The sequence below is a fragment of the Streptomyces sp. NPDC017943 genome (genome assembly GCF_044328425.1).
In the GTDB taxonomy this organism is placed as follows: Bacteria; Actinomycetota; Actinomycetes; order Streptomycetales; family Streptomycetaceae; genus Streptomyces; species Streptomyces djakartensis_A.
Window position 1 is genome coordinate 237,355 of sequence record NZ_JBIRHH010000003.1, and the last position, 56,015, is coordinate 293,369.

Annotated in this window: 49 protein-coding genes; 20 read left to right on the forward strand and 29 right to left on the reverse strand. The window is 75.5% G+C overall.

The window, feature by feature from the left end:
• The first annotated feature begins 270 nt into the window (after positions 1–270).
• The 4 genes from ACH4C6_RS10410 to ACH4C6_RS10425 all read left to right on the forward strand — a co-directional run bounded on the left by ACH4C6_RS10410 (position 271) and on the right by ACH4C6_RS10425 (position 3,656).
• Positions 271–777 carry an SRPBCC family protein gene (locus ACH4C6_RS10410; protein WP_398108144.1) on the forward strand — a complete coding sequence of 169 codons (507 nt, stop codon included), beginning with the start codon at positions 271–273 and terminating at the stop codon, positions 775–777.
• Positions 777–1,835 (forward strand): LLM class flavin-dependent oxidoreductase, encoded by a 1,059-nt coding sequence (locus tag ACH4C6_RS10415; RefSeq protein ID WP_398108145.1) that lies wholly within the window; start codon positions 777–779, stop codon positions 1,833–1,835. Before ACH4C6_RS10410 ends, ACH4C6_RS10415 begins: the two co-directional genes overlap by 1 nt.
• A 233-nt stretch (positions 1,836–2,068) precedes the next feature.
• A complete protein-coding gene (locus ACH4C6_RS10420) occupies positions 2,069–2,455 on the forward strand; it encodes a hypothetical protein (RefSeq protein ID WP_398108146.1) in 387 nt (128 codons plus the stop codon).
• A 115-nt stretch (positions 2,456–2,570) separates the two neighbouring features.
• Entirely contained in the window at positions 2,571–3,656 is a 1,086-nt protein-coding gene (locus ACH4C6_RS10425) for a GNAT family N-acetyltransferase (RefSeq protein WP_398108147.1), read from the forward strand.
• 42 nt (positions 3,657–3,698) lie between these two features.
• Here the strand turns inward: ACH4C6_RS10425 and ACH4C6_RS10430 are convergent, their stop codons facing one another.
• Complete coding sequence (locus ACH4C6_RS10430) at positions 3,699–4,283, reverse strand: hypothetical protein (RefSeq protein ID WP_398108148.1); 585 nt, start codon at positions 4,281–4,283, stop codon at positions 3,699–3,701.
• A gap of 147 nt (positions 4,284–4,430) precedes the next feature.
• Here ACH4C6_RS10430 and ACH4C6_RS10435 point away from each other — a divergent pair, with 147 nt between their 5' ends.
• On the forward strand, positions 4,431–6,977 hold the full coding sequence (locus ACH4C6_RS10435) for a SpoIIE family protein phosphatase (protein WP_398108149.1): 2,547 nt from the start codon (positions 4,431–4,433) through the stop codon (positions 6,975–6,977).
• Between the two features lie 67 nt (positions 6,978–7,044).
• Here the strand turns inward: ACH4C6_RS10435 and ACH4C6_RS10440 are convergent, their stop codons facing one another.
• Both ACH4C6_RS10440 and ACH4C6_RS10445 read right to left on the reverse strand, forming a co-directional pair.
• Complete coding sequence (locus ACH4C6_RS10440; protein WP_398108150.1) at positions 7,045–9,177, reverse strand: SpoIIE family protein phosphatase; 2,133 nt, start codon at positions 9,175–9,177, stop codon at positions 7,045–7,047.
• 176 nt (positions 9,178–9,353) lie between these two features.
• Positions 9,354–9,536 carry a hypothetical protein gene (locus ACH4C6_RS10445; RefSeq protein ID WP_398108151.1) on the reverse strand — a complete coding sequence of 61 codons (183 nt, stop codon included), beginning with the start codon at positions 9,534–9,536 and terminating at the stop codon, positions 9,354–9,356.
• Between the two features lie 258 nt (positions 9,537–9,794).
• On the opposite strand from ACH4C6_RS10445, the gene ACH4C6_RS10450 reads away from it, so the two are divergent.
• From ACH4C6_RS10450 to ACH4C6_RS10460, 3 genes are all read left to right on the forward strand, one after another.
• Positions 9,795–10,616 (forward strand): chitosanase, encoded by an 822-nt coding sequence (locus tag ACH4C6_RS10450; RefSeq protein ID WP_398108152.1) that lies wholly within the window; start codon positions 9,795–9,797, stop codon positions 10,614–10,616.
• Positions 10,617–10,722: 106 nt separating this feature from the next.
• A complete protein-coding gene (locus ACH4C6_RS10455) occupies positions 10,723–11,766 on the forward strand; it encodes a DMT family transporter (protein ID WP_398108153.1) in 1,044 nt (347 codons plus the stop codon).
• Positions 11,744–13,996, forward strand: a complete 2,253-nt coding sequence (locus tag ACH4C6_RS10460; protein ID WP_398108154.1) for an MMPL family transporter — start codon at positions 11,744–11,746, stop codon at positions 13,994–13,996. The genes ACH4C6_RS10455 and ACH4C6_RS10460 overlap by 23 nt, the downstream gene beginning before the upstream one ends.
• Before the next feature lie 3 nt (positions 13,997–13,999).
• Here the strand turns inward: ACH4C6_RS10460 and ACH4C6_RS10465 are convergent, their stop codons facing one another.
• From ACH4C6_RS10465 to ACH4C6_RS10475, 3 genes are all read right to left on the reverse strand, one after another.
• Entirely contained in the window at positions 14,000–14,764 is a 765-nt protein-coding gene (locus tag ACH4C6_RS10465) for a sulfite exporter TauE/SafE family protein (protein WP_398108155.1), read from the reverse strand.
• Positions 14,765–14,940: 176 nt separating this feature from the next.
• A complete protein-coding gene (locus ACH4C6_RS10470) occupies positions 14,941–16,986 on the reverse strand; it encodes a DUF1996 domain-containing protein (protein ID WP_398108157.1) in 2,046 nt (681 codons plus the stop codon).
• A 287-nt stretch (positions 16,987–17,273) separates the two neighbouring features.
• Positions 17,274–17,906, reverse strand: a complete 633-nt coding sequence (locus ACH4C6_RS10475) for a GNAT family N-acetyltransferase (RefSeq protein WP_398108158.1) — start codon at positions 17,904–17,906, stop codon at positions 17,274–17,276.
• A 134-nt stretch (positions 17,907–18,040) separates the two neighbouring features.
• On the opposite strand from ACH4C6_RS10475, the gene ACH4C6_RS10480 reads away from it, so the two are divergent.
• A complete protein-coding gene (locus ACH4C6_RS10480) occupies positions 18,041–19,342 on the forward strand; it encodes a YhjD/YihY/BrkB family envelope integrity protein (protein ID WP_398108159.1) in 1,302 nt (433 codons plus the stop codon).
• A gap of 6 nt (positions 19,343–19,348) precedes the next feature.
• Here ACH4C6_RS10480 and ACH4C6_RS10485 read toward each other — a convergent pair whose 3' ends face one another.
• From ACH4C6_RS10485 to ACH4C6_RS10495, 3 genes are all read right to left on the reverse strand, one after another.
• The gene (locus ACH4C6_RS10485; protein ID WP_398108160.1) at positions 19,349–19,801 is read right to left on the reverse strand and encodes a flavodoxin family protein; all 453 of its coding nucleotides are present in this window, start codon (positions 19,799–19,801) and stop codon (positions 19,349–19,351) included.
• Between the two features lie 96 nt (positions 19,802–19,897).
• On the reverse strand, positions 19,898–20,329 hold the full coding sequence (locus ACH4C6_RS10490) for a DUF3618 domain-containing protein (RefSeq protein WP_398108161.1): 432 nt from the start codon (positions 20,327–20,329) through the stop codon (positions 19,898–19,900).
• Entirely contained in the window at positions 20,326–20,769 is a 444-nt protein-coding gene (locus ACH4C6_RS10495; protein WP_398108162.1) for a phage holin family protein, read from the reverse strand. Before ACH4C6_RS10495 ends, ACH4C6_RS10490 begins: the two co-directional genes overlap by 4 nt.
• A 154-nt stretch (positions 20,770–20,923) precedes the next feature.
• Between ACH4C6_RS10495 and ACH4C6_RS10500 the strand changes: the two genes are divergently transcribed.
• Positions 20,924–21,373, forward strand: coding sequence for an SRPBCC family protein (locus ACH4C6_RS10500; RefSeq protein WP_398108163.1), 450 nt, complete (start codon positions 20,924–20,926; stop codon positions 21,371–21,373).
• A gap of 68 nt (positions 21,374–21,441) precedes the next feature.
• Here ACH4C6_RS10500 and ACH4C6_RS10505 read toward each other — a convergent pair whose 3' ends face one another.
• The 3 genes from ACH4C6_RS10505 to ACH4C6_RS10515 form a co-directional block, all read right to left on the reverse strand.
• Entirely contained in the window at positions 21,442–25,779 is a 4,338-nt protein-coding gene (locus tag ACH4C6_RS10505) for an HAD-IC family P-type ATPase (RefSeq protein WP_398108164.1), read from the reverse strand.
• Positions 25,780–25,797: 18 nt separating this feature from the next.
• On the reverse strand, positions 25,798–26,340 hold the full coding sequence (locus ACH4C6_RS10510) for a hypothetical protein (RefSeq protein ID WP_398108165.1): 543 nt from the start codon (positions 26,338–26,340) through the stop codon (positions 25,798–25,800).
• Positions 26,341–26,446: 106 nt separating this feature from the next.
• Positions 26,447–26,656, reverse strand: coding sequence for a hypothetical protein (locus ACH4C6_RS10515; RefSeq protein WP_398108166.1), 210 nt, complete (start codon positions 26,654–26,656; stop codon positions 26,447–26,449).
• A gap of 660 nt (positions 26,657–27,316) precedes the next feature.
• On the opposite strand from ACH4C6_RS10515, the gene ACH4C6_RS10520 reads away from it, so the two are divergent.
• From ACH4C6_RS10520 to ACH4C6_RS10540, 5 genes are all read left to right on the forward strand, one after another.
• Positions 27,317–27,997, forward strand: coding sequence for a nucleotidyltransferase family protein (locus tag ACH4C6_RS10520; RefSeq protein ID WP_398108167.1), 681 nt, complete (start codon positions 27,317–27,319; stop codon positions 27,995–27,997).
• 11 nt (positions 27,998–28,008) lie between these two features.
• Positions 28,009–28,296, forward strand: coding sequence for a BON domain-containing protein (locus ACH4C6_RS10525; RefSeq protein ID WP_398108168.1), 288 nt, complete (start codon positions 28,009–28,011; stop codon positions 28,294–28,296).
• A complete protein-coding gene (locus ACH4C6_RS10530) occupies positions 28,293–29,057 on the forward strand; it encodes a metallophosphoesterase (protein ID WP_398108169.1) in 765 nt (254 codons plus the stop codon). The genes ACH4C6_RS10525 and ACH4C6_RS10530 overlap by 4 nt, the downstream gene beginning before the upstream one ends.
• 220 nt (positions 29,058–29,277) lie before the next feature.
• On the forward strand, positions 29,278–30,942 hold the full coding sequence (locus ACH4C6_RS10535; protein ID WP_398108170.1) for an alkaline phosphatase D family protein: 1,665 nt from the start codon (positions 29,278–29,280) through the stop codon (positions 30,940–30,942).
• 186 nt (positions 30,943–31,128) lie between these two features.
• On the forward strand, positions 31,129–32,499 hold the full coding sequence (locus tag ACH4C6_RS10540) for an alpha-lytic protease prodomain-containing protein (protein ID WP_398108171.1): 1,371 nt from the start codon (positions 31,129–31,131) through the stop codon (positions 32,497–32,499).
• Positions 32,500–32,557: 58 nt separating this feature from the next.
• On the opposite strand, the gene ACH4C6_RS10545 is transcribed toward ACH4C6_RS10540, so the two are convergent.
• The 6 genes from ACH4C6_RS10545 to ACH4C6_RS10570 all read right to left on the reverse strand — a co-directional run bounded on the left by ACH4C6_RS10545 (position 32,558) and on the right by ACH4C6_RS10570 (position 38,080).
• Complete coding sequence (locus tag ACH4C6_RS10545) at positions 32,558–33,709, reverse strand: serine hydrolase domain-containing protein (RefSeq protein ID WP_398108172.1); 1,152 nt, start codon at positions 33,707–33,709, stop codon at positions 32,558–32,560.
• The gene (locus ACH4C6_RS10550) at positions 33,706–34,623 is read right to left on the reverse strand and encodes a DUF6895 family protein (RefSeq protein WP_398108173.1); all 918 of its coding nucleotides are present in this window, start codon (positions 34,621–34,623) and stop codon (positions 33,706–33,708) included. The genes ACH4C6_RS10545 and ACH4C6_RS10550 overlap by 4 nt, the downstream gene beginning before the upstream one ends.
• Positions 34,620–35,582, reverse strand: a complete 963-nt coding sequence (locus ACH4C6_RS10555) for a DUF6895 family protein (RefSeq protein ID WP_398108174.1) — start codon at positions 35,580–35,582, stop codon at positions 34,620–34,622. The genes ACH4C6_RS10550 and ACH4C6_RS10555 overlap by 4 nt, the downstream gene beginning before the upstream one ends.
• Entirely contained in the window at positions 35,579–36,286 is a 708-nt protein-coding gene (locus ACH4C6_RS10560; protein WP_398108175.1) for a hypothetical protein, read from the reverse strand. The genes ACH4C6_RS10555 and ACH4C6_RS10560 overlap by 4 nt, the downstream gene beginning before the upstream one ends.
• 18 nt (positions 36,287–36,304) lie before the next feature.
• Positions 36,305–36,493 carry a hypothetical protein gene (locus tag ACH4C6_RS10565; RefSeq protein ID WP_333930290.1) on the reverse strand — a complete coding sequence of 63 codons (189 nt, stop codon included), beginning with the start codon at positions 36,491–36,493 and terminating at the stop codon, positions 36,305–36,307.
• 108 nt (positions 36,494–36,601) lie between these two features.
• Entirely contained in the window at positions 36,602–38,080 is a 1,479-nt protein-coding gene (locus tag ACH4C6_RS10570) for an aminotransferase class I/II-fold pyridoxal phosphate-dependent enzyme (RefSeq protein ID WP_398108176.1), read from the reverse strand.
• Between the two features lie 168 nt (positions 38,081–38,248).
• Between ACH4C6_RS10570 and ACH4C6_RS10575 the strand changes: the two genes are divergently transcribed.
• The 4 genes from ACH4C6_RS10575 (at position 38,249) to ACH4C6_RS10590 (ending at position 42,311) form a co-directional block, all read left to right on the forward strand.
• The gene (locus ACH4C6_RS10575; RefSeq protein WP_398108177.1) at positions 38,249–39,424 is read left to right on the forward strand and encodes an amidohydrolase; all 1,176 of its coding nucleotides are present in this window, start codon (positions 38,249–38,251) and stop codon (positions 39,422–39,424) included.
• Positions 39,425–39,486: 62 nt separating this feature from the next.
• Positions 39,487–40,020, forward strand: a complete 534-nt coding sequence (locus tag ACH4C6_RS10580; protein WP_398108178.1) for a DoxX family protein — start codon at positions 39,487–39,489, stop codon at positions 40,018–40,020.
• A gap of 78 nt (positions 40,021–40,098) precedes the next feature.
• Entirely contained in the window at positions 40,099–40,662 is a 564-nt protein-coding gene (locus ACH4C6_RS10585; RefSeq protein ID WP_398108179.1) for a hemerythrin domain-containing protein, read from the forward strand.
• Between the two features lie 329 nt (positions 40,663–40,991).
• A complete protein-coding gene (locus tag ACH4C6_RS10590; protein ID WP_398108180.1) occupies positions 40,992–42,311 on the forward strand; it encodes an MFS transporter in 1,320 nt (439 codons plus the stop codon).
• A 1,087-nt stretch (positions 42,312–43,398) separates the two neighbouring features.
• On the opposite strand, the gene ACH4C6_RS10595 is transcribed toward ACH4C6_RS10590, so the two are convergent.
• The 10 genes from ACH4C6_RS10595 to ACH4C6_RS10640 all read right to left on the reverse strand — a co-directional run bounded on the left by ACH4C6_RS10595 (position 43,399) and on the right by ACH4C6_RS10640 (position 54,108).
• Entirely contained in the window at positions 43,399–44,808 is a 1,410-nt protein-coding gene (locus ACH4C6_RS10595) for a PfkB family carbohydrate kinase (RefSeq protein WP_398108181.1), read from the reverse strand.
• Complete coding sequence (locus ACH4C6_RS10600; protein WP_398108182.1) at positions 44,805–45,440, reverse strand: SIS domain-containing protein; 636 nt, start codon at positions 45,438–45,440, stop codon at positions 44,805–44,807. The genes ACH4C6_RS10595 and ACH4C6_RS10600 overlap by 4 nt, the downstream gene beginning before the upstream one ends.
• A 76-nt stretch (positions 45,441–45,516) precedes the next feature.
• On the reverse strand, positions 45,517–46,794 hold the full coding sequence (locus ACH4C6_RS10605) for a glycosyltransferase (protein WP_398108183.1): 1,278 nt from the start codon (positions 46,792–46,794) through the stop codon (positions 45,517–45,519).
• The gene (locus tag ACH4C6_RS10610; protein ID WP_398108184.1) at positions 46,791–47,756 is read right to left on the reverse strand and encodes a glycosyltransferase; all 966 of its coding nucleotides are present in this window, start codon (positions 47,754–47,756) and stop codon (positions 46,791–46,793) included. Before ACH4C6_RS10610 ends, ACH4C6_RS10605 begins: the two co-directional genes overlap by 4 nt.
• Complete coding sequence (locus ACH4C6_RS10615; RefSeq protein WP_398108185.1) at positions 47,753–48,826, reverse strand: glycosyltransferase family 9 protein; 1,074 nt, start codon at positions 48,824–48,826, stop codon at positions 47,753–47,755. The genes ACH4C6_RS10610 and ACH4C6_RS10615 overlap by 4 nt, the downstream gene beginning before the upstream one ends.
• Positions 48,823–49,479 (reverse strand): D-glycero-alpha-D-manno-heptose-1,7-bisphosphate 7-phosphatase, encoded by a 657-nt coding sequence (locus ACH4C6_RS10620; protein WP_398108186.1) that lies wholly within the window; start codon positions 49,477–49,479, stop codon positions 48,823–48,825. Before ACH4C6_RS10620 ends, ACH4C6_RS10615 begins: the two co-directional genes overlap by 4 nt.
• Positions 49,476–50,549: a glycosyltransferase family 2 protein gene (locus ACH4C6_RS10625; RefSeq protein ID WP_398108187.1), complete on the reverse strand. Its 1,074-nt coding sequence runs from the start codon at positions 50,547–50,549 to the stop codon at positions 49,476–49,478. Before ACH4C6_RS10625 ends, ACH4C6_RS10620 begins: the two co-directional genes overlap by 4 nt.
• The gene (locus tag ACH4C6_RS10630; RefSeq protein ID WP_398108189.1) at positions 50,546–52,222 is read right to left on the reverse strand and encodes a carbamoyltransferase; all 1,677 of its coding nucleotides are present in this window, start codon (positions 52,220–52,222) and stop codon (positions 50,546–50,548) included. Before ACH4C6_RS10630 ends, ACH4C6_RS10625 begins: the two co-directional genes overlap by 4 nt.
• Positions 52,223–52,296: 74 nt before the next feature.
• Positions 52,297–53,262 carry an NAD-dependent epimerase/dehydratase family protein gene (locus ACH4C6_RS10635; protein ID WP_398108190.1) on the reverse strand — a complete coding sequence of 322 codons (966 nt, stop codon included), beginning with the start codon at positions 53,260–53,262 and terminating at the stop codon, positions 52,297–52,299.
• Between the two features lie 318 nt (positions 53,263–53,580).
• Positions 53,581–54,108 (reverse strand): hypothetical protein, encoded by a 528-nt coding sequence (locus ACH4C6_RS10640; RefSeq protein ID WP_398108191.1) that lies wholly within the window; start codon positions 54,106–54,108, stop codon positions 53,581–53,583.
• A gap of 197 nt (positions 54,109–54,305) precedes the next feature.
• On the opposite strand from ACH4C6_RS10640, the gene ACH4C6_RS10645 reads away from it, so the two are divergent.
• A complete protein-coding gene (locus tag ACH4C6_RS10645; protein WP_398108192.1) occupies positions 54,306–54,974 on the forward strand; it encodes a hypothetical protein in 669 nt (222 codons plus the stop codon).
• Positions 54,975–55,023: 49 nt separating this feature from the next.
• Here the strand turns inward: ACH4C6_RS10645 and ACH4C6_RS10650 are convergent, their stop codons facing one another.
• Positions 55,024–55,347, reverse strand: a complete 324-nt coding sequence (locus ACH4C6_RS10650; protein WP_398108193.1) for a hypothetical protein — start codon at positions 55,345–55,347, stop codon at positions 55,024–55,026.
• Positions 55,348–56,015 lie beyond the last annotated feature (668 nt).

The following is a 56,015-nucleotide window of genomic DNA, read 5'->3' on the forward strand; positions in this document are numbered from 1 at the left end:
CGCGCCCGGCCGCGACCTCGGTGCCCGCCGACGCGCCGGCTCGGCCGCCGTCGTCGCTCACGGCTCCCCCGCCGCTGGGCCGGTCGGCCGTGAAGATCCTCCGGGGCGGAGCCACCCGTAGCGTACGCGGCGCGCACGACCTCGTTCCCGCGCGGCGGTGCACGTCGGCCGGCCGCACGGCCCGCGATGCGGACCCACCCCCTTGACCAGTCAGTCTCATTACGCAACTCTGCTGGTCGTTGCTGTCGACGGCGAGGAGGCCGGCTCGCGATGGAGTGGACGGGTGCGCGGTACGCGGATCAGCCGACGGTGGAGGTGGCGACCTGGGTCGACGCCCCGCCGGGCCGGGTGTGGGAGGTCGTGTCGGACGTGACGCTGATGCCGGAGATGAGCGCGGAGCTGCTGTCGGCGCGCTGGGCCGACGGGGCCACCGGCCCTGCCGTCGGGGCCCGGTTCGTCGGTCGCAGCCGGCACGAGCGGTTCGGCGAGTGGGAGACCACCTCCACCGTCGTCGCGTGCGAACCCGGGCGGGAGTTCGCCTGGGCGGTCGGGGAGCCCGCCGCGCCCAGCGCGCTGTGGCGGTTCGGACTCCGGCCCGGCGACGGTGGCACGGCTCTGTCCCAGTGGATGCGGATGGGCCCCGGCCGCTCCGGGCTGTCCTTCGCCATCGACGCGATGCCCGACAAGGAGCAGAAGATCGTCTTCGTGCGGCTGCGGGAGTTCGAGCGGGCCATGACCGCCACGCTGGAGCACGTCAAGCGACGGGCGGAGGCGTGATGCGCACGGCGACGACCGTGGAGGCGTCCGGGTTCGGCTCCTGGTCCCGGCAGGCCGATTTCGTCGTCGAGGCCGAGAAACTCGGCCTCGACATCTGCTGGGTGGCCGAGGCGTGGGGCTCGGACGCCCCCTCCGCCCTGGGCTACTACGCCGCGCACACCCGGCGGATGCTGCTCGGCTCGGGCGTGATGCAGGTCGGCACGCGCACACCGGTCGCCCTGGCGCAGACCGCCGTCACCCTCTCCAACCTCTCCGGCGGGCGCTTCCTGCTCGGGCTCGGGCCGTCCGGGCCGCAGGTCATGGAGGGGCTGCACGGGGTGCCGTTCGCCCGGCCCGTGGCCCGGGTGCGCGAGACGGTGGAGATCGTCCGGCAGGTGGTCGCGGGCGGCAAGATCGCGCACAGCGGCTCGGAGTTCACGATCCCGCTGCCCGGTGGGGAAGCGGTGCCGATGCGGCTGTCCCTGCGGGCCGAGCACCCCGTGCCCATCTACCTGGCCGCACTCTCGCCCGCCATGCTGCGGCTGACCGGGCAGGTCGCGGACGGCTGGCTCGGCACCAGCTTCGTGCCCGAGGGCGCCGCGGAGGCCTACTTCGCCCCGCTGGAGGAGGGGCTGTCCGCCGCGGGGCGCGACCGGGCCGGGTTCGACGTGTGCCAGGGCGCCGAGGTCGCGTTCGCCCCGGACGAGGAGGCCCTGGCCGCCATGGTCGCCGGCCGGAAGAAGGAACTCGCCTTCAGCCTGGGCGGCATGGGCTCGGCGTCCACCAACTTCTACAACCGTGCCTACAGCCGCCAGGGCTGGGCCGAGGTCGCCGCGGAGGTCCGTGAGCGCTGGCAGGCGGGCGACCGGGACGGGGCCGCGGCGCTCGTGACGGACGAGATGGTGCTGGCCACCACGCTGATCGGCACCGAGGAGATGGTCCGGCGCCGGCTGCGCGTGTGGCGCGACGCCGGTGTCGACACGGTCCGCCTCTATCCGGCGGGCGAGACGCTCGACGCCCGGCTCGCCACGCTCGGCAGAGCCATCGAACTGGTCCGGGAGGTCGACGGCGCGGGCTGAGCCGGGTCCCCTGCCGGGCGGCCGGGGCCGGAGCAACCCGTCGTCCGCCGCGCGGTGGTCCGCTCGCGAGGGCACCGGGCAGAGGGCGAACACCGGGCCGGGGCTTGACGGGGCGGGCCGGGCTCGGACCTACTGGAAGCCGCGGCCGGCCGTGTCGGGGGGCCGGTTCCGCGCAGGTCCTCCAGGACGGGCCCGCTGGTCTTCGTCCCCCGGCGCGCAGGTCAGGGGGCGACGTGCGGGGACGACGGGCAGCGGTGCTGTGCCTGGTGGCCGTTGCCTGCCTGCTCCTGCTGCCCCTGCTCGCACCCGGGCCGGCGGACGACGGGCCCGCGGCCGTGACGGTCGCCGCGGCCGCGGAGACGGCGGTGACCGGTCCGGTCCCGGACTCCGGGGCCGAGGCGGCCGGGGAGTCGTGTCCGTGCGACGGGGACGCCTCGCTGCGGCGCCTCCTCGCGCGCACGCCACGGACCGGGGGCGCGGCCGCCGCGCAGGCTCCGGCCGCCGCGGCCGCCGGAGCGGTCCGGGACGGCGCGGAGGTCCGCGCCACGGGGCCGGCACGGGCTCCTGGGACGGCCGCGACGCCTCCTCGCGCCGTCGAACTGCAGGCGTTCCGCTGCTGAGAAGGGCCGTACCGACAGGCGCCTGCGCCGTGCGGCCCGAGTACCGCCCCGGTACCCGATCGCGGTGATGTGCAGGCCTTCGTGTGTCCCCATGCCGATGACACAGGAGGCAGTGATGCCCGAAAAGCGCGTCGTCGTTCTGCGGCCGGACGAACTCGGCCCGGACGACGTGAAGATGTGGCGGGAGATCCGCACCGAGTCGGGTGCCCCGGCCAACCCCTTCCTCGACCCGGTGTTCACGCAGGCGGTGGGCCGGGTCAGGCCCGGGGCCAGAGTGGCGGCCCTGCTGGAGGACGACTCTCCCGTGGGCTACTTCCCGTACGAGAGGGGGATGCTGGGCCGGGGGCGGGCCATCGGGCTGGGGGTGTCCGACAGCCAGGGCGCCGTGCTGCGGCCCGGCGTCCGGCCGGACGCCCACCGGCTGCTGCGGGTCTGCGGGCTGTCCTCGTGGGAGTTCGACAACCTCGAAGCCGGTCAGGGCTGGTGCACGCCGTACGCGGCCGAGGAACTCGCCTCGCCCGTCGTCGACCTCACCGCGGGCTACGAGCGGTACGCCGAGGGCCTGCGGGCCAGGTCGCCGGGGTTCCTGAAGCAGACCCTGGCCAAGGAGCGCAGGCTGGGCCGACGGGTCGGCGAGGTGCGGTTCGTCCACGACTCGCGGGATCCCCGGGCGCTGCGGGCGCTGATGGCGTGGAAGTCGGCGCAGTACCGGCGCACGGGCCGGCGGGACCGCTTCGCGCAGGAGTGGATCACCCGGCTGGTGGGCCTGCTGGGCGAGAGCGAGGACCGGGAGTGCCGGGGCGTGCTGTCCGTGCTGTACGCCGGGGACCGGCCCGTGGCCGCGCATTTCGGTCTGCGCTCGCGCACGGTGCTGTCGTGGTGGTTCCCGGCCTACGACCGCGACTGTGCGCGGTACTCCCCCGGCCTGGTGCTGCACCTGCGGATGTTGCGGGCCGCGGCGGCCGACGGCGTGGAGACGGTCGACCTGGGCAGCGGCCCGGCCCGCTACAAGGAGTCCCTCAAGACCGGTGACCTGCGGGTGTACGAGGGAGCGGTGGTGCGTCCGGTGCCGGGCGGGGCCGTGCACCGGCTGGGCCGGGAACCGGCCCGGGCGGCCCGCCGCTTCGTGCGCGACCGGCCGCGGCTGGCCGGCGCGGCCGCCCGGACGCTGGAGGGACTGGGCCGGCTGCGCGACCGCTGAGAGCGGGCGCCCGGACGCGGCCGGTCCGGGCGCCCCCTGGTCTCAGCGCGTGGCGGTCCAGCTGTGGGCGACGTCCACGACGATGCGGCCGTCCAGCTGCAGCACCCGGAACGGCAGCCGGGCGCGGACGCCGAGGCCGATCTGGGTGTCCCCCTCGAAGCTGCCGGCGTACCGCGTGTCACGGAAGGTGCGGTAGCCGGTGAGGTCCACGCCCGGCAGCGGACGCGCCACCCGCCCGGGGTAGGTGGCCGCGCCCGTCTCGGGGTCGTAGGCCGGGGCGCCCACGCGCACCTCCAGGACGGCGCCGCCGGCCACGGGGATGTGGCGGCCGGACCCGTCCTGGTAGAGGGCGTCGACGTACTGGACCGTGTAGCCGACGCCGCTGCCCGCGCCGGGCACGTCGACGACCATGCGGTCGTAGCAGTCGTGCCGGCCGGTGCGGATGTCCCTGACCGGTGCCACCTCGGTGGTGGCCGCGGACTTGGCGAGGCTGCCCCAGCCGGTCGGGCAGGACGCGGTCGCGGCGGTCCGGGCCGCCACCGGTGCGGCGGCGGCGGGAACCGCCGCCACGCCCACCGTGGCCCCCACGATCGCGAGAGTCGCACATGCTGTTCTGATACGTACCATTGCCGCCCCCCGGGCTTGCGTGCTGGTGATACCGATGAGACGGCCCACCCGGCCGAAAGGTTGTACTTGCCGCGCCGGAGCGCCGAGGATGGCACATCCTGGGGGGAGCGATGGATGTCCCGGGCGTCCGTACCGGGAGGACGCGACATGGATGAGGCAGCCGCTCCGGACGGGCCGTGGTCACCCCGTGGCCGACGCCCCGGCGAGGCCGGCGGCCGGGCCGGGCCCGCGGGCGCGGGCCCGCTCGAGGACGCGTTGGCGGGCCCGCTGACCGAGGCGGTACGGGACCTCGAGGGCTACGGCGGGCTGGTCTACCTGCGCTCGTGCGACCGGCGTTCGCTGGTGCTGGCGATGGTCGCCGGTGTGCCGCGCTCGCTGCTCAGGAGCTGGTGGCGGGTGCCGGTGGGCGGCGCGCTGCCGATGTCGGAGGCCTACCGGCGCGACGAGGTGCTGTGGCTGCCCGACGAGCGGGCCACCATGGTGCGCTTCCCGCACTTCACGGCGGGGCTGCCCTACTCCTTCGGGTCCGCCTACCAGCCCGTCCACGCCGGGGGCGAGACGGTGGGCGTGCTGGTCGTGCTGCGGTCGGCGGCGCGCGCACCCCTGGACCCGGCGTCGGTGGCCGCGGCGCTGGAACCGGCCCGCCGGGCCGTGGAGGGCAACCTCGGCCGCCCGGCGAGCAGCCATGGCGCACCGGCGGCGCCGCGCGTCGAGTACGACGGCGAGCCGTTCGGGGTGCGGCTGCCCACCTCCGCCCTCCACCCCGTCCGTGTCGGGCTGCTGGACTGGTACCTGGACAGCGGCCGGTGCACGGCGGACGAGGAGGCGCTGGCGCTGCTCGGCATCCCCCGGTCCGGCTTCGGCGAGACCATCGCGGAGGTCGAGGCCCGGATCAGCCCGGACGACCTGCACGAGCTGCGGGCCTGCCGGACGGACGCGCTGACGTCGGGACGGGTCAGGAACCGGCGCTTCCGGGTGCGGGAGGCCTCGCCGGGCGGTGGGGCGGCCGGCTACCGGCCCGTCGAGCTGTGGGGCCATGTCGTCGAGGGGGGTTCGGCCGGGATGCTGGTGGGGGCCCTGGTGGACGCCGTGGGCGGGCTGACGGCCGCCGAGGCCGCCGAGCGGCTGCCGGACGGGCTGTTCTCCCTGGACCAGGAGGGGCGGCTCACCTACGCCAACCGCCGCTGCGAGGAACTGCTCGGCTGCGGCCGGGAGGAACTGCTGGGCCGCCACCCCTGGGGCGTCATCACCTGGCTGCGGGACCCCGCCTACGAGGACCGCTACCGCGCGGCGATGTTCTCCCAGGAGCAGGTGTCGTTCCTGGTGCGGCCCCCCGACGGCACCTGGCTGAGCTTCGTGCTGTACCCGGACGTGCACGGCCTGACCGGCCGGATCCACCCCACCGACGCGCCGGTCGGGGTGGGCCCGTCCGGGGCGCAGGCCGCGGCGGACCGCGCGGCCGGCTCGGCACCGCCCCCGGAGCCCGCCGTCGGGGCCCGCGCCGGGGCGCTCTACCACGTAGTGCAGATGGCCAGCGTCCTCACGGAGGCGGTCACCGTGCGGGACGTGTGCCGGGCGGTGGCCGAGCAGCTGCTGCCCGCCTTCGGGGCGCGCGAACTGGCCCTGTACACGATGCACGAGGGCCGTATGTACCTGCTGTGGGAGTCCGGTTACCCGGAGGGCTTCCTCACCCCTTTCGAGGGCGTCAGCCTCGACACGCAGCTCCCCGGCGTCCACGCCCTGACCACCCGGCTCCCGCTGTTCTTCGAGTCGCCGCAGGACCTGTCGCTGGCCTACCCGGGCATCGCCCTGGACCGGATGCACGCCTGGTCGTTCCTGCCGCTGATCGCCTCGGGGCACCCTGTCGGCTCCTGCATCCTCGGCTGGGACGCCCCGCACCGCTTCACCCCCGACGAACGGTCCGCTCTCACCGCCCTCAGCGGACTCACCGCCCAGGCGATGGAGCGGGCGCGGCTGTACGACGCCGAGTCCGCCGTCGCCCGCGGCCTCCAGGAGGGGCTGCTGCCGCACCGGCTGCCCACGGTGGAGGGGCTGCGCACCGCCGGCCGCTACCTGCCCGGCACCCAGGGCATGGCCATCGGCGGCGACTGGTACGACGTGATCACCACGGACCGGGGGGTGGCCCTGGTCATCGGGGACGTCGAGGGTCACAGTGTCGGCGCCGCGGCGGTGATGGGCCAGCTGCGCAGCGCCGTGCACGCCTTCGCGGCGAGCGGGCGGCCCCCGCAGGAGGTCATCACCCACACCAACCGGCTGCTGGCCGAGCTGGAGGCGGATGCCTTCGCCACCTGCTGCTACATCGAACTGGACCCGCGCACCGGACGCGCCAAGGCCGTACGGGCCGGGCACCCGCCGCCGTTGCTGCGCCACGGGGACGGCCGCAGCGAGGCGCTGCTCCTCGCGGGGGGCGTCATGCTCGGCGTGGAGCCCGACGCGGAGTACCCGGTCACCGAACTGACCCTCGCCCCGGGCAGTGTGCTGGCCCTGTACACCGACGGGCTCGTGGAGCGGCCCGGCAGCGACATCGAGACGGGCATCGACACCGTCCGCCGCTGCCTGTCCGACACCCCGGCGGACTCGGTCGAGCACCTGGCCGACCGGCTGATGAGCACGGCCCGGCGCGCCCGGGAACGGCCCGACGACGTGGCGCTGCTGCTGACGGCCTACCGCTGAACGCCCGCCGGCGGGCGCGGCGCGAGCCGCACCGGGCGGCGGCCATGGGTGCGCAGGGCCGGACGGATCAGCGCCGGCCGTCGTCGGTGCGGGTGGTACGCAGCACGAGCACGGTGACGTCGTCGGTGTACGGCCCGGTGCCCGCCGTGCGGTGGACGAGCCGGTCCGCGGTGCCCTCCAGATCCCGGCCGTCGCCGGCGTCCAGGCGGCCGGCCAGGTCGGCGGTGGCCCGGGTGGTGTCGGTTCCGGGCAGTTCGACGAGGCCGTCGGTGTACAGCACGAGGGTGGTGCCGGGATGCAGCGGCGCCCTGGTGACCGGGTAGCGGACGCCGGTGTCGACGCCCAGCAGCGGGCCCGGCTCGACGTCGAGGACGGCGGCGGGGCCGTGGGCGGGGCGCAGCAGCGGGGGCACGTGCCCCGCGCTGGCGAAGGACACCTCGTGGCGGGCCAGGTCGAGGTGGGCGTAGAGGCAGGAGACGAGCAGTTCCGAGTCCAGGTCGGCCAGCAGGCGGTTGGTGCGGGCGAGGACCTCGCCGGGGGCGGCGCCGGCCGTGGCGTGGGCGTGGATGGCGGTGCGGACCTGGCCCATCAGGGCGGCGGCGGCCATGCTGTGGCCCTCCACGTCGCCGATGACGGCGGCGGCGGTCGTCTCGTTGAGGCGCAGCACGTCGAAGAAGTCGCCGCCGACCTGGATGCCGTGCCCGGCGGGCAGGTACCGGGCGGCCACGTCCAGGTGGGCGAGCCGGGGCAGGGCGCGGGGCAGCAGGGCGCGCTGGAGTTCGCCGACGAGGCGGTGTTTGGCGTCGTAGAGGCGGGCCCGGTCCAGGGCCTGGGCGACGAGGCCGGACAGGGAGGTGAGGACGGCGCGTTCCTCGGCGCTGAACTGGTGGGGCTGCTCGTAGGACAGGATGCAGCAGCCCACCGGGCGGCCGGAGATGACCAGCGGGAGGAACGCCCAGGCCTGCTTGCCGCTGATCTGCGGTGCTCCGGGATAGCTGGCGGCCATCTCGGACGGGTGCGCGAAGAAGGCGGGTGTGCCGCTGGCGAGGACCTGCCCGGCGGGGGTGAGGTCGGTGTCCAGGGCCAGGGCGTCGAGCCGCTCCATGACCTCGGACGGGTAGCCGTGGTAGCCGGTGATCTTCAGCCGGCCCGCGTCCGCGGCGGACAGGACCAGGCCCTGGGCTCCGAAGGCGGGCAGGATCTGGTGGGTGATCAGCGCGACCAGGTCGCGCACGGTGACGGCCTCGGTGAGGGCGGCGGCCAGGTGGACCAGTTGGTGCAGGCGCCCCGCGGAGGCCTGCGTCGAGGGCCGGGCGGCGGGTGGCGGCGCGGTGCCGGACGGTTCGCCGCCCGGGACGACGCGCACGCTGATGCCGCTGTTGTCGGGGTAGAGCTGGAAGGTCAGCGGCTGGTCGGGCGGGCGCAGCGCCGTGAACGTCACGGGCATGCGGCTGACCATCGCCGTGCGGTAGTGGTCCTCGTGGACGGGTTCGTCCAGCCAGGGGAGCGAGTGCCAGGGCCGGGTGCCCAGGAGCCGGTCGACGGGGCGGCCGAGCAGGCGGGCGGCGGAGCCGGTGGCGAAGGTGATGCGGCCCTCCAGGTCGAGGGAGAGGGCGCCCTCGGGGAGGCGTTCGAGGTAGTCGGCCGCGGCCAGGCCGGTCTGCACGGGATGGTGGGCGGCGTCGACCGGCACCACGCGGGGCCGGTCGGGCAGGCCGGGCGGCTCGGTGGCGTCGTCCAGCAGGCGGGCCGTGCGGCGGGCGCTGGAGACGATGTGGCCGTGCTCGCGGGGGGTGACCCGGCGCGGCCGTCCGGCGGGCCACATGAGCACGATGCCGCCCCAGCGCCGCCGCACGCCGGACAGCGGTACCGCGGCCAGGGCGAACGGGTAGGGCAGTGCGGCGGCGGCCCGGGGGTAGCGGCGGGCCATCTCGGCCTGGCTCTCGATCCACACGAGGCGGTCGTCGTGGATCGCGTCGGCGACCGGGACGGGCGCGGACAGGGGCAGCCGCTGCCAGGGGGCGCTGAACTCCAGCGGGAGGCCGCACAGCGCCACCAGGCGGAGGACCGGTTCGCCGTCCTCGACGAGGTAGAGACCGCCGATCGACGCACCCGTGCCGCGCACGGTGTCGGCCAGGGCCGCCCCGAGGGCGTCGTCCAGCGACCCGGCACCTGTGGGCGGCTCGTTGCTCCCGGGCATGGTGTCCTCCCGCTCCTACCGGGACGCTACGCCTCACGGGCCTCATGAGCACGTCCTCGGCAGAAGGGGCACGCGGGCCACGGGCGGAGGCGGGCGGTGTCGCGCCGCGTGCGGGTGCGGGGAAGGGCGGGGCGGATGGGCGGCCCGCCGGGCCGCGGGCCGCCCGCCGGGTCACCTCACAGGCAGTAGCGCACGAGCCATTCGTCCTGGTTGTACGCGGTGCGGTCCGGGTCCGGGGCGGTCGCCGCCCGCTCCTCGGTCATGTCCTCCACGCGCACCGGGTCCGGCAGAGCCCCGAACCGGGCCTTACGGGCGGCGGCCTCCGCCTCGCTCCCCTGCTGCGACGTCGCCTCGTCCACGGCGATTCCCCTCTCCCGCGGTTCTCCCGCGATCGGCCCCGACCGGGCACAGAGTTGACGTGCGGGCGGGGCGGATGGTTCCGGGCCCGGGCGAGCACGCGCGCGGTACGCGGAGGCGACTCCCGGGCCGGGCGCAGTTGTTCGACCGTACGAACTTTCGCCCCGGGCGTTCCGCCGGCGACCCCAAGGTGATAGGAAACCTTCCTATCAGTTCGCACGGCCCGCTCCTCCCCACCCCCCACTCCGCTTGGAGGCCCCGTGACACACGCCTCGACCCCGGCGACGCGCCGGACCGTGCTGGCCCTGTTCGGGGCGGCCCTCGCGACCGCCCCCTTCCTGAGGACGGAACACGCCTCGGCGTCCGTCAGCGCCCTCGGACTCGACGACCCGGCGAAGAAGGAGATCGCCATGCAGCTCGTGTCGAGCGCGGAGAACTCCTCGCTCGACTGGCGGGCGCAGTACCGCTACATCGAGGACATCGGGGACGGCCGGGGCTACACCGCCGGCATCATCGGCTTCTGCTCCGGCACCGGCGACATGCTCGACCTCGTCGAGCTCTACACCGCCCGCAAGCCCGGCAACGTCCTCGCCCGCTACCTCCCCGCGCTGCGCGAGGTCGACGGCTCCGACTCGCACGACGGACTCGACCCGGGCTTCCCCGGCGACTGGCGCCGGGCGGCCGGGGACACCGCCTTCCAGCGGGCGCAGGACGACGAGCGCGACCGGGTGTACTTCGGCCCCGCCGTCCGCCAGGGCAAGGCCGACGGACTGCGCGTCCTGGGCCAGTTCGCCTACTACGACGCCCTCGTGATGCACGGCGACGGGGGCGACCCCCTCGGCTTCCGCAGCATCCGCAACCGCGCGCTGCGCACCGCCAGGCCCCCGGCGCAGGGCGGTGACGAGGTGAAGTACCTCGACGCGTTCCTCGACGCCCGCGTGTGGGCGATGAAGCAGGAGGAGGCCCACAGCGACACCAGCCGCGTCGACACCGCCCAGCGCGTGTTCCTGCGCCGCGGCAACCTCGACCTGAACACCCCGCTGGACTGGAAGGTGTACGGCGACAGCTACCACATCGGCTGAAGCGCCCCCGGCGCGCCGGCCCCCGCGGCCCGGGGCGGATTGGTCCACGCAACGCGCACCGAAGTGGACCTCCTCCCGGGCCGCCCGGCTGCCTAGCGTCGCCGGCATGAACGCCACCACCACGCGAGGCGCGCTCCTCGCCGCGCTCGCCTGCGTCCTCGTCGGAGGGTCCTTCACCGCCAACAGCCTCCTGGGCGACTACCCGTACGCGGGCGGCCAGTTCCTGCGCTACGCGCTGGCCTGCGTCCTGCTCCTGCCCCTGGCCGGGCGGGGCCGGGCCGGCCGGTGCGCGATGCTGACGCCCCGTCAGTGGGTGCGCCTGGCCCTGCTCGCCGCCGTCGGCATGGTCGGCTTCAACCTGGCGGTCCTGGCCGCCGAACGCACCGCGGAGCCGGCCGTGCCCGGCGTCTTCGTCGGCTGCGCGCCCGTGATCGTCGCCGTGCTGGTGCCGCTGCTGGACGGACGCGGGCCGCAACGGGGCGTGCTGGTCGGGGCGTCGCTGGTCGCCGCCGGCGCCTTCGCCGTCCAGGGCTGGGGACGGTCGGACGGAGCCGGCATCGCCTTCTCCGTGTGTGCCCTGGCCGGGGAGGTCGGGTTCGCCGTGCTCGCCGTGCCCCTGCTGCGGCCCCTCGGCCCGCGGTTGCTGTCCGCCGTGGTGTGCGGTGTGGCGGCGGTGCAGTCGGCGGTGCTCGGGCTGCTGCTCGACGGTGGCGCCTGGCTGCGGCGCCCGGACGGCACGGAGACCGCCGCCCTGCTGTGGCAGGCCGTCGTGGTGACCGTGGTGGGCTTCGTGTGCTGGTACATGGGCATGCAGCGGATCGGCGCCGAACGGGCCACCCTGTTCTCCGGGCTCATCCCCGTCGCCGCGGCCTGCACGGCCCCGCTCGCCGGCACCGGCACCTACGGCCCGGCCCAGGCGGCGGGCAGCGCCCTGGTGGGGTTCGGTGTCGCACTCGGCTCGGGGGCGCTGCGGCGGACGGCACGCCGCGCACGCCCGGCCGGCCGGCCGGGCCTTTCGGGGGAACCGCGGCGCCCGGTCCTGCGTGACCAGCGCGTCCGAAGCGGCGGATTGATCCCGCGCCTCTCTAATGGACGGCATTCACGTCCGGCCGACCGGGGAGACGACCATGCCGCACACGCGCACGGCTGACGACGACAAGGCCGCGCGCGGAGGCGTGCTGCGGCGCCTCGGCGAGTGGTGCGCACGCCACTTCGGGATCGTCATCGGGCTCTGGCTGGTGGCGCTGGTCGGCCTCCAGGTCGCCAACCACCTCGCCGGCGGTACGTACTCGGACAACTTCTCGCTGCCACAGGCGCAGTCCCAGAAGGGCCTGGACGTGCTGAAGCAGCACGACCCGCAGGCCGGCGGCTACAGCAGCCAGATCGTGCTGCACGACGACCAGGAGCCGCTGACCTCGCTGGGCTCCCAGATGTCCGGCACGATCACCGCCCTGGAGAAGCTCCCCCACGTCCTGTCGGCGCAGAATCCGCTCACCGCGCAGGGTTCGCCGTCCGGGCAGTCCCAGCAGAACGTGGGGCCGCTGTCCGACGACCGCAAGACCGCGTACATCACCGTCCGCTTCGACCAGCAGCCCTCGACCCTGGGCGACGGCTACCTCCACGGGGTCGACGACGCCGTCCAGCCCCTGCGGTCGGCCGGGGCCGAGGTCGAGTACGGCGGGCCGCTCGGCGAACTCGCCCGGCCCGACGCCGACGACCGGGTGAGCGAACTCATCGGCTTCGGCGTGGCGATCGTGGTGCTGCTGATCGGCTTCGGCAGCGTCATCGCCGCCGGCATCCCGCTGCTCACCGCCCTGATCAGCGTCGTGGGCGGGCTCGCCGTCCTCGGGCTGCTCGCCCTCGCCTTCACCTTCGCGACGGTCTCACCGACCCTCGCCACCATGATCGGGCTCGGCGTCGGCATCGACTACGCCCTGTTCCTGATCACGCGTCACCGGCAGAACCTCGTCGACGGCATGGACCCGGTGCGGGCCGCCGGGCAGGCCGCGAGCACCAGCGGGCACGCCGTGCTCGTCTCGGGCTGCACGGTGATCATCGCCCTCGCGGGCCTGTCGGCCTCCGGGGTCTCCTTCATCTCGCTGCTGGGCCTCGCGGCCGCCGTCACCGTCGTCTCCGCCGTGATCGGCGCGCTCACCCTCGTCCCGGCGCTGCTCGGTCTCCTCGGGCGGCACATCGACCGCTGGACGGTGCGCCGGCCGGTCGCCGAGTCCGACGCCGAGGGCGGCGGGACACCGCGAGGGACCTGGCACCGGTACGCGCAGCGGGTGGAGCGCAGGCCGCTGTGGTTCCTGACGGCCGGGGTCGCCGTCATCGTGGTGCTGGCCATCCCCGTGCTGTCCATCCAGCTCGGGCACATCGGTGACGGGGCCGACCCGAAGTCGTTCACCGACCGGCGGGCCTACGACCTGATGACCGACGCCTTCGGACCCGGTTCGAACGGCCCGCTCACCGTCGTCGTCGACCAGACGGACGTGCCGCAGTCCCAGCGCTCCGCCCTGGAGTCCAAGGCGCAGCAGACGCTCTCGTCGGTGCAGGGCGCGGCCGTCGTCACGCCGCTGACGGCGACCCAGGACGGGGACGTTTTGATCGGCACGGTCTACTCGCAGCGGTCCCCGCAGAGCAGCGCGACCACCGACCTCGCCAACCGGCTGGTCGACGACACGCTGCCCGCCGCGGTCCAGGGCACCGCGGCCGAGGGGTACGTCACCGGCACGACGGCCGCCCAGGTCGACTTCCGCGACATCGTCGCCTCCCGGCTGCCCGTGATCATCGCGGTCGTCGTCGCCCTGGCGTTCCTGATCATCCTGGCCGTGTTCCGGGGCCTGCTCGTCGCCGTCAAGGCGGCCGTGCTGAACGTCCTGTCCATCACGGCCTCCTACGGCGTGGTCGTCGCCGTCTTCCAGTGGGGCTGGGGCGGACCGGCCCTCGGGGTCAACGGCACGGTGCCGATCGAGAGCTACGTGCCGATGATGATGTTCGCGATCATCTTCGGCCTCAGCATGGACTACGAGATCTTCCTGCTGTCCCGGGTGCACGAGGCGTGGCTGCGCACCGGCGACGCCAAGGCGTCGGTGGCGCACGCCCTGGAGATCACGGCCCGTGTCATCACGTGTGCCGCACTGATCATGGTGAGCGTCTTCGCGGCGTTCATCGTCAGCGACAACATCGTGGTCAAGATGCTCGGACTCGGTCTGGCCGTCAGCGTCCTCATCGACGCGACGGTCGTGCGCCTGCTGATGGTCCCGGCCGTCATGACCCTGCTGGGCCGCCACGCCTGGTGGACCCCGCGCTGGCTGGACCGGGTCCTGCCGCACATCGACGCCGAGGGAGGCGGCACCCGGGCCCGTACGGCGCGGTGAGCGTCAGTGCAGCACCAGATGGGCCAGGGCCAGTGTGCCGACCGACACGATCAGGGTGCGCAGGACCGCCGGGCTGAAGCGGCGGCCCGTCCTGGCCCCGAGCAGGCCCCCGAGGGCCGAGCCACCGGCGATGAGGAGGACGGCCGTCCAGTCGAAGTCGGCGAAGAAGAGGAAGAGCAGGGCGGCGACGGTGCTGACGACGGCCGCCAGGACGTTCTTCACCGCGTTGAGGCGCTGGAGCGTGTCGTCGAGCAGGATGCCCATCAGCGCGACGTAGACGATGCCCTGCGCGGCGGAGAAGTAGCCGCCGTAGACGCTGGCGAGCGTCAGGCCGCAGAACAGCAGGGGTCCCCCGTCCCGGCGGGCGGGGCCTCCCGCCTCGCGACGGCGGCGGACCCGTTCGGCGATCCGGGGCTGGCAGGCGACCAGGACCAGGGCGAGCCCCACCAGGACGGGGACGATCCGCTCGAACGCCGACGCGGGCAGGGTCAGCAGCAGCACCGCTCCGGTGAGCCCGCCCAGCGCGGCGCCGACGGCGAGCAGCAGGGCACGGCGGCCCTGGCCGCGCAGTTCCTCGCGGTAGCCGAACACCGCGCTGAGCGAACCCGGGACCAGGCCCAGGCCGTTGGAGACCGTGGCGGTGACGGGCGGCAGGCCCACCGCGAGCAGGACCGGGAAGGTGATCAGCGTGCCGGACCCGACGACGGCGTTGACGGCGCCGGCGCCCGTCCCCGCGGCGAACACGGCCACCATCTCCCACGGGCTCACGCCGCCGCTCCGCCGCACGGGCCGATCCAGGTGAGGTTCATGGGGCCACGCTAGACGGCGGGCGGTTCGGCGGCCGTCGAAGGGTGCCGGCCCCGCCCGCCCCCGGCACGACGAACGGCGGTGGGATCCGTCCTGAGGAAGGACCCCACCGCCGTCTCGGTCCGCGAGGACGGACCCTAGGCCCGCCGCCCCCGTCGCAGGACGACGAAGCCCGCGACGACCAGGACGGCGCCGGCCGCGGCCGGCCACAGCTGGGCGCCGGTGTCGGCCAGGCCGCCTCCGCCGGCCGCCTGCGGCTCGGTCTGCGACGGAGCCGTCGGGGCCGCTGGGGCACTGGTGGCCGTGCCGACGGCCTGGCCGTCGCCGAGGCCGTCGCTGTCCTCGTCCTTGCCCGCGCCGCCGCCCTGCTCGCCGGCGTCGGTCGCCTTCACCTCGGGCTCGGCCTTGCCGGGGGCCGTCGTGGCGTCGTCGGGCTCCTGTCCGGGAGCCGGCTCGTCCGCCGGGGGCTCCGACGCGTCGCCGTCGCCACCGTCGTCACCACCCTTGCCGCCGTTGTCGCCCTTGCCGCCCTTGCCGTCGTCGCCCTGGTCGTCGCCGGGCTGGTCGGCCGGCTTGCCGTCGTCGTCGCCGCCCTGCGGAGCGTCCGGGGTTCTGGTCGGCTGCTCCTGCGGGGCCTCGGGCGTCCTGGTCGGCTCCTGGGGCTCCTTCGTCGGCTCCTTGGTGGGCTCCTTGGTAGGCTCCTTCGTCGGTTCCTTCGTCGGCTCCTCGCTCGGTGCCGGTTCCTGTCCGCCGCCCGCGCCGGCGCCGCACGTGCGGCCCTCGTTGATGCAGTCGACCATCTCCCCCATCAGCTTCTCGTCGAAGATGTTGATGAAGTCGCCGTGGTCGGTGACCGGCTTGTGCAGCTGCTCCGGGAAGGAGTCGACCGCGAAGAGCGGGGTCGTGCGGCCGCCGTCCTGGAGGCTGGGCGCGTCGACGTCGTAGACGATGCGCTGGACCAGCTGCGGGATCGCGCGGAAGCCGGACGGGCAGGCGCCCGCGGCGTCCGCGAACGCCACGTGGGTACGGTGGTTGGCGCTGTCGATGTTGCGGCCGTCCCAGCAGCTCTGGAACTTGAACGTGCGCACCACGTCACTGCCCTGCGGGCACAGCGGGTACTTGTCCTTCAGCTGCCGGTCCTCGAAGCCCGTGCAGCTCCAGGACGCGTTGGCGTTCGCGGGGCCGTTGACGAACGACTTGGCGTCGCCCGTGATGATGCGCAGCAGGCGCGGCATGGCCGTCACCTTCTCGCGCGGGTTGCCCACGAAGTTCAGCGTGACCTGCTTCGGCGTCACGATCTCGCCGGCGTTGCCCTCGATGCCGCCGCCCGGCTTCTGCGCGTCCTGCTCCTGGGCGCCGTTCTGCAGACGCAGCACGGGCCAGTAGTAGGAGGACTTGTCACCCTGGTTGTCGCAGCTGGTCCCCGCGGCGGCGAGGTCCTGGTCGCTGGCGAAGGCGTTGTTGGCCTGGTTGCCCACGTAGTCGTGGAAGTGGTGGGCGCCGTTGGTGACACCCGGCGCGGCGATGATGTTGTCCGAGTTGAACAGGCCGTTCTCGTTCACGCCGCAGCTGGTGGCGAAGGAGCCGCGGGAGGCGTTGCCCTCCGGGCGTGGCTCGTTCACGTTGGGCTGGACCTTCTTGATGTCGGCGAAGTCGGCCGCGACGGGGCCGTTGCCCGCCTGACCGCCGTTGGCGCCCTGCCCGTTGCCCTGCTCCTGGCCGCCCTGGTCCTGCTCCTGGCCGTCCTGCCGGTCGCCGTCGCCCTGTCCCTCGCCCTGGGCCGGGGCCTGGTTGCCGGACTCGCGCACGGTGCAGGCGGCCAGGTCCGCGAGGCCTTCGGGGCGGTCCCCGACACGGTCGATGGCGATGGCGATGCGCTCGAGCGTGGCGCCCCGCTTCTCCTTCAGCGGGTTCATGATCGCGTTGTCGGCGAACCCGGCGTCCTGCTGCACCTGCTGGGCCGATTCGCTCAACTGCTGGTAGGCCTTGGCGATCTGCTGGTCGAGCGCCGCCAGTTCCTTGTCGACCTCCTCACGGGCCTGCTCGGGCACCGAGGTCAGCTTGGTGCCGACGTCCGGGCAGTCGATCGTGGCGCCCCCGGTGATCCCCGCGGCGGACCGCGTACGGGCGGGGTCATCGCCCGAGAAGCCGTCCGTGGCGGAGGCGTAGACGTTCGCGGCCATCAGACCGCCTCCGCCCAGGATCAGTGCGAATGCGGCGAAGGTCGCGCGTCGTGGGCCGGTAGGGCGTCTTCGCGTGTTGCGTCCCAAGGGTGCTCTCCTGCGCTTGTGGCTGCCGGACATGAAAATCCCCTCGCCCCATACGTACGGGAGCGCGCGCGTGTTCAGCCGCCTCGGAGATTTTCGCCGAACTCTCAGAAAGCACCCGGCACTCGGGCCCCGGCCGGCACCGTGCCCGGGCGGCGGAAGCGCAGATGGGACGGGGCCGGGCGGGACGCGGTCCGTCTTCGTCAGAGCCGGTCGAGTTCCCCTGTGGTGCGGCCGAGGAAGGTGGCCGCGCCGGGGTCGGCCACGTCCAGTTCGTGGAAGCCCATCCGGTCGTAGAAGGCCCGGGCGGGGACGTTGGCGGTGGCCATGGCCAGGTGGACGGCCGGCGCACCCCTGTCGCGCAGGGCCGCGAGGAGGGTGCGCATCAGACGGCGGCCGTGACCGCGGCCCTGGTACGCGGGCAGCAGGTCGATGTGCAGGTGGGCGGGGTACGCCGCGAGTTCGGGCAGGACCATCCGCTCGGGACGGTGCAGCAGCCCCGCGATCACCTCGTCCGGGGTGCGCGGCGGCTGCGGGGGCGCCGGGTGGCGGTCCGCGACCAGGGGCAGCCACTCGGTGCGGAAGCGCTCGGCGAAGCGCGGGGTGTCGGCGGTGCCGAGGACGTATCCCACCGCCTGCCCCCGGCCGTCGTCCAGGACGAAGGCCAGGTCCGGCTCCAGATGGACGTAGGGGGCCGCGAACGCCGCCGTGAAGACGGCCGGGTCCGTGTAGTGCGGGCGGCTGTCCTGGCCGTTGTGGGCGGTGCGCACACAGATGTCGTCGAGGGCCGCCCGGTCCTCGGGGCGGTAGAGGCGGATGGCGGGGGACGTGGTCATGGCGGCATCGTGCCCGCTGTGGGAGCGCTCCCTCAACCCGGTTCCCGAGGGACGCGGCACGGAGGACGCCGCCCGTTCGGGTCTTGCGGCGCGGGGCGCGGCTTAAGGAGACGGGCCGGGGTTACCCGGGTCACATGGTGAAGCTGCATATACCGGGCCGGAAAGAGCGCCAGGACCGTCAGGACCCGCCGGCCGAGGACCCGCGCCCGGGGTCCGCTGCGGAGGGGAACCCGCCGTCCGCCCAGGAAGCGGAGCCGCGTGCGGAGGCCGGAGCGCGTGCGGAGGGTGGGCCGCGTCCCGAGGCCGGGCCGCGTGCGGGGGCCGGGTCCGAGCACCGGGACGCCCCCTCCGACGCCCGGGAGGACGCCCGTCCGGCCTTCGGGGCCGAGCGCGGTGACACCCCCGCGCAGGAGCCCGGCGCCGGGCGCCGGGACTCCGCCGAGGCGCGGGACGAGCCCGGTCCCGGGCCCGAGGTGGAGCGCGCCGCGCCCGACACGCTCAGCGAGCTGCCCCGCAAGTCGTGGGTGGCGGTGCTCAAGGGCAGCCTGCGCGAGTTCAAGGACGACGAGCTGACCGACCGCGCGGCGGCGCTGACGTACTACGGCGTGCTGGCGCTGTTCCCGGCGCTGCTGGTGCTGGTGTCGGCGTTGGGGCTGACGGGCAAGTCGACCACCGACAAGGTGATGGACAACGTCCAGCAGCTCGCCCCCGGCTCGGTGCGCGACATCATCACCCGGGCCGTCGAGCAGTTGCAGGGCAACGCCGGCGTCGGCTCCGTGATGGCGATCGTCGGTCTGGTCTTGGCCGTGTGGTCGGCGTCCGGGTACGTGGCCGCGTTCATCCGTTCCGCCAACGCCGTCTACGACATGCCCGAGGGCCGGCCGGTGTGGAAGCTGCTGCCGGTGCGGGTGGGCGTGACGGTGGTGCTGATGGTGATGGCCGTGTTCAGCGCGCTGATCGTGGTGTTCACGGGCGGGGTGGCGCGGCAGGCCGGGACGGCACTGGGCATCGGCGACACCGCCTTGACGGTGTGGTCCATCGCGAAGTGGCCGGTGCTCGTGCTGCTGGTCACGGCGATGATCGCGCTGCTGTACTGGGCGACCCCGAACGCCAAGGTCAAGGGGTTCCGCTGGATCACTCCGGGCAGCCTCATCGCCCTGTTCATCTGGCTGGTCGCGTCCGCCGGGTTCGCCGTCTACGTGGCCAACTTCGCCTCGTACAACAAGACCTACGGCACGATGGCCGGTGTCATCGTGTTCCTGGTGTGGCTGTGGATCACCAACCTGGCGATCCTCCTGGGTCTGGAGTTCGACGCGGAGACGGTGCGGCAGCGGGCCATCGCGGGCGGGCATCCGCCGGAGGCCGAGCCGTACACGCAGCCGCGCGACACGCGGGCCTGGGACGAGCAGGACCGGCGGCGGCTGGACGAGAGCTGAGCGGGCTCAGCCCATGAGCCCGGCGGCCACCGTCGCGCCCAGTTCCCAGCACCTCTCCGTGTCCGCCCGGTCCGGTACGCCGGTCACGGTCACGGCCTCGGCGGCACGGCGCCAGCCGAGGCCGGTGGTGATCGACTCGATGCCGCGGACGGCTCCCGTGACGTCGTCGCCGCCGTGCACCCAGTAGCCGAACGGCCGGCCGCGGGTGGCGTCCAGACACGGGTAGTACACCTGGTCGAAGAAGTGCTTGAGAGCGCCGGACATGTATCCCAGGTTCGCGGGCGTGCCCAGCAGCACGCCGTCGGCGGCGAGGACGTCCGAGGCGGTGGCGGACAGCGCGGGCACGCGCACCACCCGGACGTTCTCGATTTCGGGGTCCGTCGCCCCGGAGACGACGGCCTCGAACAGCGCCTGGCAGTTGGGGGACGGCGTGTGATGGACGATCAGCAGTGTGGCCACGGCAGGTGACCCTGCCGCGCGGGACCCCGCCACCGCAAGCGGTGACGGGGTCCCGTGTCGTGCGCGCCCGGGCGGGAAGGCCCGCAGGGGCGCCGGTCAGCCGTGGCTGCGGCGGCGGAGCAGCAGGCAGGCGACGAGCACGGCGCCGGCGCCGGCCAGCAGGGCGGCCTTGCGGTCGCGCAGCTGCTGCGGAGCCTTGTCCTGCCAGACCTGCTCGGCCTGGGCGGCCTTCTCCTTGGCGCCCTGGGCGGCCGCGGCGCCCTTCTGCTTCACCGGCTCGGGCAGCTTCTCCTCCACCGTGTGGGCGACCTGCTGGGCCTTGGCCATCGCCTGCCCGCGCCATTCCTGCGCCTTGGTCCCGGCCCGCTCCTTGACCGCCACGGCCTTCTCGCGGGCACGGGTCTTCACGTCGGTCCGGTCCGCCAAGGCCTGGACGGTGTCCCCCAGTTCGTGCCGGGTGCGCTCCACCTGCTCGCGCAGCTCCTCCGGGCTCTTGGCGGTGGGCTCGTCGTGCGGAGGCTGGGTCATCGCTGTGCACTCTCCTTGATCTCGGCCACATCGGCCTTGACGCTGTCGATGGTCTGCTGCGGGGTGGCCGGGGTGGCCTTCTGCACCTGCTTGCGTCCGGCCAGGGCCGTCAGGCCCGTGGCGACGGCCAGGACGGCGGTGACGATGAGCGCGGCCGCCCACACCGGCAGCGGTACCGCCAGGGCGGCGATCACCGTGGCGACCAGGGCCTGCAAGGTGACGAATCCGAGCACGCCGGCTCCGCCGAAGAGGCCGCCGCCCTTGCCGAAGCGCTTGCCCTTCTCGGTCATCTCCGCCTGGGCCAGGCGCATCTCTCCGCGCACCAGTTCCGTCAGCTGCTGCGTGGCGCGCTGCACCAGCTCGCCGACGGGCTCGTCGGCGGCCGTGGGGGCGCTCCCCGCGCGGGGAGCGGCAGCGGCCCTGTGGTCCGTGTCCGCCATGGCTTTCACCTCCCGGTCTGTGGTGTGCACCCCGGGTACCCCGCCTGAGGCGGAACGGACACCTCGACGACAAAGTCGCCATGTGCATGAGTGACCGGCGCGTTTTCCGGTACCCGGCGGTGGCAGCTCCGTACGAGAGAGGGAGGTTTTCGCCTTGTCGCAGGTAGAGGAATCCATCGAGGTCCGCGTTCCGGTGCGCACCGCGTACAACCAGTGGACCCAGTTCGAGTCGTTCCCCCAGTTCATGGACGGGGTGGAGCGCATCGAGCAGCGCAGCGACACGCTCACGCGCTGGGTGACCAAGATCGGCGGGCAGGAGCGGGTGTTCGACGCGGAGATCACGGAGCAGGTCCCGGACGAGCGCGTCGCCTGGACCACCGTCGACGGTGAGGCCAAGCAGGCCGGTGTGGTGACCTTCCACCGGATCCAGGACGACACGACGAAGGTCATGCTGCAGATGGACTTCGACCCCAGCGGCCTGGCCGAGACGGTCGGGGACAAGCTCGGCTTCGTGAAGCGGCAGGTCTCCGGTGACCTGCGCCGCTTCAAGGAGTTCATGGAGTCCCGCGGCGCGGAGACCGGCGCCTGGCGCGGCGAGGTCTGAACCGGGCCGCCCGGCACGCGGAAGCGGCCGCCGCCCCTGCCGAGAGGGGCGGCGGCCGCTTCGCGTGCTCACTCGGGCACCGGGGCCGCGACGCCGCTGCGCATCACCTGCCGTGCCTGGCGCACCAGTTCGCCGAGCCACAGGGCGAGGTGCGCGGTGACGCCGTAGAGGGCGTGCACGGCGGGGAGGCGTTCCAGGCGGGGGGCCAGGGCGGACAGGGCGATCGCGGCGGCGACGCCCGCCCACGCGACGGGGCCGAGCGGCGTGCAGCCGAAGAAGTGGCTGACGCCGGGGGTCTGGACGAGGGCGGCCAGCACGGCGGCGGACCCGAGGGCGGTGGCCCACACCAGCGGGCTGTGCCGCCGCCCCGACAGGGTCTGCACCAGCTGCGCGCCGACCACCCCGCACAGGGCCATCGTGGTGGATCGGCGTTCCGTGCCCGGGGTGAGACGGCCGATCAGGTACGCCGTGACCGCGCCGAGGCAGGTGGTGATGCCGCGGCGGCGGATGGAGCGCAGCAGCGGCGCGCCGAGGACGTCGAGACCCATGGGCCCGGCCGCGGCGTGCTCGGCGGTCGAGGGGTCGTCGCTCGGGGTGACCGCCACGGCCATGGCCGGGAACATGTCGGTGAGCAGGTTCACCAGCAGCAGCTGACGGGTCGACAGGGGGGAGGCGCCGGCCAGCAGGGTGCCGAGGACGCTGAAGCCGACCTCGCCCGCGTTGCCGCCGATGAGGATGCTGACCGCGTCGGCGACGCTGCGCCACAGGGCCCGGCCCTCGGCGACCGCGTCGACCAGGACGGACAGGTCCCCGGTGGTCAGGACGAGGTCGGCCGCGTTGCGGGCGGCGGCGGAGCCGCGGGACTCGACGCCGACCCCGACGTCGGCGGCGCGGATGGCCGCGGCGTCGTTGGCGCCGTCGCCGGCCATGGCCACGACCCGGCCGGCCTGTTGCAGGGCCTCGACGACGTGCAGCTTCTGCTCGGGGGCGACCCGGGCGACGACACCGGCTCCGTGCAGGGCCCGTACGCGCTCGCGGCGTTCCATGGCCACCAGTTCGTCGCCGGTGACGACCTCGGTCTCCTCCGGCCAGCCCAGTTGCAGGGCGATGGCGCGGGCGGTCTCCGGGTGGTCGCCGGTGAGCATGACGGGCAGGATGCCGGAGCGGCGCAGCTCCGCCAGCAGGGCGTGCGAGGTGTCGCGGGGCACGTCGGCCAGCGCGACGAAGCCGCTGAACTCCAGGTCGGCCAGGGGCGCTTCGAGTTCGGCCTGGGCGTCGCCGGCCCGGCAGGGGCGCCGGGCGACCGCGAGCAGGCGCAGGCCCTGCCCGGCCAGGTCGTGGGCGGTGTCGGTGGCGTGGGCGGGCAGGTCGCGGCAGGCGGGCAGGATCGTCTCGGGGGCGCCCTTGACGACCAGGAGTTCGCCGAAGTCGGGGTCGCCGCCCCGGCCGACCGCCGCCGCGTAGCCCCGGCGGGTCTCGAAGGGCAGTTCGCCGGCCGGGGCCCAGCCGGGGTCGGGCGGGGCGACGTCCAGGACGGCCTCGTCGGTGGCGTGGGCGATGCGGCGGCCCTGCCCGGTGTCCTCCTGCGGGCAGGCGCGGGCGGCCAGGCGTACGACGGGGTCGGCCTGTTCGCTGCCGGTGTCCAGGACGGTGCCGTCGGCGGTGGCCACCTTGACCAGGCGCAGTCTGTTCTCGGTGAGGGTGCCGGTCTTGTCGAAGCAGACGGTGTCGACCCGCCCGAGCGCCTCCAGCGTGCGCGGGGTGCGGACCAGGACGCCGCGCCGGGACAGCCGCCGGGCGGCGGCCATCTGGGCGACCGTCGCCACGAGCGGGAGCCCTTCCGGCACGGCCGCGACGGCGACGGCCACTCCCCCGCTGACGGCGCGCCGGACGGGGCTGCCGCGCAGCAGGGACAGGCCGGTCACGGCGGCGCCGCCGGTGAAGGTCACGGGCAGGGCCTTGCGGGTCAGTTCCTGCAGCCGTGCCTGCACTCCGGCGGGCGGCGGGGTCCGGGCGGCGAGGGTGACGGCCCGTCCGGCCTCAGTGCGTTCGCCGGTGTCGACGACGAGGGCGGTGGCGTGTCCGGCCACGACGGTCGTTCCCTCGAACACCATGCAGGTGCGCTGGGCCACCGGCAGGCCGGGGGTGGACGCCACGGACTTGGTCACCGGCAGCGACTCGCCGGTGAGGGCGGACTCGTCGACCTCCAGGCCGTCGACGTCCAGCAGGCGCGCGTCGGCCGGGACGACGTCGCCCGCGCCGAGGCTGATCTCGTCGCCGGGCCGCAGCCGGGTGGCGTCGACCGTGACGGTGCGGCGGCGGCCCTCGTGCCTGCGGGCCTTGGGCTGCTGGCGGGCCGCGAGCCGGGCGAGGGCCTGTTCGGCGCGCAGCCGCTGGAGTCCGCCCGTGACGGCGTTGAGGTCCATGGCGCCGACGACGAGCAGCGCGTCGACCACCGAGCCGAGCAGCGCGGAGGCGACGGCGCCGGTGGCCAGGACGGGGGTGAGCGGGTCGTCGAGCTCGCGGCGGACCGCCCCGGCGGCCTGCCATGTCCAACGGGCCGGGGCGAGGGCGGGGTGGCGGCCCACGCGTGCGGCCTGCCGCCGGGAGCGGTCGGTGAGCAGGGCGAGGCCCTGGGGTTCGTCGTCCTGGCGGGTGCGGCCGATCCGGTCGCGGGCCTCGTCGGGCTCCAGGGCGTGCCAGGGGATGTGCAGCCGTGGTGGCGGCGGGGTGGCCCTCGCGACCCGGGTCGCCTCCAGCCAGCCGGTCACCAGGGCGTTGGCGGCGGCGATGTTGACGGGGGCGTGCCGGGTGAGGGGCCACAGGAACCGCCCGCCGGGGGGCCGTCCGCCGCGGGCCACCAGGAGACCGGACAGGGCGGCCCCGGCGCGGGCCAGGGTCTGCGAGCGGCGCCCGACGCGACGGGCCGCGGGGATGGCGGAGAGCAGTCGCCAGACGTCGGCGAGGCCGCCGGGCGCGAGGGCGTCGGCGCCCCAGGGGACGGCGGCACGGCCGTCGGTGAGGGCGACGGCCACGTCGGCGGCCGGCAGCCCGGTCGCGAGGTCCCCGCCGCCGGAGCCGTCGAGGCGGGCGACGGCGACCACGACGTGCCCGGCGCCCTGGAGGGCCCGGACGACGTCGCCGAAGGGCCTGGCGCCCGGGGCGACCTCGTCGGCGAGCCGGGTGATGTCCTTCAGGTCGGATCCGCCGGCGATGACCACGTGCAGTCCGGCGCGGCGGGCGGCGTCCAGGACGGCCTCGGCGAAGGGGTGCACGGGATCGTCGGGGAAGCCGTCGGCGTCGTCGCCGGTCTGCGTGCGGCGGCTGCGCAGGGCGCCGGCGTGCAGGACCAGGGCGTCGGCGATCTCCAGTTGCCGCATCCGCTCCCCGCTGCGGATGAGGATCCCGGCGCGGGCGAGGTGGGTGCCGAGGAGGGAGTTGAAGGCGACCGGGCCGTAGCGGGCGGCCTTGGGCGATCCGGCGAGGACGGCTTCGGCCGCCTCGCCCGTGTCGTGGGTGACGAGGAGCGTGGCGGCGGCGCCGACGAGACTGCCGGTGCTGGCGTGGGAGGCGTACTCCTGGGCCGGTGTCACCTTCAGCGGCGGGCGGCTGTCCGGCGGGGCCGGCAGGCTGGTGCGGCGGTCGTGGCAGATGTCGTCGTGCAGGGCCTCGAAGGCGGCGGCGCGGGCCACGGCCTCGGTGAGCTGGCCGGTGCGCAGCACGCCGTCGAGGACGAGGGCCAGGGGCGTCTGGCCGGCGCCGTGGGCGGCGGCGTTGGCGGCGGCCAGGACCAGTTCCATGCCGGAGGTGCCGAAGCGCCGGCGCAGCACGGCCCTGAAGCGCGGGTTCTCGCGGAGCAGCGTGACGGTGGCGGTGACCATGCGGGAGGTCGGTGGCAGGCGCAGGGAGCGGCCGGCCAGGGCCCCGGCCGCTCCGGCGGCGTCCATGAGGATCGCGGCGGCCGTCACCCGCACCTCGCGGGGGTCGCCCGGGTGGGTGGTCTCCCGGGCGACCGGGTCGGCGCCCTCGCTCAGGCCGAGGCGCGCGGCCAGGGCGGTGGCGTGCTCGGTGACGCGGTCGGTGGCGGCGTCCTCGGCGACGGTGATCACCAGACGGGCCAGTCCCTCGTCCCAGTAGGCCGCGAGCACCTCGGGGTGGTCGAGGAGTTCGGCCGCCGCCCGGCGGGCGAGCGCGGCGGTCTCCCCTTCCGGGTGCCGCAGGGCGAGGTGGACGCGCTGTCCCGCCGTCCAGTGCCGTCCGCCGCCGAGGGCGTTGCGGGCGACGTTGCGGACGCGGCGCGTGGTGCCGTAGGCGGAGGCGGCCGTCCGGGCGGTGCCGCGGGCGGCGCCGACGGCGGCGCCGGCCAGGGCCCCGACGAGCGGGGCGGCGTCGAAGCGAGTGAGCATCTGCTGGCGTCTTTCGGGTCAGCCGGTGGAGCGGCCGGTGTCGGGGCCCTGCCGGTGGTCGCGTTCCTCGCTGTGGGCGGCGGCTTCGTGCACCTGCTTCAGGGCGGAGGCGGTGGCGGTGTCGCCGACCTTGGCGGGCTGCTCGTGCACGTGCTGTTCGGACCGCTCGCGCCGGTAGTGGGCGGGGGCGAGCCTGTCGCCGGGGCCGTGGGCGGAGGTGCCGGACTCATCCGGTGCGGAGGGTTCCCCGGCGGTGGTGCCGGTCGTGGCGGCGCCGTCGGGGGCGGCGCCGTCGGGCCGCGGTCCGGGCCGGGGCTGGGTCAGCCAGGCGACGGCCGCGCCGGTCAGGGCGACCGGCCACTCCACGACGCCGGCGACGCCGAGCACCCCGGCGCCCGCGTAGACGGCCATCCGGCGGCCTCGGGGCGACACGGCGCCGATCCTGTCCAGGGTCTGCGTCGCGACCCTGCCGACCTGTCCCGCGCCGGGCAGGTGCTTCAGGCCGGAGGCGACGGCTCGCAGGGGCTGCGGGAGAGCGGCCGCTGGTGCTTGGTGGTTCATGTCGACCTCCACGGAAGCGTGCCCGGTGTCTTCAGCCGTTTCACGACCTTTGCCCCCATACTCCGCTGTCGGGGGTCGGTGCGCTTGTCTTGTTCGGCCGGGGGCCTCAGGTCACGGTCTGGCCGTCATGGATGCCGCCCTCGCAGCGCTTGGTGTATCCGTCATCGCCCTGCCCCACGGCGGAGATGATGATCATGCCGCCGCCGGCGATGCACTGGCTCGGGGTGACGTCCGCGGGGAGGACGGCGGCGTGGGCGGGCAGGGCGAACGCGGACAGGGCCAGGGCGGCGATCACGGCGTGGGGCAACGTGCGCATGGGTGCTCCTTGTTCGGCTGGACGGACCGGGCGCTCCGGGCCGCTACCAGCCTGGCCAGGAGCGACGCGGGCCGCCACCGGAGCGCAGGCCGCGGGCCCGGGCACGGCGGCCGCCGGGGGTGCCTCCCGGCGCGGGGCACCGCGACACACGGAGGGACGCCGCAGCCGCCGCGGGTGTGCCGCGCCCCGGGTGCGGGAGCAGACCACCGCGACCGCTCCGGGCGAAGCGCCGAGCCCGCCGCACCGGAGGGCCGGAGGGACCGGCGACCGGAGCGACGCGGGCCGCCACCGGAGCGCACGCCGCGGCCCCGGGCCCGACAGCCGCCGGGGGTGCCTCCCGGCGCGGGGCACCGCGACGCGCGGAGGGACGCCGCAGCCGCCGGGGGTGCCTCCCGGCGCGGGGCACCGCGACGCGCGGAGGGACGCCGCAGCCGCCGCGGGTGCGCCGCGCCCCGGGTGCGGGAGCAGACCACCGCGACCGCTCCGGGCGAAGCGCCGAGCCCGCCGGACCTGAGGGCCGGAGGGCCGGGGGGGGGCGCCGGCGGCCGGAAGCCTTCCGTGTCGGGCCGGGCGCGCCGGGTACTTGATGCAGACACACGCAGGCGGTCTCGGTCCGGCGCCGCACGGGAGCGGTGTCCGGTTCGGCGCGAAGGAGTGGTCATGACGCACAACGGGGATGACGCGACGCTCGTCCGGGGGCCGGAGGCCCCGGATCTCCGGACGGCACCGGGTGGGTCCGACTCCCCGCCGCCGCCACCCGACCTGGCCGCGGACGAACCGCCCCACGAGCTCCCCGTGGACCGCAACCAGGCGATCCTGGAGGCGGCCAAGCAGGTCGGCGCCCTGCTCAAGCGCAAGGGGCACCTGTTCGCGCTGGCCGGCAGCGTCGCCGCGTACGCCCATGGCGGGGAGAAGAACCTGCAGCACGACGTCGACTTCGCGATCCGTCCGCAGGACGCGGACGCCGTCGCCGCCACCCTGCGCGAGGCCGGCCTGAACGTGTACACCCCGCCGGAGGACTGGCTGATCAAGGCCACCTGTTTCGGCCAGCCGGTCGACGTCATCTTCGAGCTGGCGCACCGCCCGGTCGGCGCCGACATGCTGGAGCGGGCCGAGGAGCTGTCGGTCGACTCGGTGCGCATGCCGGTGCTGGCGCCGACCGATCTGCTGTGGAGCCTGCTCGCCGCGTTCTCCGAGCACCACTGCGACTTCGGCGCGGTCCTGCCCATCGCGCGGGCACTGCGCGAGAAGGTCGACTGGGAGCGGGTGCGCGGCACGTGCGGCGACGAACCCATGCCCGCGGCCTTCTTCTTCCTCCTGGAGCGCCTGAACGTCATCTGAAGGAGCACCCCATGAGCACCCACGGTTCCCAGGACACCGGCGGCAGCGCACCGCCCGACAACCTGGACTACCGCATCGCCCACCTCCAGGACCGGCTCGCCTCGGGCGACCTCGGTGAACTGGGCGTCCGGGTCGAGGCCCGCGGCCAGACGGTGCTGCTCACCGGCACCGTGCCCTCGGCGCCCTGCCGCGACGAGATCCTGCGCACCGTCCACGAGGAGCTGGCCGGCCTCCCGGTCCACAGCGACCTCGTGGTCACCGAGGCGTCCTCCCCCGACCACGCGGAGGAGCTCTCATGATCCGCATCGCAGCCGTCGGGGACATCCACATGGGGCCCGACAGCCAGGGCGTCCTGCGCCCGGCGTTCGAGACCCTGCCCGAGTGCGCCGACCTCCTGCTGCTCGCCGGGGACCTCACCCGGCACGGCACGCCCGAGGAGATGCGGGTGGTGGCGCGGGAGATCGAGGGTCTCGGCGTCCCCGTGGCCGCCGTCCTGGGCAACCACGACCACCACGACGACCGCCCGGAGGAGTGCGCGCAGATCCTGCGGGACGCCGGGGCCCACGTCCTGGAAGGACAGGGGACAGTGGTGGAGAGCGGCGGGGCGCGCATCGGCGTGGCCGGCACCAAGGGGTTCGGCGGCGGCTTCGTCGGCCGCTGCGCCGGGGAGTTCGGCGAGCCGGTGATGAAGGAGTTCGTGCGGTACTCGCGCCGCAGCGCGGACGGCCTGCGGACCGCGCTGGAGCAGTTGGGCGAGGAGGGCTGCGACGTGCGGATCGCCCTGACCCACTACTCCCCCGTCGCCGACACGCTGGCGGGCGAGCCGCTGGAGATCTACCCGTTCCTGGGCAGTTACCTGCTGGCCGAGGCGATCGACACCGCGGGCGCGGACCTCGCCGTGCACGGGCACGCGCACGCCGGCACCGAGCACGGCATGACCACCGGCGGTGTCCGGGTGCGCAACGTCGCCCAGCCGGTCATCGGGCGGGCCTTCCACGTCTACCACCTGCCGGTCAAGGAGCGCGCCGCGACGGGCGCCGCCGCCCGACACACCCACTGACCCCGCGTCACCCGAACCGCCGCCGGCGCCCGCCGGCGGCGGTTCGCGTCGTGCCCGCCGCCCGGCCCACCCGCGTACCGCCTGTGGTGTGAACGCCCCGCACGTCGTGCCCGTTTCAGGCATTTTGTCTGCTTAGCATGCGAGCTCCGCGCTCCGCACGCCGGCGATGTCCCCACGCGTTCGCCCGGGGCGCCCCTGCCCCGTACGAGAGGACCCCAGGATGGCGCTGACGGGCCGTCAAGGAACACCGTCCGAGCATGCCTTCTCCCCGCACGACGCCGTACTGCGCTCGGCGGCGCCGCACCTCGCCCGCCGCCGCTTCCTGACCGTCACCGCGGCGGCCGCGATGCTCGCCTTCTCCACCAACCGGCCGGCCCGCGGCGCCACCGCCGCGCGGGAACGCGACGCGGCCCGCATCACCGCCGACCCGTTCACCCTCGGCGTGGCCTCCGGTGACCCGCTGCCCGACTCGGTGCTGCTGTGGACCCGGCTGGCGCCCGAGCCCTTCGCCGAGGACGGGGGCCTCGGCCAGGAGCGGGTCGTCGTCTACTGGGAGGTGGCGATCGACGAGTGGTTCGCCCTCGTCGAGCAGCAGGGAGCCGCCACGGCCCACCCGGAGTACGCCCACAGCGTGCACGTCGACGTCAAGGGCCTGTCGCCGGACAGCACCTACTACTACCGGTTCCGCGTGGGCGCCTGGATCAGCCCCGTCGGCCGCACCCGCACGGCGCCGGCCCCGGGCGGCGACGCCGACACCCTGCGGCTGGCCGCGGTCGCCTGCCAGGCCTACCAGGACGGCTACTACACCGCCCACCGGCACCTGGCGCAGGAGGACGTCGACGTGGTGTTCCACCTCGGCGACTACCTCTACGAGTACGGCGTCAACTCCGCGGGCGGGGCCCGCCGGTACACCGACCGCAAGCTGCCGGACGTCTTCAACCACGAGGCGACCACGCTCGCGGACTACCGGCTGCGCTACGCGCTGTACAAGAACGACCCGGACCTCCAGGCCGCGCACGCCCAGCACCCGTTCGTGGTGACCTGGGACGACCACGAGACCGAGAACAACTACGCCGGTCCCTACGACGAGAAGGGCAGCCCCCAGGACCAGTTCCTGGTGCGCCGTGCCGCCGCCTACCGGGCGTACTGGGAGAACCAGCCCCTGCGCGCCGACCAGCTGCCGCAGGGGCCCGACGCCCGGCTGTACCGCAGGCTCACCTGGGGGTCCCTCGCCCAGTTCGACATCCTCGACACCCGCCAGTACCGCTCCGACCAGGCCTACGACGACCGGCCGCACGCGCCGGGCCCCGAGTCGGACGACCCGGCGCGCACGCTGACGGGCGACGCGCAGGAACGCTGGCTGCTGGACGGCTGGCGGAACTCCGACGCCCTGTGGAACGTGATGCCGCAGCAGGTCTGCTTCTCACAGCGCAAGTTCGACCTGACAGCGCCCGCCCGGGTCTCCATGGACGCCTGGGACGGCTACCGCGCCTCCCGCGAGCGCGTCATGGCGGGCGCGAAGGCCGCGGGCATCGACAACTGGATGGTCCTCACCGGGGACGTCCACGTCGGCTACGCCTTCGACATCAAGGAGGACTTCGACGACCCGGCGTCCCGGACGGTCGGCACGGAGTTCACCTGCACCTCCATCGCCAGCGGCGGCGACGGCACCGAGAAGCCCGCCGACTGGGACACGTACATGACGGCCAACCCGCACATGAAGTACTACGACGGCCGCCGCGGCTACGTCCGGGTGGAGCTGGGCCGGGACGAGGCGCAGGTCGACTTCCGGATCGTCCCGGCGATCACGACGCCCGGCGCGTCGATCGCGACGACGGCGTCCTTCGTCACCGAGGTGGGCTCGCCCGGACTGAAGCCCGCCTGACGCGCTCCCGTACTGCACATGGCGCCCTTCCCGGCACCAAAGCGCGAACCGGGGCGGCCTCGGGCATCAGGCCGCCCCCGTCCGGCAAGGCCTCAGCGAACGGCTTCGCCGCGACCGGACCCCGCGCGGCGAGACCCCTGCGGCGCAGACCCGCGGCGCACACCGTGACCGAAGGAGACACCTCGCATGGCCCACAGACATGCCGTGACCGGCCGCCGGGCGGCCCTGGCCGCACTCGGCGCGCTCGTCGCCACCGGCATCCCCGCCGCGGCGGCCGAGCCGACGCCCGCCCCCGGCCCCCTGCCCTCGGCCGCCCGGACCCTGGGCGCCGACCGGCCGGCGGCCGGGCTGCTGCGCGCCATGGAGCGCGACCTCGGGCTGACCCCGGAAGAGGCGTCCCGGCGGCTGGTGAACGAGGCGGAGGCCGGCACCCGCGCCGGACTGCTGCGCAACGCGCTGGGCGAGCGGTTCGCCGGGGCGTGGCTGCGCGGCGCCACCTCGCAGGAGCTGGTGGTGGCCACCACGGACGCCGCGGACGTGTCCGCGATCGAGGCGCAGGGCGCCGAGGCCGCGGTCGTGAAGCAGCCGCTGCGCGACCTGCGCGCCGCGAAGGAGAGGCTCGACGCTGCGGCGGCCCGGGTGGGCACCGCGCACACGCCCCTGTGGTACGTCGACGTGCCGGCCAACCGTGTGGTGGTGCAGGCCACGAGCAGGAGCGCCGCCGCCGCGTTCCTGGAGGCCGCGGGTCTGGACGCCGGGAACGTGGGCGTGAAGGTCGCGGCGCACCGGCCCCGGCTGCTGGAGGACATCACCGGCGGCGACGCCTACTACATCGACGGCACCGCCCGGTGCTCGGTCGGTTTCTCCGTCACCAAGGGCGAGCAGCAGGGCTTCGCCTCGGCGGGCCACTGCGGCAAGGCGGGTGCGAAGACCACCGGGCACAACCAGGCGGAGCAGGGCACGTTCCAGGCCTCCACCTTCCCCGGCAAGGACATGTCCTGGGTGGCCGTCAACGACCAGTGGACGGTCACGCCGAACGTCAAGGGCGAGGGCGGCCAGGACCTGCAGATCACCGGCTCGGTGCAGGCCCTGGTGGGGGCGGCGGTCTGCCGTTCGGGCTCCACCACCGGCTGGCACTGCGGGAAGGTCGAGCAGCACGACACGAGCGTCAGCTACGCCGAGGGCAGGGTCGACGGGCTGACCCAGACGACCGTGTGCGCCGAACCCGGCGACTCCGGCGGTCCGTACGTCTCGGGTGCGCAGGCGCAGGGCGTCACCTCCGGCGGCTCCGGTGACTGCACCTCCGGTGGCACGACCTTCTACCAGCCGGTCAACGCCCTGCTCGAGGCGTTCGGCCTCACCCTGACCACCGCCGAGGCCGAGGAGGAGGAACCGGCACCGCAGGACGCCGCCGCGCAGACCTGGGCCGCGGGGCGGGTGTACGAGGCCGGGGCGACGGTGACCCACGCGGGCGTGCGCTACCAGTGCCTGCAGACCCACCAGGCGCAGGGCCCCTGGTCGCCGGTGGGCACTCCGGCGCTGTGGCAGCGGGTGTGACACAGGGTGGGGGCTGCCCGGCGCCGGTGCGGTGGTCACCGGCGCCGGGCGGGTTCCGTCACGCCTCGGCGAGCAGCTCGTACGCCCGGGCCACGAACGGGTCGTGGGCCCGGAAGCGCCGTGTGCAGACGGCGGCCAGTGCCGTGCCGGTGTCGGGACGGAAGCCCAGGAACGCCTGCTGGCCCAGGGTGGCGCCGCTGTGGAAGTACATCGGTCCCCCGTCGGTGGGGTGACGGAACCAGGCGATGGTGTGCACGTGCCGGTGTGTCAGTCCGCGGCGCAGCACCGGGCGGCGCACCGCACGCAGCGCGGCCGCGAGGGTCGGTGCGGTTCCTTGCACTCCTGCGGGGTCGAGGTGGGCCTCGAGGAACGTGAGCAGGTCTCCCGGGGTGGCCCGCAGCGCGCCGGCCGCCTGGAACCCGCCCGCGTCGAAGGCGGGGACGGGGGTCCGGCCGTCCTTGTCGTGCCCCGGGGCGTCGCGGTCCGGCCCGTCCGCGTGCAGGGCGGTGCCGGTCAGGCCGAGCGGACGCAGGACCTGCTCGGCGAGCAGGTCCTCCCAGGGGGTGCCGGTGGCGGCCGCCAGGGCGTGCCCGAGCACGGCGACGCCGTAGTTGGAGTAGCACCACCGGGTGCCGGGGCGGTGGCGAGGCCGGTGGCGCAAAAACGCCCGGACGACCAGCTCGGCCGGGAAGCGGGCGTAGGGGTTGGTGTGCCAGGCGGGCAGCGCGCGCCGCAGGAAGCCGGGCGGCAGGGCGGGCAGCCCGGAGGTGTGCGTGATCAGGTGGGCGAGCGTGACCGGGCGGTCGCCGGGGGGACGTGCGGGGTCCAGGAGCGCCGCGGCCGGTTCGCCCCCGGTCACCGTGCCGCTGTGGATGAGCCGGGCCAGGAGCAGCCCGGTGAAGGTCTTGCCGGCCGAGCCGATCTCGTAGCGCAGTGCCTCGCGGGGCAGGGACCGCCGGCCGGCCGTGCCGCCGCTCATGACCGTGCGCCGGCCGTGGCGGGAGACGGCGAGGACGACGTCGGGGGCGTCGGCCGCGTCGACGGCCTCGGCGAGCCGCCGGGCGAGGGGCTCCGCCGCAGGTCCGCCCGGGTCCGGCACGTCGTCCACGAGGGCGGGCTGCGAGGGCCGCGTCTCCTCGTCGTCGCCGGGCTCGCCCGGCCAGAACCCGGGGGGCGAGCCGGGTGCGAGCAGGGGTGCGGGCCCCGTCATGAGGCGTGGGAGAGCGCGGACAGGGACCGGGACGTGGCCAGGAACGAGGCGAACGCGGCCACCAGCGTGGGGTGGTAGACGATGTCGAACACCTCGTCCGGCTCGCCCTCGGGCATCGTGCGGATGGCGGGCATCGCCCCGTCGGGCTGCTGGGCGGCCGCGAACGCCTCCCAGGCCGGGGGGTCCAGAGTGGGCCGTGGCAGACAGGCGTCGACCACCAGCAGCTCGCCGAGCAGGTCCCAGCGCCGCAGGTCCAGCCAGTCGTCGATCCACACCGGCAGCCAGGTGGCGAGGTAGTCGGCGATGGCGGGCGGCAGGCCGTCCGGGTTCTCGCCCCAGTCGGTGAGGTGGAACACGGTGTGCGTGACGTCGTAGGCGGTGTGGCCCTCCACCGTCCAGGGCTCGGGGGTGCGGGCCAGCCAGGTGGCGTCCACCAGGTCCGCCTCCGGCGGGCGGGGCGCCAGGCCGAAGCGGCGCTGGAAGGCGGACAGGCCCAGGCGGCGGGTGGGGGTGGTCTCGAAGGCCACCCAGCTCTCCAGCCGGTGGTTCAGCTCGGTGGCCCGCTCGATCTCGGGCTGGCTGTAGCCGAGTTCCTTGAACGGCAGGTACACCTCGAAGGGGATCGGCGAGGCGGGCTCGGTGCGCTGCCCGCGCACCAGCATCCGGCCGCCGTCGAGGGTGTCGCGCCAGGTGTGGTCGAGGAGTTGCCGGGCCAGCTGCGCCTGGCGCGAGCCGGCGACGCCCTCGCGGAAGAGGACGCGGCAGATGAGGGCGAGTTCACCGATGGGCTTGAACCGTTCGAGGAAGCCCGTCTCGGGGTCGACGTCGGTCTCCAGCCGGAAGCCGTCGCGGTGCGCCCACAGCCATTCCAGGGCGCGGACCCCGACGTTGTGGATCAGACGGGTGTCGGTCATCCCAGCACTCCTTGTGCGCCGGGCCGGTCGTGCGGACCGGCCGGGGCCGCGTCGTCCAGCCGCCCGGTGGTCAGGGCCGCCGCGAAGACGGTCATGAGGGTCGAGTGGTAGTGGACGGTGAAGTCCGGTTCGCCGTCGCCGTACCCGGCCTCGCGCAGCGCGCCCGAGGGGTGCTGCGCGGCCGCGATCCGCTCCCAGGCGTCCAGCAGCAGGGCGGGCGCGGGCAGTTCGGGCAGGCTCGCCGCCACGGCCAGCAGTTCGCAGCCGAGGTCCCACATCTGGGCGTCCAGGCAGGTGTCGAGCCAGGGCGGCAGCCAGTCGGCCAGGTACGCGGCCAGGTCGGGGGGCAGACCCGCGGGTCCGAGCCGTCCCCAGTCGGTGAGGTGGAAGACCACGTGCGTCAGGGCGTACCCGGAGTCGCGCTCGAAGGTCCACGGCTCCGGCAGTCCGCCCAGCCAGGTGGTGCGCAGGGCCTGCGGCATGCCGTCCGAGCGGCGGACGCCGGTGCGTTCCTCGGCGTTGAGGACGCCGAGCCGGCGGGTGGCGGGCTGTTCGGTGAGCTGCCAGCCGCGGGTGCGGGCCACGAGGGCGGCGGCCGCCTCGTAGCCGGGGTGGCGCAGTCCGGTGGAGGCGAAGGCGGCGTACACCTCCAGCGGGTAGGTGGCGAAGGGCTCCAGGTGCTGCAGGCGCACCAGGAGTTCGCCGTGGCCGGTCTCCTGCCAGGCGTACTCCAGGAGGTCGGCCGCGCGGGCGTGCAGCGGGTCGGAGGGCGGGGTGTTGCGGGACACCGCGGCGCACATCAGGGCGAGTTCGCCGAGCGGTTTCCAGCTGCGGTTGACCTCGCCGTCGGCGGCGAGCGCGTCCTCGCCGAGCGCGAAGCCGTCCCGGCGGTGGCAGATCCAGGCCAGCGCGGCCTCGGCCGGCCGGCGGACCACCGCCGGGTCGAGCGGCGCCGTCACGCGGGGGCTCCGGCGCGGGTGAGCCGTGCGGCCTGCACCTGGAGGGCCACGAGCGGGTCCTCACCGCCCATCAGCTCCGTGAAGTCGAGGCCGGTGTCGAGTCCGAGCGTGTCGGGGACGCCGTCGAGCAGGGTGAGCCAGCGTTCGGCGCCGGCCGCCTGCCGCCAGTCCCGGCGCCGTACGGCGCGGACGAAGCCGCGTGCCACGTCGAGCGGGCGGCGCCGGGCCACGCGGGCGACGGCGCAGTCCTCGCCGGGCAGGGCGAGGGGGGCCAGGACGGCGAGTTGGTGGGTGAGGGACTGCCAGCTCGCGTCGGCGAGGGCGTCCGCGTCGGGTTCCGTTCCCGCACCGTGGGGGGTGGCGTCGACGAAGGAGGGGTCGAGCCGGCTCATCGTGCGCCGCATCGCCCAGTGACTCCACACGACGGTCGGTGCGGCGTCCGCGCGGGGCGGGTAGGCCTCCACCGCCTTGCGGAACACGGCCAGTTCGTCGGGCAGGGGCGGAGTGTGCAGGAGGACGCTCGGCAGCAGCGCGTCGGATCCCAGCACGCGCACGGCCGCGACGGCCAGTCCCTCGGCTTCCCCGCCGGCCGCCGCGGGGGCGGCCGACGGGGTGTGGTCCCCGCTCCGAAGAGCGGAGACCACACCGGAAGCGAGGTCCCGCACCGCGCCCTGCAACAGGGTCGAGGTGCCAGACTGTTCCATGGACTACTCCTGTCTCCGTCAGCCCTTCTTCGGGCGCGGGGTGGGCGGCGACAGCAGGAGCTTCGTCGCGCCCGACTGCAGCGCGAGCGCTGCGCACTGACGGCTGTCGCGGTAGACGCCGTCGAGTTCTGCCGGGTCGAGTGCCGCCTCGATGTCGACGCTCGGGACACCGGTCAGTTCCTTGGTGACCTTTTCGGTGGAAGGCATAGCACCATCTCCTTGAGCGGAAGCGAGTACCTTCATCTTCCGGATCTCCGGAATCGGGCAAAGCATGCCAAATTTCTCAGAATTCACTTCAGTAACATCTTCAACATCTCAGTCGTGAGGAACCGCCTCGCGTGCCACCACCCGCAGCGTGCGGACGAAAGGGTCGGCCGCGTCCGGGATGAGGACGCCGTGCTCGACGCCGCTGCGCAGGTAGTCCACCACCGCGTCGGTGATGACCTCGCCGGGTGCGATCGCGGGCACACCGGGCGGGTAGGGGCTCAGCATCTCGGCGGAGATCCGGCCCGCCGCCCGCTCGGCGGGCACGTGCTCGACCGGGGCGAAGAACGCCGCGCGGGGCAGCATCGCCTGCTCCAGCTCCAGGGTGGCGGGCTCGGGCAGCCGGACCGGCGGGCGCCGCTCGATCGAGTCGGCGTGCTCCACCAGCGCGCGCAGGGCGTCCACCAGGACCTGCTCGGTCTCGTCGTCGTCGGCGAACGTGATCGAGGCGCTGATCCGGCAGGTGTCCGAGCCGCCGACGTCCACGTGCCGGTGGGTGCGCAGCCACTCGGCGGCCTGCATCCCGCTCACGCCGAGCCCGCGCACGTCGATCACGAGCTTGAGCGGGTCGAACTCCGCGGCGAGCCCCTCCTTCACGATCTCCCCGCCCATGGGCCTCAGCCCGGGCAGCGCGGCGGCCTCCGCGCGGATCCGCTCGACCCGGCGCAGTGCCGTGTCGAGCAGCCCGTGTCCCTGCTCGACCATGTGGCGGCGCCAGCCGTCGAGCGTGGCGAACACCAGGGACGAGGCGCTGGTGGTCCCGAGCAGGTCCTCGCGCTGCTTCAGCACCTCGGACGAGACGCGGTCGTACTGGAGGTGGAAGACGGAGCTCTGCTCCACCACCCCGCCCATCTTGTGCACGCTGGTCACGACCAGGTCGGCCTCGGCGTCCATGCCCCACGCGGGCAGCCCGGGGTGGAAGGGCAGATGGGCACCCCAGGCCTCGTCGACGATGAGCGGCACGTCGTACTCGTGGCACACCCGGGCCACGCCCCGGATGTCCGCGCACGAGCCCCAGTCCGTGGGCGTGATGAGCAGCATGCCCTTGGCGTCGGGGTGCTCCCGCAGCCGCCGGCTCACGTCCTCCGGCTCGGGCGGATGGGCCATGTGCCGCTCGGTGTCGAACTTCGGGTGGACCCAGATCGGCTCGACGCCGTTGACCACGACCGCCGCGATCACCGACTTGTGGGCGTTGCGGGACAGCAGCAGCTTCTCCCCGGGCCCGGCCACCGACAGCATGGCCGTCTTCACCGACAGGGAGCTGCCGCAGGTGGAGAAGAACGCGTGCTCGGCCCCGACGGCGTCGGCCATCAGCTCCTGCGCCTGGCCGATGACGCCCTGCGACTGGCGCCGGTCGTCCAGGCCGTTGAGGGAGAGCACGTCGGAGCGGAACACGTCCAGCCCGACGATCTCGGCGACCCGGGGGTCCACTCCCCTGCCCTGCTTGTGGCCGGGCGGCCCGTAGGCGATGTCGCCCCGGCGCCGGAACTCCTGCAGCGCCTCCAGTACGGGCACGCGCGAGTGGTCCATGGTCGTACCTCCCGGATCCGGCCCGCCGGCCGCCGCACACCGGCCGCGCGGTCGGGACCCGGCGGGTACACCCACCGTGTTGCACTGCGGCACCGGACGAAACACACACGGTGTCGACCCGCCCGGCCGTGAAACCCGGCCCGGCGTGGCGAGGCCGAGGAGGAGTACGTGAGCGACAACCGTGACGACGTGCACGCGTCCGTCCGCGCGCAGGTGGCGGCCCGGGCCGACGCCCTGTGGGACGTGGCCCTGCGGCTGCACGAGGATCCCGAGCAGGCCTTCGCCGAGCACCGCGCGGCCGCCCTGCTCTCCGGCGAGCTGGAGCACGCCGGTTTCGCCGTGGAGCGGGAGGTGGCGGGGATGCCGACCGCGTTCACCGCGCGCTCGGGCCGGGGCCGGCCCGCCGTCGCGCTGCTGATGGAGTACGACGCGCTGCCCGGTCTGGGCCACGCCTGCGGCCACAACCTGATCGCGGCGGCGGGCCTGGGAGCGGCGCTCGCGGTGGCCTCGGCCGTCCCGGCGGACGCCGGGACGGTGCTGGCCGTGGGCACCCCGGCGGAGGAGGGCGGGGGCGGCAAGGCCCTGGAGGTCGAGGCCGGGGTGTTCGACGACGTCGACGCCGCGCTGATGTTCCACCCCGGCGTGTACGACTGGGTGCGGGCGCCGCTGACCGCGCAGGTGCAGTACCGGGTGGCCTTCCACGGCCGCGCCGCCCACCCCACCGGCAACCCGACGGAGGGCGTCGACGCGCTGGCGGCCCTCGTGGAGCTGTTCAACGTGCTGGCGGTGCTGGGGCGGCGGTTGCCGCAGGGTTCGCACGTGCAGGGCATCGTCACCCACGGCGGCACGGCCACCAACATCGTCCCGGACTTCGCGCAGGGGCGGTTCGGGCTGCGGGCGGCCACCACCGGGGCGCTCCAGGAGCTGACGGAGCAGCTGCGGACGTGCGCCGAGGGCGTCGCCCGGGCCACGGGCACCACCGCCGAGGTCGAACGGGTCACCGTGCGCTACGAGCACTTCCGGGACAGCGCCGCGTTGTCCGAGCGGTTCGCCGCGCACCTGGCCGAGGCCGGCATCCCCCTGTCCCCGCCGGTGCCCGGGGTCTTCCTGGGGTCGTCCGACATCGGCAACGTCAGCGGCCGGGTCCCCTCCATCCATCCGTTCGTCGCGATCATGGGCGAGGACGGCTCCGACCACACCCCCGAGTTCGCCGCGGCCGCCGCCTCGCCCCGGGCCCGTGAGGTGCTGCTCGCCGTGACGCGGGCGCTCGCCTGCACCGCCGCCGACGTGCTGCTCTCCGGGGAGCTGCGGGCGCGGGCGTGGGCCGCGCACCGCGCGGCGTGAGTGGTCCCTCCCGCCCGGGGAACCCGGCGTGCAGTGGTTCCACCGACACCCTGGAGAGGGACATGAGTCTGTTGCGCGTGCTCGGCCGCCCCCTGCTGGCCTCGATGTTCCTGGCGGGCGGGGTGAACTCCGTCCGCGACCCCAAGCAGGTCGCCGAGGCCGCCGAGCCGGTCGTCAAACCGGTCACCGACCGCGTGTCCGCGCTGCCGGACCGCACCGAGCAGGCGGTGCGGCTGAACGGCGCCGTGCAGGTCGTGGCCGGGCTGATGCTGGCCACCGGGCGCATGCCGCGGCCGGCCGCCCTGGCCATCGCGGCCACGCTGGTGCCCACGACGCTGGCCGGGCACCGCTTCTGGGAGGCGGACGACCCCGAGGAGCGGGCCCAGCAGCGGATCCACTTCCTGAAGAACCTGTCCATGCTGGGCGGTCTGCTGATCGCGGCCGACGACACCGGCTCCCGCCCCTCGCTGCTCTGGCGCGGCACCCACGCCGCGCGCGGGGCGCGGCGCGACGCGGGCCTGGTGCGGCGCTCGGCGCGCGCCACCGCACGCCCGGCCGCCACGGCCGGCCGGGTCCGCGCCAAGCTCCCCGTCTGAGCCGCCGCCCGCACCGGGCGGCGGGCCGCGCGTTAGCCCCCGAGGGCCGGGGGGACCCGGGGGCCGGAGGTGAAGGACATGGGACACGGAGGCAACGTCATCGACGAGCTGGTCACCGACCACCGCGAGGTCGAGGAGATGTTCGGCAGGATCGAGGCCCTGCCGCCCGGCCACGAGGACCGCAAGGTCTACGCGGACCAGGTCACCATCGAGCTCGTCCGGCATTCGGTGGCCGAGGAGGCGTATCTCTACCCGGCCGTGCGGGAGCACGTGACCGGCGGGGACGCCCTCGCCGACCGGGAGCTGCGGGACCACGCCACGGCCGAGCAGATCATGAAGGACCTGGAGGGCTGTGACGCGGGCGACGCCGAGTTCGACCGGCTCGTCGGCATGCTGATGAGCGAGATCCGCTCGCACGTCGCCGACGAGGAGGGCAACCTCTTCCCCGCCCTGCGCGAGGCCTGCCCGCCGGATGCGCTGGAGGAGCTGGGCGAGAAGGTCCGCAGGGCGAAGAAGGCCGCCCCGACCCGGCCCCACCCGGCGGCCCCGGACAAGCCTCCGGCGAACAAGCTGCTGAACCCGGGCGCCGGCATGGTCGACCGGCTGCGGGACGCCCTGTCCGGCCGGGGCAAGTTCGAGTAGCGCATCCGCATCCCGAAGGGCCCGTCGCCTCCTGGGCGACGGGCCCTTCGCCGTGCCTGTGGCCGTCGTCACGTGGAGTGACGTGCGAGGGCCTCATGATCATCAACTGTGATCAACCCCACGCGGTCCGTCAACGTGCCCCGACGCGCGGGGTGTTGGGACACCCGGGGCGGGGTGTGCCGTGCCGGGGGAACGTCGCAGGGGTCGCCCTCTGTCACGATGGTCCGCGCCGTAACCCGGCGAGGGGAGCCACCGCGCAGCGCGGCCGGTGCTCTCGTTCCCCCGCCTCCCTCCGCTGAGTCCCCGACTCGTCTTGCGAGTACCGTCCTGTGTCTTCGTCGCCCTCCCATGCCCAGTCCGCCTCCCGCTCGCCCTGGCGTTCGCTGAGGTACCGCAGCATGCGCTGGTGGTCCGTCGCGAACTTCGTGTCGAACGCCGGCACGTGGATGCAGCTCACCGTGCAGAACCTGCTGGTCCTGCAGATCACCGGCTCCGCCGCCGCGACCGGGCTGTCGATGTCCGTGCAGGCCGCGCCCGCGCTGCTGATCAGCGTCTTCGGCGGCGCCGCCGTCGACCGGTGGCCCCGGAAGCTGACGGCGGCCGTGAGCCAGGCGCTGCTCGGGACGATCGCGTTCACCACGGCCGTGCTCGTGGCGCTGGACCGGATCGACATGACCTCGCTGATGGTGCTGGCCGCGCTCACCGGTGTCGTCGCGACCGTCGACAACCCGGCGTGCGCCCTGCTCGGCAACGACCTCGTCCCGCCGGAGGACGTCCCCTCGGCCATCGGGGTCGGGGCGCTGGTGCACCAGGCGGGCCGGCTCGTCGGCGCGGCCATGGCCGGGGTGGCGGTCGGGTTCCTCGGCACGTCGGCCGCGTACTTCGCCAACGGCCTGTCCTTCCTGTTCGTGGCCTCGGTGATCCCGTTCCTGCGCCCGGCGCCGGGAGCGGTGCGGCAGGAGGTCCCGGTTCCGGCAGGCGGGGACGGGCAGCCGGCCGGCCTCACCGTGCGGGAGGGACTGGCGTTCTTCGCGCGCCGGCCGCGGCTGGTCGCCCTCGCCGGGGTGACCGGGATCAGCGCGGTGTTCGGCCGGAACTACGGGCTCACCCTGGCCGTGCTGGTGACCGGGCCGCTCGCGGGGGGCGCCGGTTCGTTCGGCACGGTGTCGACCGTGCTGGCCCTCGGCGGCATCCTCGGCGCGGTGCTCGGCGCCCGGCTGCGGCGTCCCTCCGTCCGGCTGGTGGGCGCCCTCGCGGCGGCGGGCGCGCTGCTGCAGGTGGTGGCGGGTCTGTCGCCGTCGCTGGCGGTCCTGATCGTGCTGGTGCTGCCGATGGCCGTCGTGGAGTCCGTCTCCGACACCGCCGGCACGTCCGTGCTCCAGACGGACCCGCCCGCCCATCTGCGCGGGCGCGTGCTGGGCGTGTGGGGCAGCATCGGCACGGTCTGGGGCCTGGGCGGCCCGCCCGCCCTGGGACTGCTGATGGAGCTGGCCGGGGCACGCGGCGCCCTCGTCACCGGCGGTCTGATCATCGCCGGTTCGATCGGCGCCGGGTACGCGCTGCGCCGGCGCCGGGCCCTGACGCCGGTCCTGCTGCGCAAGGACCAGGACGACATGCCGGGCCGCCCGGCCCTGAGCGCGGCGGCCTGAGAACGGCGGGGCCGCCGCGCCCCCGGGTACCGCCTGCTCCCGATGCGCGGGCAGGGCGGACCCGGACCCGCCCGGTAACACGGGCAGGGCACCGACGGGCGCGTCCGACCACTCCGAGCGCCACTCGATGCGCCACGGCTGCGGCGAGGCCCCGGGCCCCGGCGGCCCGGCGGCCCAGCGGCCCGGCGGCCCGGCGGCCCGGCGGCCCGGCGGCAAGCGTCCGACCCACGTCTCCGGGCGCGCCTCTCCCCACGGCCTCGTGAACATTTCGCGCACCCCCGGCCGCCCGCCGTTGTGCGGGTGCCGCCGGTCTTGCACGGCGGCGGACTCGACGGCCGTGGGCCGCGCGGCCGGGGTCTCGGCGACCACGCCTGATCCCCCGGGCACACGGGGACACCCATGCGGGCCGGGAACCCCGCCGCCGAAACACGCCCGGATGACCGATGGCCTCCGGGCGAGCCGGTCAAAACGCCCGGACGGCCCGGCGCGCCCCCCAGCCGCCGTCGCGGCGACTACGCCCGACCCCTGGGCACAACGTGCGGGCACCTTCGCAGGCCGCGAACCCCGTCGCCGTCGCCGCAGCGCGCCCGCGCGACCGGTGCCCTCCGGCCGATTTGGTCAGCGCCCGGACGGCCCGAGGCCGTCGAGCCCGCCGGTGGCCGCCCGGCGGCGTGCTCGACCGGCCGGGCGACGCATCCGCCGACGCGGCGACCACGCCCGGCCCCGGGGCACAACACGCGGACACCCGTGAGGGCCGCGAACCTCGTCGCTGCAGCGCGCCGGGCGACCTATAGCCTTCGGCGACCCGGTCAGCGCACGCACGGCCACGAGCCGTGCGCCCGTCGGCATGGCGGCCACGCTGGCCTCGGGGCACTCGCTGACACCGCCGCAGGCCGGGAACCCGTCGTCGTCGCCACAGCGCCGGGCGACCGACGGCCTCCGGCCGAACCGGACAGCGTGCGCACAGCCCTCAGCCGCGCGGCCGCCACCGCGGCGCACGCCCGGTCCTCCAGGCACGCGGGGACACCCGTGCGGGCCGCGGACCTTGTTGCCGTCGCCGCAGCGCCCGGGCGACCGGCGCCCCCCGTCAAGGGCTGGACGGGGGGCCGGGGGTCGGGGAGGCGGCCTTGGCCGCCCTGCGGGCCAGGAGGGTCGTGGAGCGGCCGTCCAGGTACGGCAGTACCACCGCCTGGCCGCCCCACGTGCGCAGGACCTCCGCCTCGGGCAGGTCCTGCACCGAGTAGTCGCCGCCCTTGACCCAGACGTCGGGCCGCAGCCGGGCCAGGACCGCCTCGGGGGTGTCCTCCTCGAACACCGCGACCGCGTCCACACTGCCGAGCGCGGACAGGACCCGGGCCCGGTCGGCGGCCGGGTTGAACGGACGGCCCGGGCCCTTGCGGCGGGTGACGGACGCGTCGGAGTTCAGGCACACGATGAGGCAGTCGCCGATGCGCCGGGCGCTCTCCAGCAGACCCACGTGACCGGCGTGGACCAGGTCGAAGCAGCCGCCGGTGGCGACGACGGTGCCGCCGCGCGCCCGGACGCTCTCCGCGAGGGCGAACGCGTCGGAGGCCGGGTCACCGGCGGCAGAGGGCACCGGCTCGGTGCGCCACAGGTCGGGGTTGCCGGCCCCGCCCGCGGCGACGAACGCGGCCGCCTCGGCGACGGCCCGTTGCAGGGCCTCCTCGGGGAGCAGGCCGTCGGCGAGGGCCGCCGCCGTCGTCGCCGCGAAGCAGTCGCCCGCCCCGCACGGGTCGCCGTCGGCCCGGAAGGGGACGGGCACGAGCATCGGCGTGGCGGATCCGGGCCGGGTGAGCAGGACGCCGCGTTCGCCGAGGGTGACGGCGACACCGGCGGCGCGCCACAGCTCGGCGAGGTGCGCCCCACGCTCGGCGTAGGCGCCCAGGGACGTGTCGCCGGAGCCGGGGCACAGGGCCCGTGCCTCCGCCGCGTTGGGGGTGACCAGGCGGGCCCCGGGCACGGGCGGGTCGCCCTTGGGGTGCGGGTCCCACACCAGGGGCGTGCGCCGCGCCACGTCCTCCAGGAGCGGGCGCAGGGCACCCGCGGTGCGGCGGCCGTAGTCGGCGACCAGGACGGCACGGGCGTTCGCGAGCGCCTCGCGGACGGCCTCGTCGGGCTCGCCGGGGGTGCCGCCGCCCCGGTCGATGCGCACGACGGGCCGCCCGTCCGCGAGGACGCGGGTCTTGACCGGCAGGGTGCCGTTCAGCGGGATCTCCAGCAGGCGGACCCGGTCGCGCAGGTCGCGGCGCACGGCCTCGCTGGCCTCGTCGTCGCCGAGGGCGGTCACCAGGACCACGTCCCGGCCGCCGCGCGCGGCCAGCGCGGCGGCCAGTCCCGCACCGCCGGGGTGGCGCCGGTCGCCGGTGACGTCGACGACGGGGGCGGGGGCGTCGGGGGCGAGGCGGGTCGCCACGCCCTCGATGTCCTCGTCGAGCAGGACGTCGCCGACGACAGCGAGGGGCTTCGGGCCGGTCATGAGGCGCTCCCGCGGGTGAGGACCGTGCGCCGGGCCAGGGACGCGGACACGGCCGTGTCGAAGCACTCGCAGAGCAGGTGCACGGCGACCAGGTGCGTCTCCTGGACGTTCGCGGTGCTGTCGGCGTCGACGCACAGCGCCTCGTCGGCGGCCTCCGCCAGCGGGTTGGGACCGCGGCCGGTGAGGGCCCAGACGCGCAGTCCGGCCTGGCGGGCGGTGACGGCGGCGGCGACGAGGTTGGCGCTGCGGCCCGAGGTGGACAGCAGCATCAGGACGTCGCCGGGACGGCCGTGGGCGGCGACCTGCCGGGCGTAGACCTGGTCGAAGCCGTAGTCGTTGCCGATGGCGGTCATGCTGGAGGTCTCGGCGTGCAGGGAGATCGCCGAGTAGGCGCGGCGCTCGCGGCGGTAGCGGCCGACGAGCTCGGCGGTGAGGTGCTGGGCCTGGGCGGCGCTGCCGCCGTTGCCCGCGGCGAGCAGCCGGCCGCCGCCGCCGAGGACGCCGGCGAGCCGGCCGCCCCAGTCTGCGACGCGGTCCAGGCCGTCCCGGCGGAACCGGCCGAGGGCCTCCTCCAGCGACCGGCAGTGCAGGCGGGCGGCGTCGAGGCCGGACTGTGCGGGGGATTCGCTCATGCGGATCGGGCGCACCGCCGTGCGGGGACGGCGGGGACCCACACCTCCTTCGGGCGGTAGGCGGGACGGGCGGGGGTCAGCCGGCGCCGGTGGCGGCGGACTCGGTGTCGAGGACCGCGCAGTAGGCGGCCTCGGTCGCCGCGGCGACCCGGCCCCAGCCGAACCGGCTCAGGACCCGGCGGCGGCCGGCCGCGCCGCAGGCGGCTCGGGCCGCGGGGTCGGCGAGCAGTCCGGCGACGGCGCGGGCCAGGGCCTCGGGGTCGCCGGGCGGCACCAGCCGGCCGGTGGCGGGGTCGGCGACGGTGTCGAGCTGCCCGCCGACCGCGCTGGCCACCACGGGCACGCCGCAGGCCATGGCCTCCAGCGGGACGATGCCGAACGGCTCGTAGTCGGCGGGGCACACCACCACGTCGGCCGAGCGCAGCAGCGCCGGAACGTCCTGGCCGGCGACGGCTCCGGCGAAGCGGACCCGGTCGGCGACCCCCGCGTCCCGGGCGATGCCGCGCAGTCGCCGCACCTCCGGGTCGTCGTCGAGCCGGTCCGCCGGCGGTCCGCCGATGACGACCAGTTCGGTCTCGGGGAGCCGGGCGAGGGCGGTGACGGTGACCGCGGCGCCCTTGCGGGGCACCAGCCGGCCCAGTTGCAGCAGCCGGTACGGGTGGGGTCCGCGGGGTGCGGCGGGCCCCTCGGGGGTGAACCGTTCGGTGTCGACGCCGCACGGCACGACGGTGACCTTCTGCGGCGGAACGCCCATGCGGGCCAGCTCGTGCACCTCGTCGCGGCAGGTGGCGACGACCCGGTCGCAGCCGAGCCCGATCTCGATCTCGCCCGGGATGCGCTCGGGCGGACTGGTGTCGGCCAGCCGCTGGTGCCGTCGCTTCACCGTGCCGAGCGCGTGGTAGGTGTGCAGCAGCGGCAGCCCGTGCTCGCGGGCGGCGTGCATCGCGGCGAGGCCGGACATCCAGTAGTGCGAGTGCACCACGTCGGGGGCGCGGGTGCGCCAGCTGCGGGCGAGGTAGCGGCCGAAGGCGTCCATGTGCGGCAGGAGTTCGTCCTTGGGCAGGGCCTCGGCGGGCCCGGCGGGCACGTGGTGCACCTCCACGCCCTCGCACAGCCGCACCCGGGCGGGCAGGTCGGGCGCGTCGCGGCGGGTGTAGACGGTGACGAGGTGGCCGCGATCGGCGAGGGCGGCCGCGAGGCTGGCCACGTGGACGTTCTGGCCTCCGGCGTCGACCCCGCCGAGCGTGGCGAGGGGGCTGGCGTGCTCGGAGACCAGGGCGATCGCGAGGGCGCCCGGGTCGAGTCCGTCACCGCCGAGGGGCCCGGCGGGGAAGGCGCTGAGGGACGGGGTCATGAGCACACCTCCGTGATCAGTCGCTCCCAGTCGGCCAGGAAGCGCTTGAGCCCGTAGCGTTCGAGGGCCGCCTGGCGGGCGCGCGCCCCGTCCGCCGCCGCGGCCTCGGGCTCGTGCAGGTAGTGGCGGGCGGCCCGGGCCAGGGCCTCGGGCCGGGTGGACAGGGCTCCGGCGCCGGGCGGGACGGCCTCCACCGCCTCGGTGGTGGCGAGCGCGAGGACGGGCATGCCCAGGTGCATGGCCTCCAGCAGCGACAGCCCCAGGGAGGTCCAGCGCACCGGGTGCAGGTACATGCGGCGTTCGGCCATGGCCGCGTGCAGCTCGCTCTGGGGCAGGTCGGCGGCGCTGCACCGGTCGGGCGGCAGGCCGAGGTGGGCGGCCAGGTCCGCGGTGCCCATGCCGAACACGTCGACCGGCACCGCCTCGGCCAGTCCGGGCAGCAGGTCGGTGCCGGTGTGGCGGCCGCGCCGCACGGGTTCGTTGACGACGACGGCGGCGCGGGCGAGCCGGCCGGTGTAGCGGTGGCCGGGGTCGACGATGCCGTGCTCGATCACCTCGGTGCGGGTGCGGCCGCAGTCCCAGAACAGCCGGTTGAAGTGGGTGACGTGCACGAGCGTCAGGTCGGTGCGGTCGGCGCACGGGTGGCGGGTGTCGGGCACGTCGCCGTCGGGCGCGTTGTGCTCCAGGTACACGGCGGGCACGTCCCGGCCGGGGCGGCGGCCACCGAGCCAGCGTTCGGCCAGCTCGCTCTCGTGCGGGCGTTGCAGCAGCACGAGGTCGACCGGTGTGTCGCGGAGCTGCTCGGGGGTGACCTCGCGCACCGACGCGGGCCAGGCGAAGGTGCGGGCCCGCCCGAGACCGTCCGGGTCGCGGCCCGGGGTGACGGGGACGAGGTAGGTGTGCGGGCCCTGGACGAACGCGGTGGTCCAGGAACCGTGCACGTGCCACAGCAGGATGTTCATACGGTCGCTCCTCGCTCCGTCTGTTCTCCCTGGCCGGCGGGGTGGTCGGTGAGGGCCGCGACGGCCGCGAGCACCTCGGCGTCGCCGATGGCGTCCAGGCAGGGGTGTCCGGGCACGGGGCAGTGCCGTGCCCGGGTGTCCGCACACGGGGCCCGCCGGTCGCCCAGCAGGATGTGCGGCACGCCGTAGGGGGCCCACCGTTCGGCTGGCACGACCGGCGCGAAGAGGCTGACCACGGGCGTGCCGACGGCCGCGGCGAGGTGGGCCGGGCCGGTGTTGCCGGCCACGACCGCCCGTGCGCCGGCCAGCACCCCGGCGAGCTCCGGCAGATCGGTGGCGCCGCCGAGGTCGAGGGCGTGCCGGCCCGCGACCCGTGCGGTCAGCCCGCTCTCGGCGCGTCCGCCGGTGACGACGACCCGGTGCCCGGCGGCGGACAGCGCGGCCACGGCCTGGGCGGCCCGTCCGGGCGTCCAGGCTCGGGCGGGGACGGCGGCGCCCGGGTGGACGACGACGTACGGCTCGGGTCCGGTGAGGTGGGTGGTGCGCGGTGGCGGTGTCACCGCGAGGGCGCCGTCGTCGCCGTCGGGCAGCGCGAAACCGGCGGCGTGCGCCAGGTCGAGGGCGGCGAGCACCTCGTGGCGGTGGGGCCGCCTGCGGTGCCTGAGGTCGAGCAGGGCCCCGGGGTAGTCCTCGCAGTCCGCGCCGGTCCAGCCGATGCCGGCCAGCTTCAGCAGCAGGGCGGCGGGCAGGGGGCTCTGGTGGTAGGACACGAGGACGAGGGCCCGGTCGAAGCGGCCGGCGGTGAGCGCGCGCATCAGTTCGCGGGTCGCCGCCCGGCTGACCGGCGCCGGTTCCAGCCCGACCCAGGGGGCGTCGTGCACCAGCACGTCGTCCACACCGGGCAGCATCCGCGCGGCCGCCGCGCCCTGGGGTCCGCACAGCAGCGCGGTGTGGGACGACCCGGCGGCGACGGCGCGCACGGCGGGACCGGCCAGCAGCACGTCCCCGGCGCTGTCCAGGCGCACGACGAGGGTGCGGGGGCGACGGTCGCGCGACGGCAGGGGGGTCATCGCGCCTCCTCGGCCGGCCGGCCCGCGCGGTGGTCGGCCGCTCGGTGGAGGGGGCCGTCCGGGTCGAGCACGAGGCGCACCGCCGTCGGCAGGTCCGGGGCGGTGTGGTCGGCGTCCTCGATCTCCCCGGCCCGGGTGACGGGCGTGGGGACCAGGACCCCGTGGGCGCCCGCGGCCCGCGCGGCCCGTATGTCGGCACCGATGTCGCCGACGACGACCGTGCGCCGCGGGGGGACGCCGAGGTGGCGGCACGCGGCGACGACGAGGCCCGGGGCCGGCTTGCGGCAGCCGCAGCCCTCCCCCGGTCCGTGCGGGCACACGGCCCAGACGGCGAACGGCCCGAGCAACTGGTCCACGCGCAGGCGGACGTCCTCCACCTGGCGGCGGGTCAGCAGCCCCCGGGCCACGCCCGACTGATTGGTGACGACGCCGACGGGCACCCCGGCGGCGCGCAGGGCGTCCACCGCCTCGCGCGCTCCGGGCATGGGCGTGACGCGGGCCGGGTCGCCGTTGTAGGGGACGTCGGCGACGAGTGTGCCGTCGCGGTCGAAGAGGACGGCCGCCGGGAGCGGGTGGCCCGGGCCGCGCGGGGGCCGCCGCACGGGGGGTTCGTGCGGCGCGGTGAGCAGCCAGGGGCCGTCGGCGGGGGTCACGACCGCTGCCGTTCCCTGGCCGGGGGGCGGGAGGGGGGTGCGGGCTCCCCGGCGCCGGGCGGGACGAGCGGACCGGCGTTGCGATGCTCGATCCGGCCGCGCAGCCAGTGCCAGGTCGCGGCGGGCGGCACGAGGGCACTGGTCGCGGCCATGGTGAGCACCTCGTCGCGGGTGGCCGGGCCGGGCAGGATCCGGGCGAGCGCGAACTCGGTGGTGCCCGCGAGCCATGCTCCGGCCCACACCGCGGCCGCGCGGTGCCGGCCCAGCAGGGTGCAGCCGAGTGCGGTCACGGCGGCCCCCGTCACCGCCAGGTGCAGCGGCAGCCGTCCGCGGGGTGCTCCGGCCCGGCGCCACCAGTGGCGGCCGTGCAGCCGGGTCATCAGCACGTCGTCGGCGTTGCCGGCCTGGAGGCGGACGGAGATCCAGCGCCCGGCCGGCCGTACCGGGTGGGTGGTGGCGCGCCGGCCGGTGGTGAGGGTCCAGCCCGCGTCCAGGACGCGCAGGGCCAGGTCGGCGTCCTCGCGGAAGGCGCGCCGGAAGCGTTCGTCGAAACCGCCGACGGCCACCAGCGCGGCCCGGCGGTACGCCATGTCGGCGGTGATCCAGCGGGCCCCGGCGAGTCCGGCGGTGTTGCGTTCCCAGTCGGTGGGGCGGCGGTCGGGCGGCAGGGGCACCTCGATGCGGGCGGTGATCGCGGCGGTCCGCCCGGTGGCGGCCGCGAGGTCCAGGGTGAGGTCGTCGCCCCAGGTGGGGCCGGGGACGACGTCGTCGTCGAGGAACACGATCCAGGGCACGTCGCCCGCCGCGCGCCAGCCGAGGTTGCGTGCGGCCGCGGGTCCGCGCGCCCCGCCGGGCACGACGATCGTGCGCGCGCGCAGGGCGGGCGGGACGTCGGCGGTGAGGGGCACCCGGGACGCGTCGGGCCGGTCGTCGACGAGGACGACCCGTACCGGGCCCGGTCCCGTCGCCTCGGCGAGTGCGTGCAGGCACTTGCCCAGGCTGGGCCGCCCGAGGGTGGGGATCACGACGGCGTAGGCGGCGTCCCGGGCCGGTGCGCCGAAGTCGGTCATCGCGGGCCTCCGGCGTCGTCGCTGCGGGAGTCGGTGCGGAACAGGTCGCCGCGCCGGATCGCGTACGGGCCGATGGCCAGCAGGTCGACGGGCGAGGAGCCGAAGCACTCCAGGGCGTCGCGCGGGTCGTCGACCATGGGCCGGCCGGCCGTGTTCAGGCTGGTGTTGACGACGACGGGCAGTCCGGTGAGCCGCTCGAACTCCTCGAGCATGCGGGCGACCAGCGGTTCGCGGTGGCGGTCGACGGTCTGGATGCGGGCCGTTCCGTCGACGTGCACGACGGCGGGGATGCGGTCCCGCCAGGCGGGGTCCACGTCGTGCACGAACAGCATGTACGGGCTGGGCAGCGGGCCGTCGAAGATGCCGGCGGCCCGGTCGGCCAGCACCATCGGCGCGACGGGCCGGAACTGCTCGCGTCCCTTGACGTCGTTGAGCCGCTCCAGGTTCCCGGCGTGCCCCGGGTGGGCCAGCAGGGAGCGGTGGCCGAGGGCCCGCGGGCCGTACTCGGAGCGGCCCTGGAACCAGGCGACGATCCCGTTGTCGGCGAGGGCCCGGGCGACGGTGGCGGCGATGTCCGCGGGGCGCTCGAAGGGGACGGCCGCGGTCTTCAGCCAGGCGCCGAGTTCCGCGTCGGACCAGTCGCGGCCGAGGTCGGCGCCGGCCATGGCCTCCGGCATGTCCCCCTCGCGCGCGGACAGCAGCAGGGCGCCGCCCAGGGCGGTGCCCGCGTCACCGGCGGCGGGTTGCACCCACACGCGGGAGAACGGCCCCTCGCGGGCGATCCGGGAGTTGGCGACGCAGTTCAGGGCGACGCCGCCGGCCAGGGTGAGCACCCGGTCGTGGGTCCGGCCGTGCAGCCAGCGCACCAGGTCGAGCAGGGTCTCCTCCAGGACGGCCTGGGCGCTGGCGGCGACGTCGGCGTGGTCCTGGGTCCACGGCTCGTCGGCCCCGCGGGGGGCGCACAGCTCGTGCCAGGGCACGCCCGCGGCGTGGAAACCGCCGTCGCCGGTCGGGTACACGTGGCGGCGCAGTTCGGCGAGCATGCGGGGGCTGCCGTGCGAGGCCAGGGCCATCACCTTGAACTCGTCGGAGGAGCGCAGGAATCCGAGGTGCTCGGTGAGTTCCTCGTAGACCAGGCCGAGCGAGTGCGGCAGGTCCTGCGCGTACAGGGCTTCGAGCCGGTCGCCCACGCGGCGCGCGGCCAGGTGGGAGGCGCGCTCGCCGCGGCCGTCGAGGACCAGCACGGAGGAGTCGCCGGCGTCGGGGGCGGCGAAGGCGCCCGAGGCGGCGTGGGCCATGTGGTGCGGCACGAAGCGGACCCGGCCGGCGTCGAGGCCGGGCAGCGCGGTGCTCAGGAAGGCCGGTGCCTCGCGGGCGTAGGTCAGCCGCAGGTGGTCCCAGGGGTCGTCCAGGCCCATGTCGGCGGCCGGCCGGGCCAGTTCGGGGTCGAAGGAGTAGGCGACGGCGTCGAGGTCCTGCGGACGCAGCCCGGCCCGCTTCAGGCACCAGGCGGCGGCCTGCTCGGGCAGTTCCCACGCGGAGAACGGCAGGGGCCGCTTGCCGTGCTTGCGCCGGGAGAACCGCTCCTCCTCCGCGGCGGCGACGGTCCGCCCGTCGATCACCAGGGCGGCGGCGGGGTCGTGGAAGAGGGCGTTGATGCCGAGGATGCGCATGACGGGCGGGCCTTTCGGCGGTCGGGACGGATCCGGACGCGGCGGGGCGGCGGGGGGGGCCACCCCGGGCGGGCTCAGGCGTCCGCTTCGTGCTCGCGGAACCAGGCGATGGTGCGCCGCAGTCCTTCCTCGGCGCGCACCTGCGGCTCCCAGCCCAGCTTGTCGCGGGCCAGGGTGATGTCCGGGCAGCGCACGGCCGGGTCGTCCACCGGGCGTTCGATGTAGCGGATCTCCGAGGGGGATGCGGCGAGTTCGACGACCAGGCGTGCGAGGTCGAGCATGGTGATCTCGCCGGGGTTGCCGATGTTGACCGGGCCGCGCATGCCATGGGCGGCCGCGGCGAGGATGCCGCGCACGGTGTCGTCGACGAAGCACAGCGACCGGGTCTGCCGGCCGTCGCCGGTCACGGTGAGGGGCTCGCCGGCCAGGGCCTGCCGGACGAACGTCGGCACGGCGCGGCCGTCGTGGCCGCGCATGCGGGGGCCGTAGGTGTTGAACAGCCGCACGATGCAGGTGTCGGTGCCGTGGGTCTCGGCGTGGGCGGTGGTCAGCGCCTCGCCGAAGCGTTTGGCCTCGTCGTAGACACTGCGCGGGCCGACGGGGTTGACGTTGCCCCAGTAGCGCTCGTCCTGCGGGTTCTGCTGCGGGTCGCCGTACACCTCGGAGGTCGAGGCGAGGACGAAGCGGGCCTCGCAGGAGTGGGCGAGCTCCAGGGCGTTGCGGGTGCCGAGACTGCCCGTCTCCATGGTGTGCAGCGGCAGCCGCAGGTAGTCCGCGGGGGACGCCGGGGAGGCGAAGTGCAGGACGAGGTCCGGCGGGCGCTTGACGCGCAGGCCCTCGGCGACGTTCGCCTGCACCAGCGTGAAGCCGGGCCGGTCGAGCAGCGCCGTGATGTTCTCGGGACGGCCGGTGCTGAAGTCGTCCACGCAGGTGACCTCGGCGCCCGCGTCCAGCAGGGCGGCGCACAGGTGGGAGCCGACGAACCCGGCACCGCCGGTCACGACGGCGTGTCTCCAGTTCCGTGAGAAGGCGGTGGTCATGGGTCGGTTCCCTCCGTCAGCGGCGGCACTGCCCGGCGCGACCTCGCGCCCGGGGCCATGGGGTCCGGGGCCGTCGAGCCTGTGACCAGCGTCCGTCGGCGGTCGGCGTCCGGCACGGTCGCTTACGGCGAACCGGTGAATCACGCGGAGTGAGGAGGGGGGTCCGTCCGGGCGTCGGTGCAGGTCACGCGGGGTGGCCGGACGCGCGGGGTGGTCCAGTGGGGAGCACCGGCCCGAACGCGCGGGGCGGTGCGGGCCGGATCGGGCGGGCTGGCGGGCTGGCGGGCGGGCGGGCGGGCGGGCGGGCGGGCGGGCGGCTCAGCCGATCAGGGTGCGGCCCGGGGCGAGACGGTCGGCCAGCTGCGCCTGGTGCAGTGCGGCCACGGGCCCGACCAGGTCGGGGTGGCGCAGCAGCGCGGCGGCGCCGAGGTCGCCGTCGTCGGGGGCGACGAGCCGCCGGAACGCGGCCGGTGAGCCGTCGGTGTGCATGCCGCCGGCGAGGGCGGCGACCGCCCGGCCCGCCAGCTCCGGGTCGGCGAGCAGGCAGGCCGCCCAGCTGGCGACGACCTCGTCCACCCAGGTCCGCCAGGCGTGCGCGTCCTCGTCGTCGTCGAGGACCGCGTGCGCACCGGTCACCCGGTCCAGCCGGGCCGAGCCGCCGGGGCCGGCGATGCCGAGGAGGGCGACGTCCATCTCGGTGGGGTACCTCAGCCACGCCGCGACCGTGACGGCCTGGCGGGCCTGCGCCTCGCACAGGGCGGAGGCCAGCGCGCCGCCGGAGGCGGGGAAGGCGCGGTGCAGCCACTGCGCGGTCGCCGCTATGACGGGGGAGAGATCTGCGTGCACGGCGGCCGTCCGAACGAAGGGGGCGGGAACTGGTCGTAGACGGTAGCCGCCGCCTCCGGCGCCGGGACGTGACGCGGGCCTCCTCCGCGGTGTGGCCTCGGCCACAGCACGGGAGCCGTGCCCAGCCGGTGCCGGGGGCGCCGCCGTCCGGCCGCACGGTCCGTTTCGCCGGGGCGGGGCCCGGGCACCCGGCCGCCGTGTCGAGCAACGAAACCGCGGGCCGCGCCCGGCCGTCGACGCGCCTGCTGCGTTTCGACGGCTGGATCGCGGGGGTCGGCACGGCGTCGGGGGCGCGTGCGGTGCTCGGCCATTGGGCGGACTCGCCGTTCGGGCCGTTCAGCGACGTGATGTTCGAGGGGGCCGACGGACGGCGGCTGCTGCTGGCGCCCACGCGGGAGACGGCGGACTTCATCGCCGGCCTGTACGTCTTCGACGAGGTGCGCGTGGTGCCGGTGGACGTCCGCGTCACCGGCCGGCGGCACTGGTCCGTGACCGCCCCGCCGCTCACCCTGCGGTTCGGCACCGGCCGCCGGGGGCTGCCGGGCCTCGCGCTGCGTGCGGTGCCGCCCGCTCTCGCCACCCGGCGGGGATGGATCGCCCTGTGGGACCGGCCCGCCCGCCTGCTGCTCGGGGCGGGCACCCACGGCAGCGTCCGGCCCGGACGGCATCAGTGGTACGGCGCCCGGGACCTGCACCGCATCACCTCGGCGAGCGCCGACTACGACGGAGCGGACCTCGGCCCGCTCGCCCCTGTGGAGCCTCCCGTACGGTTCGGCCCGGGCTCGACGCCCCGGGGACCCTGCCTGGTCCGGGTCACCACCCAGGTGGCCGTGGCGGACGACGGCACGTCGGCGGCGGCCCCGTGAGACACCGCCGTCGACCGGCCGCCCTGCTCGGGCGGGGCGCCGCGCCGTCTCACCAGTAGCGGCTGCTCAGGGCGGGCTGGTGCGCCAGGTCCACGGCGTCGCGCAGCCGCAGGGCGACGCTGATGGTGGCGCGCAGCGCGGAGGACGGGACGCTCTGGGCCGTCTCGGTGGCCAGCACCAGCAGACAGGCCGCAGCCTGCTCGACCACCGAGAGCGGCAGGATGAAGTCGCTGTCGGCCGCCGCGCGGAACGCCTTCAGCGGGACCCCGGCCCCGTCGATGGTCCGCTGCGCGGCCTGCTCCAGGTACTGGGCGGCCTGTTCGCACACCGGGGCGGGCAGGGCGATGGTGCGCTGGAACGGTGAACTCGTCATGAGCCACTGCTCCCCCGGCGGCGCCCGGCTCTGTCGGCGCGCGGCGGCTTTTCACCGTCCCGCGTGACGACGCGTGGCGAATGTCCCCGCGCCGCGCGACACCGCCAAGTCGAGTACTGCGACGAGCCGGTGGGCCGGGCCCGTCCCGGTGGCCATGACCGGCGGGGTGTGCAGGGCCGGGCTGCCGGATCCGCGGCGGGGCAGGGCCCGCAGACCGGGGCGGGCCCGCAAGCCGGGACGACAGCGGAGGCCGGGGCGGCGCCGGGGGCCGGGGCGGTACAGGAAGTCTCGGCGGTACCCGGACACGGTGGTGCCGGAGGCGCGACGGGTCCCGAAGCGGGGCAGGGCCGCAGGCCGGGGCGAGAGCGGCGGCCGGGGCGGCGCCCGCGGCCGGAGGTCGGGACGGTACGAAGAGTCTCGGCGGTACCGGGACGCGGCGGTGCCGGAGGCGCGGCGGGGGCCTTGAAGCGGAGCAGGGGGCGACTCCGAGGGCCGGGGCGGCGCTGGGGGCCGCGGCCGGGGCGGCACAGAGAGGCTCGGCGGTACCGAGACACAGTGGCGCCGGAGACGCAGCGGGGCCCCGAAGCGGGCAGGGCCGCAGACCGGGCCGACGCCGAGGGCGGGGACGAGCCCGCAAAACCGGGGGCGACGCCGGAGCCCGCGGCGCG

Coding starts and splice junctions, on each gene's coding strand:
- ACH4C6_RS10410 (WP_398108144.1), top strand. CDS start 271: ATGGAGTGGACGGGTGCGCGGTACGCGGATCAGCCGACGGTGGAGGTG.
- ACH4C6_RS10415 (WP_398108145.1), top strand. CDS start 777: ATGCGCACGGCGACGACCGTGGAGGCGTCCGGGTTCGGCTCCTGGTCC.
- ACH4C6_RS10425 (WP_398108147.1), top strand. CDS start 2,571: ATGCCCGAAAAGCGCGTCGTCGTTCTGCGGCCGGACGAACTCGGCCCG.
- ACH4C6_RS10430 (WP_398108148.1), bottom strand. CDS start 4,283: ATGGTACGTATCAGAACAGCATGTGCGACTCTCGCGATCGTGGGGGCC.
- ACH4C6_RS10435 (WP_398108149.1), top strand. CDS start 4,431: ATGGATGAGGCAGCCGCTCCGGACGGGCCGTGGTCACCCCGTGGCCGA.
- ACH4C6_RS10440 (WP_398108150.1), bottom strand. CDS start 9,177: ATGCCCGGGAGCAACGAGCCGCCCACAGGTGCCGGGTCGCTGGACGAC.
- ACH4C6_RS10455 (WP_398108153.1), top strand. CDS start 10,723: ATGAACGCCACCACCACGCGAGGCGCGCTCCTCGCCGCGCTCGCCTGC.
- ACH4C6_RS10460 (WP_398108154.1), top strand. CDS start 11,744: ATGCCGCACACGCGCACGGCTGACGACGACAAGGCCGCGCGCGGAGGC.
- ACH4C6_RS10470 (WP_398108157.1), bottom strand. CDS start 16,986: ATGGCCGCGAACGTCTACGCCTCCGCCACGGACGGCTTCTCGGGCGAT.
- ACH4C6_RS10475 (WP_398108158.1), bottom strand. CDS start 17,906: ATGACCACGTCCCCCGCCATCCGCCTCTACCGCCCCGAGGACCGGGCG.
- ACH4C6_RS10480 (WP_398108159.1), top strand. CDS start 18,041: ATGGTGAAGCTGCATATACCGGGCCGGAAAGAGCGCCAGGACCGTCAG.
- ACH4C6_RS10490 (WP_398108161.1), bottom strand. CDS start 20,329: ATGACCCAGCCTCCGCACGACGAGCCCACCGCCAAGAGCCCGGAGGAG.
- ACH4C6_RS10495 (WP_398108162.1), bottom strand. CDS start 20,769: ATGGCGGACACGGACCACAGGGCCGCTGCCGCTCCCCGCGCGGGGAGC.
- ACH4C6_RS10505 (WP_398108164.1), bottom strand. CDS start 25,779: ATGCTCACTCGCTTCGACGCCGCCCCGCTCGTCGGGGCCCTGGCCGGC.
- ACH4C6_RS10510 (WP_398108165.1), bottom strand. CDS start 26,340: ATGAACCACCAAGCACCAGCGGCCGCTCTCCCGCAGCCCCTGCGAGCC.
- ACH4C6_RS10515 (WP_398108166.1), bottom strand. CDS start 26,656: ATGCGCACGTTGCCCCACGCCGTGATCGCCGCCCTGGCCCTGTCCGCG.
- ACH4C6_RS10520 (WP_398108167.1), top strand. CDS start 27,317: ATGACGCACAACGGGGATGACGCGACGCTCGTCCGGGGGCCGGAGGCC.
- ACH4C6_RS10525 (WP_398108168.1), top strand. CDS start 28,009: ATGAGCACCCACGGTTCCCAGGACACCGGCGGCAGCGCACCGCCCGAC.
- ACH4C6_RS10530 (WP_398108169.1), top strand. CDS start 28,293: ATGATCCGCATCGCAGCCGTCGGGGACATCCACATGGGGCCCGACAGC.
- ACH4C6_RS10535 (WP_398108170.1), top strand. CDS start 29,278: ATGGCGCTGACGGGCCGTCAAGGAACACCGTCCGAGCATGCCTTCTCC.
- ACH4C6_RS10540 (WP_398108171.1), top strand. CDS start 31,129: ATGGCCCACAGACATGCCGTGACCGGCCGCCGGGCGGCCCTGGCCGCA.
- ACH4C6_RS10545 (WP_398108172.1), bottom strand. CDS start 33,709: ATGACGGGGCCCGCACCCCTGCTCGCACCCGGCTCGCCCCCCGGGTTC.
- ACH4C6_RS10550 (WP_398108173.1), bottom strand. CDS start 34,623: ATGACCGACACCCGTCTGATCCACAACGTCGGGGTCCGCGCCCTGGAA.
- ACH4C6_RS10560 (WP_398108175.1), bottom strand. CDS start 36,286: ATGGAACAGTCTGGCACCTCGACCCTGTTGCAGGGCGCGGTGCGGGAC.
- ACH4C6_RS10565 (WP_333930290.1), bottom strand. CDS start 36,493: ATGCCTTCCACCGAAAAGGTCACCAAGGAACTGACCGGTGTCCCGAGC.
- ACH4C6_RS10570 (WP_398108176.1), bottom strand. CDS start 38,080: ATGGACCACTCGCGCGTGCCCGTACTGGAGGCGCTGCAGGAGTTCCGG.
- ACH4C6_RS10580 (WP_398108178.1), top strand. CDS start 39,487: ATGAGTCTGTTGCGCGTGCTCGGCCGCCCCCTGCTGGCCTCGATGTTC.
- ACH4C6_RS10585 (WP_398108179.1), top strand. CDS start 40,099: ATGGGACACGGAGGCAACGTCATCGACGAGCTGGTCACCGACCACCGC.
- ACH4C6_RS10595 (WP_398108181.1), bottom strand. CDS start 44,808: ATGACCGGCCCGAAGCCCCTCGCTGTCGTCGGCGACGTCCTGCTCGAC.
- ACH4C6_RS10600 (WP_398108182.1), bottom strand. CDS start 45,440: ATGAGCGAATCCCCCGCACAGTCCGGCCTCGACGCCGCCCGCCTGCAC.
- ACH4C6_RS10605 (WP_398108183.1), bottom strand. CDS start 46,794: ATGACCCCGTCCCTCAGCGCCTTCCCCGCCGGGCCCCTCGGCGGTGAC.
- ACH4C6_RS10610 (WP_398108184.1), bottom strand. CDS start 47,756: ATGAACATCCTGCTGTGGCACGTGCACGGTTCCTGGACCACCGCGTTC.
- ACH4C6_RS10615 (WP_398108185.1), bottom strand. CDS start 48,826: ATGACCCCCCTGCCGTCGCGCGACCGTCGCCCCCGCACCCTCGTCGTG.
- ACH4C6_RS10625 (WP_398108187.1), bottom strand. CDS start 50,549: ATGACCGACTTCGGCGCACCGGCCCGGGACGCCGCCTACGCCGTCGTG.
- ACH4C6_RS10630 (WP_398108189.1), bottom strand. CDS start 52,222: ATGCGCATCCTCGGCATCAACGCCCTCTTCCACGACCCCGCCGCCGCC.
- ACH4C6_RS10635 (WP_398108190.1), bottom strand. CDS start 53,262: ATGACCACCGCCTTCTCACGGAACTGGAGACACGCCGTCGTGACCGGC.
- ACH4C6_RS10650 (WP_398108193.1), bottom strand. CDS start 55,347: ATGACGAGTTCACCGTTCCAGCGCACCATCGCCCTGCCCGCCCCGGTG.